General features: G+C 72.5%; 35 protein-coding genes and 1 tRNA gene. 14 read left to right on the top strand and 22 right to left on the bottom strand.

Features of this window, described 5'->3' with window-relative positions:
• Positions 1 to 192: 192 nt before the first annotated feature.
• Together FFT21_RS24360 and FFT21_RS24355 are read right to left on the bottom strand one after the other, a co-directional pair.
• A complete protein-coding gene (locus FFT21_RS24360) occupies positions 193 to 1,344 on the bottom strand; it encodes a VIT1/CCC1 transporter family protein (RefSeq protein ID WP_137816263.1) in 1,152 nt (383 codons plus the stop codon).
• Positions 1,334 to 1,801 carry a Fur family transcriptional regulator gene (locus FFT21_RS24355; protein ID WP_137816262.1) on the bottom strand — a complete coding sequence of 156 codons (468 nt, stop codon included), beginning with the start codon at positions 1,799 to 1,801 and terminating at the stop codon, positions 1,334 to 1,336. Before FFT21_RS24355 ends, FFT21_RS24360 begins: the two co-directional genes overlap by 11 nt.
• Positions 1,802 to 1,953: 152 nt before the next feature.
• Between FFT21_RS24355 and FFT21_RS24350 the strand changes: the two genes are divergently transcribed.
• A complete protein-coding gene (locus tag FFT21_RS24350; RefSeq protein ID WP_137816261.1) occupies positions 1,954 to 2,502 on the top strand; it encodes an NAD(P)-binding domain-containing protein in 549 nt (182 codons plus the stop codon).
• A gap of 56 nt (positions 2,503 to 2,558) precedes the next feature.
• Here FFT21_RS24350 and FFT21_RS24345 read toward each other — a convergent pair whose 3' ends face one another.
• The 4 genes from FFT21_RS24345 to FFT21_RS24330 all read right to left on the bottom strand — a co-directional run bounded on the left by FFT21_RS24345 (position 2,559) and on the right by FFT21_RS24330 (position 7,610).
• On the bottom strand, positions 2,559 to 3,533 hold the full coding sequence (locus FFT21_RS24345) for an LLM class F420-dependent oxidoreductase (protein WP_137816260.1): 975 nt from the start codon (positions 3,531 to 3,533) through the stop codon (positions 2,559 to 2,561).
• 88 nt (positions 3,534 to 3,621) lie between these two features.
• Complete coding sequence (locus tag FFT21_RS24340) at positions 3,622 to 4,437, bottom strand: SAM-dependent methyltransferase (protein WP_192909726.1); 816 nt, start codon at positions 4,435 to 4,437, stop codon at positions 3,622 to 3,624.
• A 119-nt stretch (positions 4,438 to 4,556) separates the two neighbouring features.
• Positions 4,557 to 5,534: a pyridoxal-phosphate dependent enzyme gene (locus FFT21_RS24335; protein ID WP_371856855.1), complete on the bottom strand. Its 978-nt coding sequence runs from the start codon at positions 5,532 to 5,534 to the stop codon at positions 4,557 to 4,559.
• Positions 5,535 to 5,603: 69 nt separating this feature from the next.
• Positions 5,604 to 7,610, bottom strand: a complete 2,007-nt coding sequence (locus FFT21_RS24330; protein ID WP_137816259.1) for a DUF2961 domain-containing protein — start codon at positions 7,608 to 7,610, stop codon at positions 5,604 to 5,606.
• A 178-nt stretch (positions 7,611 to 7,788) separates the two neighbouring features.
• Here FFT21_RS24330 and FFT21_RS24325 point away from each other — a divergent pair, with 178 nt between their 5' ends.
• Positions 7,789 to 8,583 carry a TIGR04222 domain-containing membrane protein gene (locus FFT21_RS24325; protein ID WP_137816258.1) on the top strand — a complete coding sequence of 265 codons (795 nt, stop codon included), beginning with the start codon at positions 7,789 to 7,791 and terminating at the stop codon, positions 8,581 to 8,583.
• Between the two features lie 42 nt (positions 8,584 to 8,625).
• Positions 8,626 to 9,237 (top strand): cadmium resistance transporter, encoded by a 612-nt coding sequence (locus FFT21_RS24320; RefSeq protein WP_137816257.1) that lies wholly within the window; start codon positions 8,626 to 8,628, stop codon positions 9,235 to 9,237.
• A gap of 8 nt (positions 9,238 to 9,245) precedes the next feature.
• On the opposite strand, the gene FFT21_RS24315 is transcribed toward FFT21_RS24320, so the two are convergent.
• Together FFT21_RS24315 and FFT21_RS24310 are read right to left on the bottom strand one after the other, a co-directional pair.
• Positions 9,246 to 10,808 carry a hydantoinase B/oxoprolinase family protein gene (locus FFT21_RS24315; RefSeq protein WP_137816256.1) on the bottom strand — a complete coding sequence of 521 codons (1,563 nt, stop codon included), beginning with the start codon at positions 10,806 to 10,808 and terminating at the stop codon, positions 9,246 to 9,248.
• Positions 10,801 to 12,765, bottom strand: a complete 1,965-nt coding sequence (locus tag FFT21_RS24310) for a hydantoinase/oxoprolinase family protein (protein ID WP_137816255.1) — start codon at positions 12,763 to 12,765, stop codon at positions 10,801 to 10,803. The genes FFT21_RS24315 and FFT21_RS24310 overlap by 8 nt, the downstream gene beginning before the upstream one ends.
• 234 nt (positions 12,766 to 12,999) lie before the next feature.
• On the opposite strand from FFT21_RS24310, the gene FFT21_RS24305 reads away from it, so the two are divergent.
• Positions 13,000 to 13,590, top strand: coding sequence for a hypothetical protein (locus FFT21_RS24305; protein WP_137816254.1), 591 nt, complete (start codon positions 13,000 to 13,002; stop codon positions 13,588 to 13,590).
• 168 nt (positions 13,591 to 13,758) lie between these two features.
• Here the strand turns inward: FFT21_RS24305 and FFT21_RS24300 are convergent, their stop codons facing one another.
• Both FFT21_RS24300 and ptsP read right to left on the bottom strand, forming a co-directional pair.
• Entirely contained in the window at positions 13,759 to 16,110 is a 2,352-nt protein-coding gene (locus FFT21_RS24300; RefSeq protein WP_137816253.1) for an ATP-binding protein, read from the bottom strand.
• Between the two features lie 78 nt (positions 16,111 to 16,188).
• A complete protein-coding gene (gene ptsP, locus FFT21_RS24295; protein WP_137816252.1) occupies positions 16,189 to 17,898 on the bottom strand; it encodes a phosphoenolpyruvate--protein phosphotransferase in 1,710 nt (569 codons plus the stop codon).
• Between the two features lie 104 nt (positions 17,899 to 18,002).
• Here ptsP and FFT21_RS24290 point away from each other — a divergent pair, with 104 nt between their 5' ends.
• From FFT21_RS24290 to FFT21_RS24265, 6 genes are all read left to right on the top strand, one after another.
• Positions 18,003 to 18,764 (top strand): DeoR/GlpR family DNA-binding transcription regulator, encoded by a 762-nt coding sequence (locus tag FFT21_RS24290; RefSeq protein WP_137816251.1) that lies wholly within the window; start codon positions 18,003 to 18,005, stop codon positions 18,762 to 18,764.
• Positions 18,761 to 19,705 (top strand): 1-phosphofructokinase, encoded by a 945-nt coding sequence (pfkB, locus tag FFT21_RS24285; protein WP_137816250.1) that lies wholly within the window; start codon positions 18,761 to 18,763, stop codon positions 19,703 to 19,705. Before FFT21_RS24290 ends, pfkB begins: the two co-directional genes overlap by 4 nt.
• Positions 19,702 to 20,154, top strand: a complete 453-nt coding sequence (locus FFT21_RS24280) for a PTS sugar transporter subunit IIA (protein WP_137816249.1) — start codon at positions 19,702 to 19,704, stop codon at positions 20,152 to 20,154. The genes pfkB and FFT21_RS24280 overlap by 4 nt, the downstream gene beginning before the upstream one ends.
• A gap of 94 nt (positions 20,155 to 20,248) precedes the next feature.
• Positions 20,249 to 21,730, top strand: coding sequence for a PTS fructose transporter subunit IIC (locus FFT21_RS24275; RefSeq protein ID WP_137816248.1), 1,482 nt, complete (start codon positions 20,249 to 20,251; stop codon positions 21,728 to 21,730).
• Between the two features lie 39 nt (positions 21,731 to 21,769).
• Positions 21,770 to 22,075 (top strand): HPr family phosphocarrier protein, encoded by a 306-nt coding sequence (locus FFT21_RS24270; protein ID WP_137816247.1) that lies wholly within the window; start codon positions 21,770 to 21,772, stop codon positions 22,073 to 22,075.
• A 264-nt stretch (positions 22,076 to 22,339) separates the two neighbouring features.
• On the top strand, positions 22,340 to 23,116 hold the full coding sequence (locus FFT21_RS24265; protein WP_264081675.1) for a PaaX family transcriptional regulator: 777 nt from the start codon (positions 22,340 to 22,342) through the stop codon (positions 23,114 to 23,116).
• Between the two features lie 175 nt (positions 23,117 to 23,291).
• On the opposite strand, the gene FFT21_RS24260 is transcribed toward FFT21_RS24265, so the two are convergent.
• Genes FFT21_RS24260 through boxC form a run of 4 tightly spaced genes read right to left on the bottom strand, consistent with a single transcriptional unit; the run spans position 23,292 to position 28,949 of the window.
• Positions 23,292 to 24,149 (bottom strand): amidohydrolase family protein, encoded by an 858-nt coding sequence (locus FFT21_RS24260; protein ID WP_137816245.1) that lies wholly within the window; start codon positions 24,147 to 24,149, stop codon positions 23,292 to 23,294.
• A 27-nt stretch (positions 24,150 to 24,176) separates the two neighbouring features.
• Entirely contained in the window at positions 24,177 to 25,799 is a 1,623-nt protein-coding gene (locus FFT21_RS24255; protein WP_137816244.1) for a benzoate-CoA ligase family protein, read from the bottom strand.
• A 9-nt stretch (positions 25,800 to 25,808) separates the two neighbouring features.
• The gene (gene boxB, locus FFT21_RS24250; RefSeq protein WP_137816243.1) at positions 25,809 to 27,230 is read right to left on the bottom strand and encodes a benzoyl-CoA 2,3-epoxidase subunit BoxB; all 1,422 of its coding nucleotides are present in this window, start codon (positions 27,228 to 27,230) and stop codon (positions 25,809 to 25,811) included.
• Between the two features lie 3 nt (positions 27,231 to 27,233).
• A complete protein-coding gene (boxC, locus tag FFT21_RS24245; protein ID WP_137816242.1) occupies positions 27,234 to 28,949 on the bottom strand; it encodes a 2,3-epoxybenzoyl-CoA dihydrolase in 1,716 nt (571 codons plus the stop codon).
• A 414-nt stretch (positions 28,950 to 29,363) separates the two neighbouring features.
• On the opposite strand from boxC, the gene FFT21_RS24240 reads away from it, so the two are divergent.
• Entirely contained in the window at positions 29,364 to 31,316 is a 1,953-nt protein-coding gene (locus FFT21_RS24240) for a DNA/RNA non-specific endonuclease (RefSeq protein ID WP_137816241.1), read from the top strand.
• A 10-nt stretch (positions 31,317 to 31,326) separates the two neighbouring features.
• Here FFT21_RS24240 and FFT21_RS24235 read toward each other — a convergent pair whose 3' ends face one another.
• On the bottom strand, positions 31,327 to 32,670 hold the full coding sequence (locus FFT21_RS24235) for a M20/M25/M40 family metallo-hydrolase (RefSeq protein ID WP_225978713.1): 1,344 nt from the start codon (positions 32,668 to 32,670) through the stop codon (positions 31,327 to 31,329).
• Between the two features lie 96 nt (positions 32,671 to 32,766).
• Here FFT21_RS24235 and FFT21_RS24230 point away from each other — a divergent pair.
• Positions 32,767 to 32,851, top strand: a tRNA-Leu gene (locus FFT21_RS24230).
• Here the strand turns inward: FFT21_RS24230 and FFT21_RS24225 are convergent.
• From FFT21_RS24225 to FFT21_RS24200, 7 genes are read right to left on the bottom strand one after another with little or no spacing between them, the layout of a single operon-like run.
• A complete protein-coding gene (locus tag FFT21_RS24225; protein WP_137816240.1) occupies positions 32,833 to 34,593 on the bottom strand; it encodes a recombinase family protein in 1,761 nt (586 codons plus the stop codon). The genes FFT21_RS24230 and FFT21_RS24225 overlap by 19 nt on opposite strands.
• Positions 34,583 to 34,747, bottom strand: a complete 165-nt coding sequence (locus tag FFT21_RS28970; protein WP_153816581.1) for a hypothetical protein — start codon at positions 34,745 to 34,747, stop codon at positions 34,583 to 34,585. Before FFT21_RS28970 ends, FFT21_RS24225 begins: the two co-directional genes overlap by 11 nt.
• Positions 34,744 to 36,915, bottom strand: a complete 2,172-nt coding sequence (locus FFT21_RS24220) for an FtsK/SpoIIIE domain-containing protein (protein ID WP_225978714.1) — start codon at positions 36,913 to 36,915, stop codon at positions 34,744 to 34,746. Before FFT21_RS24220 ends, FFT21_RS28970 begins: the two co-directional genes overlap by 4 nt.
• 25 nt (positions 36,916 to 36,940) lie before the next feature.
• Entirely contained in the window at positions 36,941 to 37,663 is a 723-nt protein-coding gene (locus FFT21_RS24215) for a hypothetical protein (RefSeq protein WP_137816239.1), read from the bottom strand.
• On the bottom strand, positions 37,660 to 37,995 hold the full coding sequence (locus tag FFT21_RS24210) for a hypothetical protein (protein ID WP_137816238.1): 336 nt from the start codon (positions 37,993 to 37,995) through the stop codon (positions 37,660 to 37,662). The genes FFT21_RS24215 and FFT21_RS24210 overlap by 4 nt, the downstream gene beginning before the upstream one ends.
• On the bottom strand, positions 37,992 to 38,372 hold the full coding sequence (locus FFT21_RS24205) for a WhiB family transcriptional regulator (protein ID WP_225978712.1): 381 nt from the start codon (positions 38,370 to 38,372) through the stop codon (positions 37,992 to 37,994). The genes FFT21_RS24210 and FFT21_RS24205 overlap by 4 nt, the downstream gene beginning before the upstream one ends.
• Complete coding sequence (locus tag FFT21_RS24200; RefSeq protein ID WP_225978711.1) at positions 38,369 to 38,578, bottom strand: helix-turn-helix domain-containing protein; 210 nt, start codon at positions 38,576 to 38,578, stop codon at positions 38,369 to 38,371. Before FFT21_RS24200 ends, FFT21_RS24205 begins: the two co-directional genes overlap by 4 nt.
• A 181-nt stretch (positions 38,579 to 38,759) precedes the next feature.
• Between FFT21_RS24200 and FFT21_RS24195 the strand changes: the two genes are divergently transcribed.
• Positions 38,760 to 39,143 (top strand): helix-turn-helix domain-containing protein, encoded by a 384-nt coding sequence (locus tag FFT21_RS24195; protein ID WP_137816236.1) that lies wholly within the window; start codon positions 38,760 to 38,762, stop codon positions 39,141 to 39,143.
• 258 nt (positions 39,144 to 39,401) lie between these two features.
• Positions 39,402 to 40,676 (top strand): transcriptional regulator, encoded by a 1,275-nt coding sequence (locus FFT21_RS24190; RefSeq protein ID WP_137816235.1) that lies wholly within the window; start codon positions 39,402 to 39,404, stop codon positions 40,674 to 40,676.
• Positions 40,677 to 40,762 lie beyond the last annotated feature (86 nt).

The raw sequence follows: 40,762 nt of genomic DNA, 5'->3' as shown, positions 1-40,762 counted from the left end.
AACGTCCTGTGGGCCATGCTGCGCGACGGCGCCCTCTACCAGTCCGTTCCCCCTACCGCGGCAGCCTGAGCCACTCACGGTGCCTCATCCCCATGACTTGACAACTTCATTGGGAATCCCCCTCCGCGCTCGACTCGTGCTGGTACGCCGACCGGTTACCCGGACCGCGCCCGACCACGCCGGTCGACCGGGTCACGTGACGCCGGTGCCGATGAGGTGGCCGATGCCGAACACCACGAGCGCCGCTCCCCCGCCGATGAGCAGTTGGCGCACGCCCGAGCGGACCGCGGCCCGGCCGTTGAGCAGGCCGAGCGTGGCGCCGACGGTGAACAGCGCGAGCGCGGCCAGCCCGATCGCCACGACCAGGGCCGTCAGCCCGGAGGCGAACAGGTAGGGCAGCACGACGACAATCGCGCCCAGCGCGAACGCGACCAGGCTGGACACCGCGGCCGACCACGGCGAGCCCAGCTCACCCGGGTCCAGGCCGAGTTCCTCGCGGGCCATGGTGTCCAGCGCGGCGTCCTTGTCCTTCATGATCGTCGTGGCGACCCGCTCGGCCTCCTCCGCGTCCAGACCCTTGGCCCGGTAGATGAGCGCCAGCTCCTCCGCCTCGGCCTCCGGGTCGTCCCGCAGTTCCTCCGCCTCCAGGGCGATCTCCCGCTCGTAGGCCTCCCGCTGGCTGCGCATGGAGATGTACTCGCCGGCGGCCATGGAGAACGCGCCGGCGAGCAGGCCGGCGAGCCCGGCGAACAGCACGGTGGAACTGGCCGCCCCGGACCCGGCGAACCCCATGACCAGCGAGGTGTTGGACACCAGCCCGTCGTTGACGCCGAACACCGCGGCGCGCAGCGCGCCGGAGCGGTCGTTGCGGTGCCAGCGCTCCCGGCGGGCGATGCTTGCCGGGTCCTCGCCGCCGCCCGGGCCCTCCTCGCGCAGCCGGGTCAGCACCCGGGCGTGCGAGCGCTCGTCGACGGCCATGCCCGGTCCCGCGTCCGGGTCGGCGTCGTACATCCCGGCGTCGGCGTGTTCGGCGCGCTCCACCAGGGGAAGCACCGCGTCCACCGAGAACCGGCGGGCCAGCCAGGACAGCGCCCGGGTACGCAGCCCCGGGCGGCGCGGGCTGGGCACGGGTTCGCCGAGCGCGGTCAGCTTCTCTGCCCAGTGCGCGGCGTGCTTGTCCTCCACCGCGGCCAGTTGCTCGAAGATCTCCTTCCGCTCCCCGGTCGCGCCCTCGGCCAGCCCCCGGTAGAGCGCGGCGCTCTGCCGCTCGGACTCCAGCAGGGCACGGAACCGCGCGGCCGCCCTGCGGCGGTCCGGTGTCCGTTCCTTGGGTTCAGCGCTCACCGCGCTCACCTCTCCCTTCCGGTGGGGTCTCGTCGTCTCCGAGACAGTGCCGGCACACGCCACGGAAGATCACCTGGGCCTCCTCGACCCGCCCCACCTCGCCGTCCGGCGTCAGGCAGGGCCGCTCGCCGACCACGCAGGGCACGTCACTGACCGCACCGCACCGCCGGCAGACGAAGTGGTGGTGCCAGGTGTCGGCGACCTCGTACACCACCGCGCCGGGACCGACGTCCGCGCGCAGCACCACCCCGACCTCGGCGAGCACGGCCAGCGAGTTGTACACGCTGGTCCTGGGCAGGCCCACGTTCCGCCTGGCCAGGTGCACGTGCACCTCGTCGGCCGTGTGGTGGCCACCCATCGCGCGCAGCGCCGTCACCACGGCCAGCCGCGGGCGGGTCACCCGCAGCCCGGCCTCGCGCAAGCGCTCCGCGACCTCGGTGTCGGATCTGCCCGCCATCGTCGACCCCCGCGCACGCCGTCGTTGTACTTGGACTATGTCCAAATATAGTTCGCGCCGGCTGCTCCCGCACGGGCGACCCGCCGACGGTGCTGCGTGCCGGGCGCGCGGGGAACATCCTGGGGCGGAGGACCGTCGAGCGGAGGAGTTCCATGAAGATCACGGTGTTGGGACGGGGCAGCGTCGGCGGCGGGCTGACGGCACTGTGGCAACGTGCCGGGCACGAGGTCACCGCCGTGGGCAGCGACGGCGGTGACGCCTCGGACGCGGACGTGGTCGTCGTGGCCGTCCCGTCCAACGCGATCGTCGACGCGCTGGGCAAGGTCAGCGGCGTGCAGGGCAAGCCGACGATCGACGCGACCAACGCCTTCGGCGGCCGTTCCGAAGGGTTCAAGTCGCTGGCGCACCAGATCAAGTCGATCGTGGGCGGCCCGACGGCCAAGGCGTTCAATCTCAACTTCGCCGCGCTCTACGACCAGATCGGGCAGCAGCGGGCGGCGCCGAGCAACCTCTACGCCGCGGACGACGCCGCGCGCGGCGTGACCGAGCAGTTGATCCGCGACGCCGGCTACGAACCGGTGAGCGCGGGCAACCTGGAGGCGGCCCCCCTGCTGGAGAACCACCTGGAGCTGATGTTCTCCATCAGCGAGGCGGGGCTGGGCCCGTTCTTCTACCGGATCGCCGGGCCGGGCGAACTGTAGGCGGCCCGGGCGGCCCCGGGCCCCGCCCGGGCCGCGGTCCGGGCGGGCGTCCGCGGTCAGGCGGATGCCTCGCGCAGCGCCGGCAGCAACTCGTTGCGCGCGAACGGGAGAAAGTCGTCCTGGCGGTCGCCGCCGATCTGCACCAGCGCGATGTCCGTGAAGCCGGCCTTCCAGAACGCCGAGACCGCGGACACGATGCCGTCGACGTCCGGGCCGCACGGGATGTTCTGCGCCACGTCCTCCTGGCGGACGAACTGGGTGGCGCCGGCGAACCCGGCGGGCCCGGGTAGCTCGGAGTTGACCTTCCACCCGCTGGCGGACCAGCGGAACTGGTCGTGCGCCCTGGCCACCGCGGCGTCCCGGTCGGTGTCCCAGCAGATCGGAATCTGGCCGATCTTGCGGGCGTCGTGGTCGCCGGCCACCTGGTCCCACCGGGTGCAGAACGCGGAGTTCGGCTCCACCGCGATCATCGCGTCGGCCACCGGCCCGAACAGCTGGATGGACTGCTCGCCGGACACCGCGGTCGCGACCGGCACCCGCACCTCGGGCAGGTCCCACAGCTTGGCCGAGTCGACCCGGTAGTGGCTGCCCCGGTAGTTGACGTAGCCACCGTCGAAGAGCGCGCCGATGATGCCGATCGCCTCGGAGAGCATCTCGTGCCGGACGTTCACCGGCGGCCAGCCCTGGCCGACCACGTGCTCGTTGAGGTTCTCCCCCGCGCCGAGACCGAGGGTGAAGCGGTTGTTCGACAGCAACTGCACGGTCGCCGCCTTCTGCGCCACCACGGCCGGGTGGTAGCGCATGGTGGGGCAGGTCACATACGTCATCAGCTCGACCCGCTCGGTGGCCTGGGTGACGGCGCCGAGCACGCTCCACGCGTACGGCGCGTGCCCCTGACTGTCCAGCCAGGGGAAGTAGTGGTCGCTCATCACCTCGAAGTCGAAGCCCGCCTGTTCGGCTCCCGCCGCGAACCGCACCAGATCCCGCGGCCCGGCCTGCTCGGTCAGCAATGTGTAGCCGAAACGAACCATGTCCCCAACGTGGCACCGCCGCCGGCCGCTCGCAGGACGAGCACCCGGCCCTCCCGGGCCACCGCGAGTACGTTTCCGGCGGGGCGGGTCACCCGTAGCCGGGCTTGACCCCGACCCCGCCGAAGAAGATGTGGTGCTCGGGATGGGCGACCACGCCCGCCCCGTCCGGCCGCCATTCCGGCACGAACACCGCGCCCGGCTCCACCAGCCGGAACTCGCCGAACAGGCCGCTGATCCACGAGGTGGACCGGGCCACCGCCGGGTTCGCGCTGGTCGAGTACAGCGCCTCCAGCGCGCGCATCTCCTCCGGGCGTGACTCGGCGGTGGCGTGCGAGATGACCAGGTGGCTGCCCGGCGCCAGCGCCGCCCGGTACCGCTCGACCAGCCCGGCCGGGTCGTCGGCGTCCGGCAGGAAATGCAGCACCGCCAGCATCAGCAGGCCGACCGGCTGGTCGAAGTCGATCAGCCGCCTGGTCCTCCGATCGTCGAGAATGGACGCCGGCTCGCGCATGTCGGCCTCGACGATGGTCGCCCGGTCGTTGCCCGCCAGGATGAGTTCGCTGTGCGCGACGGCGACCCGCTCGTTGTCCACGTACACCACCCGGCAGTCTGGGTTCCGCCGCTGGGCCACCTCGTGGACGTTGCCCACGGTGGGAATGCCGGAACCGATGTCGATGAACTGCCGGACGCCGGCGTCGACCATGAACTGGACCGTGCGCCGCAGGAACGAGCGGTTCGCCTGGCAGGCCTTGGCCACCCCGGGAAAGACCTCCTCGGCCCGCCTGGCGAACTGCCGGTCCACCGCGAAGTTGTGGCTGCCACCGAGGAACGCGTCGTACGCCCGAGCCGCGCTCGGTTTGGTCAGGTCGATCCCCTCGGGCACCCAGCTGGACAGTTCGGTCACCGCCGCCCCCGCCGATGTTGTGGAACGAACACCAAGGCGATCATGGAGGCTACGCCCTCGTGCCGCGCCGCGCTGCCGAAATGACCGAACTTCTCCTCCGCCCGCCAGGTCGCCGCGGGTCAGCGGGCGTGCCCGGCAAGCAGTTCGACGAAGCGGGCCAGGCCGACGTTGCCGCCGGAGAACACCAGGCCGACGCGGGGCGGCGGGTCACCGATCCGCCCGGTGAGCAGCGCCGCCAGCGGGGCCGCCCCGCTGGGTTCCACGACCACCTTCAGCCGGTCGAAGGCCCAGGCCATGGCGGAGCGGATCTCGTCGTCGTCGACCAGCACGACCTCGTCTACCAGCCGCCGGTTGACCGCGAAGGTCAGCTCGCCGGGGGTGTCCAGGGCCAGGCCGTCCGCGATGGTCCGGGGCACCGGGATCCGCACCCGCTCGCCCGCCGCGAGCGACCGCCGGTTGTCGTCGCCGTTCACCGGCTCGACGCCGACCATCCGGACACCCGGGTGCAGCGCCTTCGCCACGGTGGCGCAGCCGGCCATCAGCCCGCCGCCGCCCATCGGCACCACCAGCGCATCCAGCGGACCGGTCTGCTCCAGCAACTCCAGCGCCACGGTGCCCTGGCCGGCCATCACGTGCGGGTGGTCGAACGGCGGGATCACGGTCATGCCGCGCTCGGCGGCGATCCGCGCGGCCACCGCGGCGCGGTCCTCGGTGTAGCGGTCATAGCGGACGATCTCCGCGCCGTACCCCTGCGTGGCCGCGACCTTGGTGGGCGGAGCGTCCTCCGGCATCACAATGAGCGCCTTGGTGCCGAGCAGGCTCGCGGCCAGGGCGATCGCCTGCGCGTGGTTGCCGGAGGAGTAGGCGAGCACGCCAGCGGTGCGCCGGCCGGCATCCAGTTGCGCGATCGCGTTGTACGCGCCGCGGAACTTGAACGCTCCGACCCGCTGGAAATTCTCCGCCTTGATGAACACCCGCGCACCGACATGCTGGTCGAGCGTGCCGGAGGTGAGCACCGGGGTGCGGTGCGCGACGCCGTGCAGGCGCTTCGCCGCGGCGCGCACGTCGTCCAGCGTGAGCACGTCCTCGGGGCGCACATCGGGCCTTTCCGGTCGGCGACTACCCGACCGACCCTATCCCCGGGGCCGGGGACGCGAGCATCGTGTTCACCGGCCGGGCAGGCGGTAGCCGAACAGTGTGTACTCCGCCGCGGTCCACGCGGTGTTCGGTGGCGCGCCGGTGGCCACATGGTCGAGCCGGATCGTGATCGACCGCTTGCCGGCCAGCAGCGACGCGGGGAGCGGGAAGTCATCGTCCCGCCAGCACCGGCCGGGGTTCGCGGACCCGCCCGGCGTGTACCAGGTGCCGGCGAACGCGCCGTCGACGGACACGTTCGCGCGCTGGCCCGGCACGCACGAGTTCAGCGTGCGGCGCAGGAAGCCGCCGGTGGCGCCCGGTGGCAGCGCCATGGTGAAGGTGCTGCTGCCGGTGGTTTCGGTCACCGTGCCGGTCACCGGCGCGGCGCGCACCGTGTACTCGTACGCCGAGGTGAGCGGGTAGTCGCGGGAGCCGGGGGCACGGTAGGCGTGCGCGGCCGCGCTGTCCGGCGCCCCGGGCAGCAGGTCGTCCCCGCGGACCGCGGTCGGCGTGGGCGTCCCGTACCAGAGCATGGTGGCGCGGTAGTGCTCGGCGGAGTCGTTCACCGCGCCGTGCTCCCAGTTCACCACGATCCGGTCGGTGAAGGGGATGGCGTCGGCGACTAGGAACCGGTACTCCGCGGCACCGTCCACATCGGACCCGAATGGATTGTTGGTGGCGCTGGGCAGGCCGGCCAGCGGCAGCGAGGTCTGGTGGCCGCCGCGCCAGTAGTCGCCGCCCATGCCCCATTCCTCGGTGCCGGTCACCGCGATCTGCGGGGTGCGGCTGCCGTCGGTGTAGATGTGCGGGTCGCCTTCCAGCGTGCCGCCGACCGCGCCGAAGTTGACGACCGTGCCGACCAGCTTGCCGCTGCCCCGATAGTCCAGGAAGGTCATGTCCTCGCCGGGGGCGGGGTGCGGGATGTCGGTGTAGTTGGCGTGGAACTCGCCGACCCAGTTCGGCGGGTCGGTGAACGGCTCGTAGCGCACCGACCAGGTCACCGGGACCGGGCCGCCGGCGGAGACCAGTTCGATGCGCGCGCCCGAGGTGAAAGGCATCGGCCAGTACAGGCTGAACCGCAGGTCCGTGCCGTCCGGTGTGATCGCCGAGGGCAGCGCCCGGACCAGCGGCCGGTCCGCGGGCTGGTACACCCCGGCGCCGTCGCCGGCCAGGAACTTGACCGGGGCGTCCACGCTCGGCGCCGCCTCGCCGTCCCAGTAGATGCGCAGCCGGGCCGCGCCGAGCGTGGCCGCCGCCCCGGCCGGCGCCCGGAGGCTCAGCGCCCGGATCTGCTGGCGGCCGCCGATCGTGGTGACCGGCGTGGCCACGCCCGCGCCGCCGAGGGTGAGCGTGCCCTCCCGGTGCGGGATCCCGGCCGGTGCCGGGTCACGTCCGGCGGCGGCCAGCAGCGCCGCGACCCGGTCGGTGGCCGCGGTGCTGGCGGTCGGCGGCGGCACATCGATGGCCAGCCTGCGGTAGAGGGCGTAGAAGTTGCCGTTCGCGCCGGAGGAGGTGAACCGCAGGCTCTTCGCGTACGGCAGCGGCGCGGCGAGGATCGTGCTGCCCTGGCTTTCCGCCACGTTCATCGACAGCGGGTACGGGAACCGCGCGGCGATGCCACCGGCCGGCCGAACCTGCCCGAGATCACCGGCGTGGACCACCGTGTCCGGCCCGCCGTCCACGCTCAGGTGCCACGGCCCACCGGTGTCCTCCTGCATGCGCAGGAACGTGACCACCCCGGGACCCACCTGGTCGAACAGCACGCGCTCGCCGTCCGGCAGGGTGCCGAGCACGTTGCCGCCGTCCCGGTTGCTCCCGCCGGGGTCGGCGGTGGAAAACCCGGCCACCCGGTCGCCGATCTCCAAGTACGGCAGCTTGTCGAAGTGCAGGTAGGCGTCCAGACCGAGATAGGGCGGCGGAAGGTCACCGGCCGGCGCCGAGGGCTCGCCGGGCGGGCAGCCGGCGAGAAGCGAGCTGAGCACGGCGAGGGCGACGCCGAGCACCCCGGCGCGGCCGAGCCGGCGGCGACACCACACCGCACGAGTATGCCCGCAACCCGAGCCGGGTCCACCGCACGTGGCGGATCGCCCGCAGCGGCGAACCGACCCTAATTCTTGCCCAGGCCAACGTTAAGTGTCGATCAAGACGTCTTGTTGGGCAGTGACTCAGCGCACACCATGAGCTTCCCACCCGCAGCAACCAAGGGGGGACGCCATGGGACCGTGGAGCTTGGCGGGTATCGAGGTCACCATCGGCTACGTCGTGGCACTGGCGGCCGCCGCGCTGTGGGCGCGGCTGGTGATGCGCCGGCCCGCCCCGCGGCACCGGGACCACTCGGCCGCACCCCTGAGCGTCACCGAACTGGCCTACCTGGCCGACGGGCCCCGGCGGGTGGTGCACGCCGCGGTCACCCGGCTGCTCGGCACGGGCGCACTGCGCATCGACCGGGACGGCACGCTGCGGGCCACCGGCGACGGCGAGCCGGGCACGGCGGGGCAACCCGACCCGGTGGAGGGCGCCGTGCTCGCCGCGGTCGGCGCCGGCGCGCCAATCGGCACGCTGGCCGGACGGGTCGCCGGGGACCCGGCGGTGCGGGCGATCAGCATCCGGCTGGCCGAGCTTGACCTGCTCAGCGCCGCCCAGGCGAGCCGGGCCCGGCAGCGGGTGGCGCTGCTGCCGCTGATCGGGCTGGCCCTGCTCGGCGCACTGCGGTGTGCGCAGCTCGCCTGGACGGGGCAGCCCATGCTGGGCGTCACCGTCCTGCTCGCGCTCACCGGCGCCGTGCTGGCCGCCATCCCCCCGGCCGCGGCCGGGCGCCGCACCGCCCTCGGTGAGGAGGTGCTGCGCCAGGCGCGGCGGCGGTCGGCCGAGCGCGGCACCCCGCACCCGGAGGAGTCGGTGGCGCTGCACGGGCTGCTCGGCCATCCTGACCCGCGGCTGCGGGCACTGCTCTGCGGTGCGCCGGAGCGCGCCGAGGAGACCAGCGGTGCGCACCACCCCGGCCGGTGAGGTCAACGGGCCGACCCGCGCCGCCTCCCGCACCATGGGTTGATGGGCCAGTCGGCCGCCACCGTCACGACGGCGATCGGGGTTTTCGCCAGCACCAACGTGGACCTCTTCGCCCTGCTGGTGGTGCTCTTCCTCGGTGCCCGCAACGGCGGCCCGCGCGGCTGGCAGGTCGTGCTCGGCCAGTACCTGGGTTTCGCCGCGGTGGTGGCGGCGAGCGCGGCGCTGGCCGCGGGTCTCGCGGCGGTGCCCGAGACCTGGATCGGTCTGCTCGGGTTGTTCCCGCTCGGTCTCGGAGTGCGCGGGCTGGTGCGGGCCGCCCGGGGCAGCGATGGCACGCCGGAGGTACGCCGCGGCCGGCTCAGCACGGCGACGGCGGCAGCGCTGTGCATCTCCGTCGGCGGCGACAACCTGTCCGTGTACGTGGTGCTGTTCCGCACGCAGAGCCCGGTTCAGTCGGCGCTTACCGTTGCGGTGTTCCTGGTGCTCCTGGCGGTGTGGTGCACCGCGGCCCGGCTGGTGGCCACGCACAAGTCGGTGCTGGCCGTGCTGACCCGGGTGAGCCCGTGGCTGGTGCCGGCGGCGCTGGTGAGCATCGGCGCGGTGATCCTGGTCCGCACCGGGCTGCTGGTCCGGCTGGCCCGCCTGGCGTTCTGACCGCGCGCTCAGCCGCCCGGCTCGCCCCAGCCCCCGCCGCCTGGCGTCTCGATCCGCACCCGCTCGCCGCGGCGCAGCGACCACGTTCCCTTGCTGGGCAGTTCCTCCTCGGTGCCGTCGGCGCGCACCAGCACGTTGCGGCCCACCGCGCCGGGCCGCCCGCCGCCGAGACCCCACGGGGCGTGCGCGCGCCGCTCGGACTGCACGGTGAGCGTGCAGTCGGCGAGCGCCTCGATCTCCCGCACCAGGCCGTCGCCACCGGGGTGCCGGCCGGCCCCGCCGGAACCCGGCCGCAACTCGTAGCGCCACACCCGGAGCGGGTAGTCCAGCTCGACGGCCTCCGCCGGGGTGTTCTGCGTGTTGGTCATCCCGGTGTGCACACCGGACATGCCGGGGCGGGCGGGCGTGCCACCCTCGCCGCCGCCGAGCGTCTCGTAGTAGCTGAACGGCACTGCCCCGCCGCCGGCGCCGATCAGCAGATTGTTCATGGTGCCCTGGCTGGCCGCCGGTACCCGCTCCGGGATGGCCCGGGCGAACGCGCCGAGCAGCACGTCCACGATCCGCTGGCTGGTCTCCACGTTTCCCGCGGCGGTGGGCGCGGGGAACGTGGCGTGCACGACGCTGCCCTCCGGCGCGCGCACGTGCAGCGCGCGGTAGCAGCCGGCGTTCGGCGGCGCGTCCGGGTCGGTGAGCATGCGGAACACGAACATCGCCGAGGACAGCGTCACCGCGAACACCGCGTTGCAGTTCACCGGCACCTGCGGGTCGGTGCCGGCGAAGTCGACGGTCACCTCGGCGCCGGCCACGGTGACCTCGGCGCGGATGGTCACCCCTTCGCCGATCTCCAGCACGTCCTGGTACGCGTAGCGGCCGTCCGGGATGCCGGTCACCGCGGCGCGTACCCGGCGGTCGGAGTAGTCGCACACCGCGGCCATCACCTCGGGCAGCCGCGCCGCGCCGATCCGGCCGGCCAGCTCCCGCAGCCGGCGGGCGCCGACGTGGTTGGCGGCGAACTGGGCGCGCAGGTCCCCGCGCCGCTCGGCCGGGGTGCGGGAGTTGGCCGCGACGAACCGCACCACGTCCGCGCGCTCGCCGTCGGTGTCGGCGATCAGGATGGGTGGGATGCGCACGCCCTCCATGGCGATGTCGGTGGCGCTGGCCGGCATCGACCCGGGCGCGGCGCCGGCCACGTCGGCGTGGTGCGCCCGGTTGGCCACGTAGCCGAGCAGTCGGCTGTCGTCGCCGCCGACCGCGGCGACGATGGTCAGGTCCGGCAGGTGGGTGCCGCCCATGTATGGGTCGTTGACGCACACCTGGTCGCCGGGGCGCAACTCGCCGTATGCGTCCAGCACGGCGCGGACGCTGGCCGGCATCGCGCCGAGGTGCACCGGGATGTGCTCGGCCTGGGCCACCATCTCCCCGTCCCGGTCGAACACCGCGGCCGAGCAGTCGGCCCGCTCCTTGATGTTCGGCGAGTACGCGGCGCGGCGCAGCGCCACACCCATCTCGTCGGCCACCCCGGCCAGGGCGTGCCGGAACACCTCCAGCTCCACCGCGGACAGTTCAGGCATCGAGACGCACCACCAGGTTCCCGGCGTCGTCCACCACGGCGATCTCGTCGGGGGCGAGCAGCGTGGTGGTATCGGACTGCTCCACCAGGGCCGGCCCGGTGACCGTGTCGCCCGTGTCCAGCCCGGCGCGGGAGACGACCCGTGCCTTAACCGTATCCCCGGCCACGCCGATCTCCCGGGACGCCTCGGGCACGGGTTGGCCCTGGTCCCACGCGCTGGGCGGGGCGGAGAGGATCGGTTCGCCCTGGGCCACCACACGCAGCGTCACCACCCTGACGGGCTCGCCCGCCATGGCGTAGCCGTACGCCTCGCGGTGCGCGCGGTGCAGCAGTTCGGCGATATCCACCCCCGGCTCGACGTCGACCCGCAGCTCGTGGGACTGCCCGGCGTAGCGGACGTCGGCGACCCGGGACAGGGTGATCTCCCCGCCCACGCCCTGCCCGGCCAGTTCCTCGCGGGCCTCGCGTTCCAGATCGGCCCACGCGGCGTCCAGGTCGGCGCCGGCGTCGGCCATCAAAGTGCGGGACGCCTCGTAGCGGGCCGGGGCGAGCAGCAGGCCGAGCGCGCTCAGCACCCCGGGAGCCGGTGGCACCACCACCGCGGCGCAGCCCAGTTCCCGGGCCAGCGCGGTGGCGTGCAGCGGGCCGGCGCCGCCGTAGGCCACCAGCGCCAGCCCGGCCGGGTCGACGCCGCGTTCGGTGCTCACCCGGCGCAACGCGCGGGCCATGGTGGCCCGCACCACGGCGAGCACTCCGTGCGCCCCGCCGGCCGCCTCGGGCAGCCGGTCCAGCGCGCGGGCGGCGGCGTTGACGTCCAGTCGCAATCCCCCGCCGAGTTCCCGCCCGGGCGCGAGATGGCCGAGCAGGCAGTGCGCGTCGGTGACCGTCGGCTCGGTGCCGCCGCGGCCGTAGCAGGCCGGGCCGGGTTCGGCGCCGGCCGAGTGCGGGCCGACCCGCAGCGCTCCGCCGGCGTCCACCCAGACGATTGACCCGCCGCCGGCGCCGACGGTGTGGATGCCCACCGCCGGGGTGCGGAACGGCAGCCCGGCGATCTCCGATGCGGTGGACACCTCCGGTGCGCCGCCGCGGACCAGGCACACGTCGGTGGAGGTGCCGCCCATGTCGAAGGCGATGGCGTCGGCGAACCCGGCGGAGCGGGCCACCGCACCGGCGGCGACCACCCCGGCGGCCGGACCGGACAGCAGCGTGTGCACCGGGGCGGAGGCGGCGAACTCGAGGCCGGCGGTGCCGCCGCTGGAGGTCATCACGGTGATCGTCGGGTCGGGCAGCCGCGCGGACAGGTTGGACAGGTAGCGCCGCATCACCGGTTCCACCGCGGCGTTGAGCACGCAGGTGGACGCCCGTTCGAACTCCCGGAACTCCGGCAGCAGCGCGCTGGCCCGGCTGATCGGCACGCCCAGCCGGGCCAGGGCGTCGGCCAGCCGCCGCTCGTGCTCGTCCCCGGCGTAGCAGAACAGCAGGCTGATCGCGATCGACTCCGGGTCCAGCCGGTCGACCTCGCCCACCACCCGATCGATCTCCTCGCCGGTGAGTTCGACGACCGGCCGCCCATCCGGGCCGGTGCGCTCGGCGACGGTCACCACCCGGTCGTGCGGTACCAGCGGCTCGGGGCGGACCACGGACAGGTCGTACAGCGCGGGCCGGTCCTGCCGGGCGATCTGCAGCACGTCCGCGAAGCCCTCGGTGGTGACCAGTACGGTGCGCGCGATCTTGCGTTCCAGGACCGCGTTGGTGGCCGTGGTGGTGCCGTGCGGCAGCAGCCGCGGCGGCGCGCCCGGCCAGCCCTCCTCGACGCCGTGCGCCACTCCCTCGGCCTGGTCGCCCGGCGTGGTCGGCACCTTCACCGCGCGCGGGCGGTGCCCCTCGGCGTGCACGACCACATCGGTGAACGTGCCGCCGACGTCGACGCCGGCGCAGGCCTGGGACCGCTCGGCCATGTCCGCCTCACCCCTTGCGCGTCGCACCCCGACGGTATCGCCGGTGCCGCCCGCGCGCCGACCGAAGATCCGACCGAAGCGGCCGATGCCGGCCCTGGTCTCGTCGTGTGTCGTGGGACCGAAAAGCACCCCTATCGGCGGTCACACCGTATGTGCGTCGTGACGACGTCGTGACGACGGCGGTGAAAATCTTCGTTTCCGTCCGGGCTGAAAGGCCACGACGAAAGGAAAAGCATGAGCGCGAAGAGCATGGTAAAGCGGATGGGTGTCGCCGTTCTCGCGGCCGCCGCGCTGACCGCGTCGGGCGCGGCCGTCGCCGCCGCCCAGGGATCGCAGCGGCCCGCGGTCCACGTGCCGGTGCACCTTCCCGCCCACCATCCGGCCATCAACGGCACCTTCTACGACCCCGCCACCGGTCAGTACTACGTGTACGACCCGATGAGCGGTCATTACTACCCCTACGTGCCGCACACCGGGCAGCTCCGCCCGACGCACGCCCGGCCGCACCGGCCCGCCACCGGAAGCCAGCAGCAGACCAAGCCGCAGACCAGGCCGCACCGTCCGGTACACGCAAGCTCCGAGGGCACCGTGCCGCACCGGCCCGCGCAGGGGACCTCGGCACAGTCCGCGCCGCAGCGTCCGGCCGCGGTAGCTCCCCAGCACGCCCGTGACCTGCGCCCGCACCACGTGGTGTACCTGCCGCCAGTGGTGAACCCGCTGGACTCGGCGCCGGTGCAGTGGCAGGAGTCCGAGCCGATCGTGTGGCCCCCGGTCGCGCTCGGCCCGTGGACCGTCAGGCCGGGCACCGCCTCCGACGCTGGGTGAGGAACCAACCCGGGATGGGGAACTGAACTCACCCGAAGGCCGCGAGTATTCGAATGCTTGACCGGCCCGGTCGGCAGCCGGGGATTCCGCCTCGGCTGCCGATTTCCGGCCGACCATTCGCCCGATCAGGTCGGCGACGTCACGCGACGTCGCCGATGTTCCGGCGGGTTATTCGTCGGCGGGTTCTTCCGCGGATCGTTTCTCGGCGACCCATGCGGCGATCTGCGCGCGCGAGTTGAACTCCAGCTTCACCAGGATGTGCTCGACGTGCGCCTCGGCGGTCCGGGGCGAGATGACCAGCCGGGACGCGATCTCCCGGTTGCTCAGCCCCTCGGCGACAAGCTCGGCGATCTGCCGTTCCCGCCGGGTCAGCGGCATCCCCTGGTGCCCGGTCGGCGGCGCGGACGGGCGGCTCGGTGCCGCGCCGCCCAACGCGAGATCGATCGCCGCCTCGGCGGGCATGGTGTAGCCCTTCTGGAAGGCGGTGTCGAACCGCTCGTCGCCGAGGTCGGCGCGGGCCATCCGCAGGTGGTCGTTGTGCGGGGCCTCGAAGGTGACGTAACACCCCGGCGAGGCACCGACCTGCCGCCACAGCGCGGCGGCCGCGCCGAACAGGGTGGCCGCCCGCTCCGGGTCGCCGCGCCGCTGCAGCACCCACGCGAGGGTGTCCACGGAGAAGGCGAGGGCGAGCTTGTTGTCCAGTTGCCACTGCAGCCGGATGGCCTCCCGCGCGGCCGGCTCGGCCACGTCGAGCGCGTCGTACAGCACCTCGATATGCGCGATCGCCCACAGTGCGTAGGAGCGCCAGTAGCCCTCACCCAGTTCCTCGGTGGTCGACACGCAGTCCCGCAGCACGTCCAGCGCCCGCTGCCGGTCACCCCGCATGCCCAGCGTGATGCCCAGGCTGAACTGCCCGAACAGCTGGCCCCGGCGGACTCCGGCGGCGTGGAACCGGGGCAGCGCATCGCTGAGCAACTCGACGGCGGTGTCGAGCTGTCCGATGAACAGCGCGCCCATCCCCCACGCGTGCGTGACGTAGGCGGCCTCGGCCGCGTCGCCGACCTGCTCGGCCAGCTCGCCGGCCTGGCCCAGCCGAGTCATGCCCACCTCGACATCCCCCTGAAGGAGCGCGAACCAGCCGCTCAGGCGCATCGCCCCGGCGCGCTCCGGGCTCGGTTCCGGTGCCACCTGCAGCGCGTTGTCCAGCCAGTGCCGCGCCTCGGCGAGTTGGCCGCGGATCGCCCAGTAGTCGTCCAGTTGGGTGGCCATCCGCAACCCGGTGGCCGCCTCCCCGCGCTCGGTGGCGCAGTAGTCGAGGGCGACCCGGAGGTTGGCGTGCTCCCGGCGGAGCCGTTCCACCCAGCGCACCTGGTCGGGGCCGGGCCACTCCGTGTCCCAACGCTGCGTCAGCCGCGCGTACCAGTCCTGGTGCCGGCGCCGTACCGCCTCGCGCTCCCCCGCGGCGGCCAGCCGCTCCTGGCCGTACTCGCGGATGGTCTCCAGCAGCCGGTAGCGCACCGTGCGGTCGGTGTCCTCACGGAGCAGCACCGACTTGTCGACCAGCGCGCCGATCGCCGGCAGTACGTCCTCCGGCGCGAGGTCGTCACCGGAGCAGACGTGCTCGGCGGCGTCCAGGTCGAAGCTGCCGGAGAACACCGAGGACCGCCGCCACACCAGCTGTTCCCGCTCGGTGCACAGGTCGTAGCTCCAGTCGATCAGGGCCTGCAGGGTGCGCTGGCGAGTGGGTGCGGTGCGCATGCCCGCGGTGAGCAACCGGTAGCGGGCGCCGAGTCGTTCCTCGATCTGCTCCAGGGAGAGGGAGAGCAGCCGCCGCGCGGCCAGCTCGATCGCCAGCGGGATGCCGTCCAGGCGGCGGCACAGTCGGCCCAGCACGGCACAGTTGTCCGCGGACACGGTGAAGGCGGGATGCACGGCCACCGCCCGATCCACGAACAGGTCCACCGACTCGTAGTTGCCGAGCGACTCCGGGGTGAGCGGAGCATCCGGGTCGGGCACTGGCAGCGGCGGAACGGTGAGCACGCGCTCGCCGCTCACCTGCAGCGACTGCCGGCTGGTGGCCAGCACCCGAAGCTCGGGGCAGTTGCGGACCAGCGTGTCCACGAACGCCGCGCACGTCTCCACCAGGTGCTCGCAGTTGTCCAGTACGAGCAGCACCCGGCGGCAGTGGAGGTGATCGATGACGGTGTCGGCCGGGGCGCGGGCGGACTGGTCGCGCAGGCCCAGCCGCTCGGCGACGAGGTTGGCCAGCAGCGCCGGGTCGTGCAGTTCAGCCAGCTCGACCAGGCACACCCCGTCCGGGAAGGCACGGCGCAGCCTGGCCGCGACCCGCAGGGCGAGCCGCGTCTTTCCCACGCCGCCGGGTCCGGTCAGGGTGAGCAGGCGACACCCGGTCAATGCCTGCCGGACCTGGTCGATCTCCCGCCGCCGGCCGACGAAACTGGTCGTGTCGGCTGGAAGGCCCGTGACGTGTTGCCGGGCACGCTCGAGTGTGCCGCGCATCACGCGCAAGACTAGCCCATTAGGGCGAATCAGAGTGACCGTTTCGGCCGGTTTTTGCGGCGTCCGATCGGCGGGTGGTCAGCGCCGGGCGGCCGCGCGGGCCTGGTCGGGTGTGCCGGCGGCCAGCGCGGCGCGCGCGAACCGCCGGCACTCCGCGCGGTCCACCTCCGCCAGCGCGGCGCTAACCCCGCCCAGCGCCGTCGCGTTCATGGACAGGCTGGTCACGCCCAGCCCGACCAGCGCCCGGGCGAGCAGTGGGTCCGCGGCCGCCTCGCCGCACACGCCCACCGGGACGCCGCGCGCGGCGCCCGCCTCGGCGACCGCCGCGATCAGCCGCAGCAGCGCCGGCTGCCACGGGTCGTTCAGCCCGGCGACCGCGCCGAGTTGCCGGTCCGCGGCGAACAGGTACTGGGCCAGGTCGTTGGTGCCCAGCGACACGAAGTCCACGGCGTCCATCACCTCCGCGGCGACCAGCGCGACGGCCGGGACCTCGATCATCACCCCGACCCGTGGGATACCGGCGGCCCTGGCCCGCTCGGCGAACCAGACGGCCTCGGCGGCGGTGGCCACCATCGGCGCCATCACCGACACCTCCGCGCCGGTGTCCGAGGCGGCCGCGGCGATGGCGGCGAGCTGGCGGTCCAGCAGCTCGGGCCGGTCGAAGGCGACCCGCAGCCCGCGCACGCCGAGCGCCGGGTTGGGTTCGGCGTCCAGTCCAAGGAACGGCAGCGGCTTGTCCGCGCCGGCGTCCAGCGTGCGCACCACCACCGACCGGCCGCGAAACGGGGCGAGCACCGCGGCGTACGCGGCGCGCTGCTCGGCCACGGTGGGTTCGCGGGTCGCGGCAAGGTAGCAGAACTCGGTGCGGAACAGACCCACGCCCTCGGCGCCGGCGGCGACCGCGGCCTCGGCGTCGGCGGCGCTGCCGACGTTGCCCAGCAGCCGCACGCGGTGGCCGTCCCGCAGGGTGCCCCGCCACGGTGCACGCCCCTTCCCGTCCGCCCGGTGGGCGAGCACCTGGGGCGTGTCCAGCACCCGGACCGTCCCGGTGTCGCCGTCCACCGCCAGGCCGGGCACCGTGTCCCGGTCGAGATCGAGCAGCCCGCGGCAGGCGACCACGGCGGGGATGCCCAGCGCCCTGGCCAGGATCGCGGTGTGGCTGGTGGGACCGCCCTCGGCGGTGACCAGCGCGAGCACCTTGGCCGGGTCCAGGCCGGCGGTGTCCGCGGGGGCCAGGTCGCGGGCGGCTAACACGCTGGGCGTGCGCAGCGCGGGCACGCCCGGTTCGGCCACGCCGAGCAGTTCGGCGACCAGCCGGTCCCGCACGTCGTGCAGGTCGCGGACGCGTTCGGCGAGGTAGCCGCCGGCGGCCTCGAGGGAGGCGGCGAATCCGGCCGCCGCCTCGTGCACCGCGCGCGCCGCTGGCCAGGACCGCGCGGTGACCCAGCGCTCGGCCTGGCCGAGCAGGCTGCGATCCTCGGCCATCGCCGCGGTGGTCTGCAGGATCGCCCTGGCCTCGCCCTCGGCCCGCTCGGCCCGCGCCCGCAGCCGCGCGGCGACCCTGTCGGCGGCGGGGCGGATCCGGGCGGCCTCGGCGGCGGGGTCCTCCGGAGCGGGGCCGGTCGGCGGCTCGCCGAGCGGGTCGGCCACCCACACCACCGGGCCGGACGCACGCCCGGGGCTGACCGGCACCCCGGTGAGCGGGGCCGAACCGGGCCGCACCGGGCGCCCGGTCGCGTTGTCGTCGCTGGTCCCGACGGTGAGGGGAGAGGATTCGCTGCTGGTCATCCCGGACCTCCAAGGCTCGGCACTGCAGTAACCAGGTCTTGACATTAGGGCAACACCGTGCAAACTCAAATAACACCGGGCATCGAATCGGAGGACATCGGGCAATGTACGCCGCGGAACGCCAGCAGTTGCTCGTGCAGCGGGCTCGCCGGGACGGGCGGATCGACGTCTCGGAGATCTCCGCCGAGCTGGACGTGGCGCCGGAGACCATCCGGCGCGACCTGTCCGCCCTGGAACGCCGTGGCCTGGTCCGCCGGGTCTATGGCGGAGCCATCGCGGTGGAACGGCTGGACTTCGAGCCGGGCGTGGCCCAGCGCGACCAGACGCACGCCGCGGAGAAGGACCGCATCGCCCGGGCCGCCCTCGACCTGCTGCCCGACCGCGGCACCGTGCTGCTGGACGCCGGTACCACCACCGGGCGGCTGGCCAGCCTGCTGCCACCGGAACGGGAACTGGTCGTGGTGACCAACTCGCTGCCCGTCGCCACCACCCTGGCCGCCCGGGGCAACATCGAGCTGCACCTGCTCGGCGGGCGGGTCCGGCCGACCACCCTGGCCGCGGTCGAGTCCTGGGCGCTGCAGGTGCTGGACGGGCTCACCGTGGACGTCGCCTTCCTCGGCACCAACGGGTTCTCCGCGGACAAGGGGTGCACCACCCCGGACCCGGCGGAGTCCGCGGTGAAGTCGGCGATGGTGCGGGCCGCCCGCAACCGGGTGCTTCTGGCCGACCACAGCAAGTACGGCAACGACCTGTTCAGCCGGTTCGCCAGGATCGCCGACCTGGACGTGATCGTCACCGACGACGCGCTCAACCCGGCCGCCGTCGAGGAACTGTCCGCGAACGGCACCAGCGTGGTGACCGCATGATCGTCACGGTCACGCCCAACCCGAGCCTGGACCGCACGGCCGTGCTCGACGAGCTGGTGCCCGGCGCCGTGCTGCGCGCCGAGCGGGTGCACGTCGATCCGGGCGGCAAGGGCGTCAACGTGGCCAGGGTGCTCGCCGCGGCCGACCGGCACACCACGGCGTTACTGCCGTGCGGCGGCGTGGCGGGCGGCCAGCTCGCCGAGCTGCTCGCCCCGGAGGGTGTGCCGGTGGTGGTCGTGCCGATCAGCCGGTCCACCCGGAGCAACCTCACCATCGTCGACCGGCACGGGGTGACCACGAAGATCAACGAACCCGGACCGGAGCTGGCGCCCGCCGAGCTGGAGGCCGTCCGGCAGCGGGTCGCCGAGCTGGCCGAGCGTGCCGAGTGGGTGGTCTGCTGCGGCAGTCTGCCGCTGGACGCGCCGGACGACCTGCACGCCCAGTTCGTCGAGGTCGGCCGGAAGGCGGGGGCGCGTGTCGCGGTGGACACCTCGGGCCCGGCGCTGGCCGCCGCCTGCGCCGCCACGCCCGAGCTGGTGAAACCGAACCTCGCCGAGCTGACCGAGCTGGCCGGCCGGCCCCTCCCCCGGCTTGGCGACGTGCTGGCCGCCGCCCGCGAGCTGCGTGACGCGGGCGTCGGCGCGGTGCTGACCAGCCTCGGCCGCGACGGCGCACTGCTGGTCGACCACACCGGCGCCTGGCATGCGATGGGGCCGGAGGTGCCGGTGGCCAGCACGGTCGGTGCGGGAGACGCCGCCCTGGCCGGATTCCTCCTGGCCGGCGCCAGCGGGCCGACCGCCCTGCGCACCGGCGTCGCGTACGGCACCGCCGCGGTCCGCCTACCGGGCAGCCGCATGCCACGCCGGGACGAGGTCGACGTGGCCGCCGTACGCCTGATCGAGCCGAACGAGTCCCTGATCCTCACCGGAGTAGACCCATGAGCGACGACCTGATCACCGTCGACCTGGTCGATCTCGACCTCGCCGCGAGCAACCGGCGGGACGCCGTCCGATCACTCGGCGAGCGGCTGGCCAAGCAGGGCCGGGTCACCGACCTGGAAACCTTCCTCGCCGACGTGGAGGCGCGCGAGCAGCAGATGGCCACCGGCCTGGACGGCGGCATCGGCATCCCGCACTGCCGCTCCGCCGCCGTCACCGCGCCCAGCCTGGCCTTCGGCCGCAGCGCCGAGGGCGTCGACTTCGGCGCGCCGGACGGCCCGGCCCGGCTGATCTTCCTGATCGCCGCGCCCGAGCACGGCGACACCGCGCACATGACCGTGCTCGCCGCGCTGGCTCGCCGGCTGGTCCGCCGGGACTTCACGGACACCCTGCTCACCGCCGACGACCCCGCTGCCGTTGCCCAGTACATCCACGAGGAGGTGGCGTCCTGATGCGCCTGACACGCCGTCGCACCCAGATTGCCCCCTGCGCGCGCCGGGGCCGCCAGGCCGCGCGCGACCGCGCGACAAGGGAGGTGGCCCCGTCATGAAGTTCGTCGCGATCACCGCCTGCCCCACCGGAATCGCGCACACCTACCTGGCGGCCGAGTCGCTCGAGCAGGCCGCCAGGGCCGCCGGTGACGAGATCACCGTGGAGACGCAGGGCTCGGCCGGCTCCACCCCGCTGTCCGCCGAGGACATCGCCGCCGCGGACGCGGTCATCCTGGCCGCCGACGTCGGCGTGCAGGGCAGGGAGCGCTTCGCCGGCAAGGCCGTCGTGGAGGCCACCGTCAAGCAGGCGATCAACGACACCGGCGCGCTGCTGCGGCGGGCGCGGGAGGCCGCCGCGGCGCACGAGCGCACCGGGGCACCGGATCCCACCGCGGCCGGGCCCGACCTGTCCAGCAAGGTCACCCAGGGCGCCGGGTTCGGCACCCAGCTCCGCCAGTGGCTGATGACCGGGGTCAGTTACGTGATCCCGTTCGTCGCGGCCGGTGGCCTGCTCATCGCGCTCAGCTTCGCGCTGGGCGGCTACCAGGTGACCGACGCGCCGAAGGCGACCGAGCACTTCGACCCGGCCAGCCTGATGAGCTGGGCCGCGCTGAGCCTGCAGATCGGCAAGGCCTCGTTCAGCTTCCTGGTCCCGGTGCTGGCCGGGTTCATCGGGTTCGCCATGGCCGACCGGCCGGCCATCGCACCCGGGTTCGTCGGCGGGGCCGCGGCGGTGGCGGTCGGCGCCGGCTTCCTCGGCGGCCTCGTCGCCGGTCTGCTCGCCGGCGCGGTGGTCGCCGCCCTGCGGAAGATCAACGTTCCGCGGGCCGTGGCCGGGATCATGCCCGTGGTGGTGCTGCCACTGCTCGGCTCCGCGGTGGTGGGCGTGCTGATGTTCATCGTGGTCGGGGCTCCGATCGCGGCTGCGACCAACGCCCTGACCGCCTGGCTGGGTGGTCTCAGCGGGGCGAACGCCGCCCTGCTCGGCGCCCTGCTCGGCGCGATGATCGCCTTCGACATGGGCGGCCCGGTGAACAAGGTTGCCTACACCTTCGCCGTCGGCGGGTTGACCACCGGCGCGACCACCTCGCTGGAGATCATGGCCGCGGTGATGGCCGCGGGCATGGTGCCGCCGCTGGCCCTGGCGCTGGCCGCGACCGTGCGCAGGAGTCTGTTCACGCCCGCGGAGCGGGAGAACGCCCGGGCCGCGTGGCTGCTTGGCGCGTCGTTCATCACCGAGGGCGCGATCCCGTTCGCCGCGGGCGACCCGCTGCGGGTCATCCCGTCCATCATGTTCGGCTCGGCGGTCACCGGCGCCCTGTCGGTGCTCGCCGGCGCCACGCTGCGCGCCCCGCACGGGGGAGTGTTCGTGTTGCCGCTGACCGGCCACCCGCTGCCCTACCTGATCGTCATCGTGGTCGGCACGGTGGTCACCGCCGGTGTCGTGTTGCTGGCCAAGCAGATCGGGCAGGGCAGCCGGCAGCGCGCCGCCGCCCCCGACGCCGCGACCGAGGCCGTACCCGCCACCACCCGCTGACCCGCCGCCGCGCCGGCGGCCACCGAGAGGAGCCGTGACATGTACCGACGCCGCGTCGTCGTCGCCAGCACGGTGGGCCTGCACGCCCGGCCCGCCGGCCTGATCGCCAAGGCGGCCGCCGAGCAGCCGGCGACCGTGCGCATCGCCAGGGTCGTCGACGGCCGGGCCGGTGACGAGGTCGACGCGTCCAGCGTGCTGGGGCTGATGACGCTCGGCGCGCGGCACGGGGACGAGGTGGAGTTGTCCGCGGCGGGCGCCGGCGCCGAGCCGTCGGTGGACGCGCTGGCCGTGCTGGTCGGCACCGACCTGGACGCGGAGCAGCCCGCCCGGGCCGCCGGCCACTGAGGCAACCGACCGGATGCGGCGGGGGCGCGTCGGCCACCCCCGCCGCATCCGGTCGGGCCGGGCACGGGCAACGCGATACAGTTTTGTATCGGCGTTGCATCATTGTGAGGACAGTTGGTCATGGGAGCGCCTCGGGAAGCCGGACGGCAGGCCGGGTCCGCCGAGCACGGCGGACGCGCGGCCAGGGAGCCGGCCACCGAGCGGCCACGGCCGGTGATCAACCGCCGCCGCGAGGTCGGCGGTGGCAGCGCCCGCTCGCTGCTGATGACCATCCTCGGCGAGTTCGTCCTGCCCCGCGGCGAACCGGTGTGGACGGCCACCCTGGTCAACGCGCTCGCCCTGTTCGGCGTGGAGGAGAAGTCGGCGCGGCAGGCGGTCGCACGGACCTCCGCCGAGGGCTGGCTCGCCGCGGAGCGGCTCGGCCGGCGGGTGCGCTGGCACCTCACCCCACCCGCGCGCCGGCTGCTGGTCGAGGGTGCCGAGCGGATCTACGGGTTCGGCAGCGGGAACCGGGACTGGGACGGCCGGTGGCTAGTGGTGCTGGTGTCCGTGCCGGAGACCATGCGCGACCTGCGGCACCGGCTGCGTACCCGGCTGAGCTGGGCCGGATTCGGCTCCCCCGCGCCGGGGGTGTGGATCGCGCCGCGGGCCGACGCGGAGGCCGACGCCAAGCTGGTGCTGGACGAGCTGTCCCTGTCCGAGTCGGCCATGTCGTTCGTAGCCAGCTACGGCGCGCTCGGCCGGGAGCAGGACATGGTGGCCGCCGCGTGGCACCTGGACGACGTGGCGCGGCGCTACGACGAGTTCATCGAGGAGTTCGGCCGGCTGCGCCCGCGCACCCCGGACGACGTGCTGCGCGCGCAGACCCGGCTGGTGCACGAGTGGCGCCGGTTCCCATTCCTCGACCCGCAACTGCCCGCCGAACTGCTGCCCGCCCGGTGGAGCGGGACCAAGGCGACGGCGCTGTTCAACGACCGGCACGTGCGCTGGCGGGACGGCGCGCGGCGCCGGTGGGACGAGCTGGCCGAGGCCGCCGGCTGACCGCCTTCCGGCCCGGCGGTCAGTGCCTGTTGCTGAACGCGCGCCGCGATCGTGTCGCCGGGCTCGCAGTGACCGGGCACACCCCTGCTTGTCCTGGTGGCTCGCCCGCCCCCACGATCGCAGGGGCTTCGCCCCGGCGCGTTCCCCGAAGTCAGTCCAGTTCCGGAACAGGCTGTCAGATGTCCAGGCCGGGGAAGACCTTCGCCGCGTTGCCGGACAGAACCCCGCGCAGCACATCCGGTGGCAGGCCGATGCCGGCCAGCGCGGCGGCGTTGCGACCCGGCCCCGGCACACCGGGCCAGTCCGTGCCGAAGATCCACCTGGTGGCGAGCCGGGTCAGGTCGAACCGGGCGTAGTACTCGGGCAGCTTCTTCGGTGGCAGCCCGGCGAGGTCCAGCCACACGTTCGGCTTGGCCAGCGCGAGGAACGCCGCCACGTCGTACCACCAGCCGCGTCCCCCGTGCGCGAAGACGAAGTCGACCTGCGGGAAGTCCTCGACGACGGGCACCCACAGCTCCGGGTTGCCGAACGCGGACCGGGCCCCGGGGAAGCTGGACGTGCCGGAGTGCAGGATCACCGGGACGCCCCGCTCCGCGCACACCTGGTACGCCGGGTACAGCTCGCGGTCGTCCGGCCGGAACCCGGCGTGTACCGGGTGCAGCTTCAACGCCACCGCGCCGAGGTCGAGCTGCCGCTCCACCTCGGCGGCCAGCGGGTGGTGCAGGTGCGGGTTGACGTTGGCCACCAACCGGAACCGGGTCGGGTTGTGCTCGACGATCGGCAGGTTGTCCTCGATGGGCTGGATGCCGGTCGCCCGCGGGCTGTACTCGCAGAACAGCAGCGCCCGGTCCACGCCCTCGGCGGCCAGCAGCGCGTCCAGCCGCTCCGGGACGGGGTCACCGTCGGCGTCGTAGGCGGAGCGCCAGTCGTGCGGGCCGGAGAACTGCTGCGCCCACTCATACCAGGCCGGTTTGACGGTGGCGAGCCGGGGCGCGTGCACATGCGCGTCAACGAGCGCCTCTCCGTCGAGCATCGGACCCTTCCTCGTCGCCTGGTTGCTTCATAATCCGCTGCCGGCAGCGGTGTCCAGCGGAGCAGGTGTGAGGTCGGCCGCCTCATCGGTCCGGGTACGGAGGGTGTCCCGCACCAGTTCGCGCAGCACGTTCCTGCGGACCTTGCCGGTCGCGGTCTTCGGCAGCTCGGCCACGGTCACCACGGCGCGCGGGCGTTTGAACGCCGCCAGCCCGGTGCGGCACCAGGCGACCAACTCGTCGGCGTCCACCCCGCTCCCCTCGGCGGGCACCACGCAGGCGACCGGCTTGTCCAGGCCGTCGTCGTCCGGGGCGGCCACCACGGCGACCTCGGCGACCGCCGGGTGCTCCAGCAGCCGGTGCTCCACCTCACCGGGGGACACCCAGATCCCGCCGGCCTTGAGCATGTCGTTGCTGCGGCCCAGGCAGCGGTAGCTGCCGTCACCGGTCCGCACGTAGGTGTCGCCGGTGCGCAGCCACTCGCCGAGGAACACCCGGCGGGTGGTGTCGGTGCGGCACCAGTAGCCGGTGGCGATGGACGGCCCGCGCAGGTAGAGGTCCCCCGGCCGGTCGGCCTCGGCGATGACCGCACCGTGCTCGTCGCGCAGTTCGACGTCGTAGCCGGGCACCGGGATGCCGGAGGAGCCGGGGTGGACCCGGCCGGGCCGGTTGGACAGGAAGATGTGCAGCGCCTCGGTGGAGCCGAGACCGTCGAGGATCTCCACCCCGAACCGGCGCAGGAACCGTTCGAACAGCACCTCGGGCAGCGCCTCGCCGGCGGAGACGCCCTGCCGGACGGAGGCGAACGTGTCGTCCGGGATGTCGCTGGCCAGCAGCGCGGCGTAGAAGGTGGGCACGCCGAAGAACAGCGTCGGCCGCTGCGCCCGGACCCGCTCGGCGATCAGTGCCGGGGTCGGCCGCTCCGGCTCGAGCACCGCGGTGGCGCCGGCGGCCAGCGGGAAGAACGCCGAGTTACCGATGCCGTAGGCGAAGAACAGCTTGGCCACCGACAGGCAGCGGTCGCCGGGCGCGACGCCGAGGACGCCGTGGCCGTAGCACTCGGCGACGCTGCGGATGCTGGCGTGCCGGTGCATCGCCGCCTTCGGCAGCCCTGTGGTGCCCGACGTGTACAGCCACAGCGCCGGGGAGTCCTCCCAGGTGTCGTACGGCTTGGCCGCGGGCTGCGCCGCACGCAGGTCGGCCCAGGAGTGCACGGCGATCCCCGGCCGGCCCAGCACGTCGGCCGCGCCGTCCAGCACCACGTCGGTGACCTCGGGTGCGGCACCCACCGCCGCCCGCGCGGCCGCGGCGAACCGCGCCGACACGCACAGCACCCGGGCGCGCGAGTCGGCCAGCACGCCAGCCAGTTCGGCGCCGGTGAACATGGTGGACACCGGCACCGGCACCGCACCGGCGTGCATCGCGCCGAGGATGCCGGCGAGCAGTTCCACGCCGTCGGCCATGCAGAACATGACCCGCTCCTCGGGCCGGACGCCGAGGGCGCGCAGGCCGGCGGCCACCCGGTGCACCTCGTCGGCGAGGTCGGCGTAGCTGAGGGTGCGCTCGCCGCACGTGACGGCGGGGCGAGCGCCCTCGCCGTCCCGCACGTGCCGGTCGATCAGGTAGTCCGCCGCGTTGAATGAGGTTGGCATGGCGTCACCTCAGGCAAGGTGGACGTATTGGTAGTCGAACGGCTTGCCGTTGATGCCGTTCCGCGGCGGCGCGACCCAGCTGGCGATCTTGCCGCGCTCGTAGACGGGGTGCATCAGCGACCGCACGAAGGTGAGGTCCTCGCTGGTGGGCAGCCAGTGGGACCGGCCGGCCTCCCAGGTCCGCTCGTCCACGATCGTGCCGTCCGGGGTGACGTGGAACCCGGCGCCGACCCCGACCCTGCGGTTGAAACCGGGGTGCGGCAGAGCGAACCGGAAATCGATGCCGTGCTCGGCGAGAATCTTGTTCCACCGCTTGACGCCGCTGGCGCAGTCGGCGATGTACTCCTGCCGCAGGTCGAGGTTGAGCGCCAGCAACGCGGGCAGCTCCTCCTGCTGCCAGGTGCCTTCGGCGGTCGGCTTGTCGAGCAGGACGCTGTCCTCGGTGAGCCGGTGGTCGTCCTTGCGCCGGGTCTCCTGCCAGCGGCCCTTCAACCCGGCGGTGTAGTAGTTCGCCGCGTTGGTGGAGGTCTCGCTGCCGAACAGGTCGAGGGAGACGCTGTAGTGGAAGTTCAGGTACTTCTGGATGATCTCCAGCGGAATACCGCCGTGCGGGCCGATGTCCAGCGTGTCGTGCTCCCGGATCAGCTCGGCGGAGCGCCGCACCACCCGGTCGACACCGGTGGTGCCGACGAACATGTGGTGCGCCTCCTCCTTGAGCATGAACTCGCAGGTGCGCGACAGCGGGTCGAACGCCGACTCCTTGAGCGTGCCCAGCTGGTACTTGCCGTCCCGGTCGGTGAAGTAGGTGAACATGTAGAACGCCAACCAGTCGGCGGTCTCCTCGTTGAACGCGCCGAGGATGCGCGGCGAGTCCGGGCTGCCGGAGTTGCGGTGCAGTAACGCCTCGGCCTCCTCGCGGCCCTCCCGGCCGAAGTAGGCGTGCAGCAGGTACACCATCGCCCACAGATGCCGGCCCTCCTCCACGTTGACCTGGAAGAGGTTGCGCAGGTCGTACAGGGACGGCGCGGTCAGCCCGAGCAGCCGCTGCTGCTCCACCGACGCCGGCTCGGTGTCGCCCTGCACCACGATCAGCCGCTGCAGGTCGGCCCGGTACTCGCCGGGCACCTGCTGCCACACCGGCTCACCCTGGTGCTCGCCGAAGGCGATGCGCCGATCCGGGTCCCGTTCGGCCAGGAAGATCCCCCACCGGTACTCCTCGGGCGCCACGTGTCCGAAGTGCGCCCAGCCGTCCCGGCCGACGGACACCGCGGTGCGCAGGTAGACGTCCTGGGTCTGCAGCGCCGGCCCCATCTCGGCCCACCAGTTCATGAACCGCGGCTGCCAGCCCTCCAGGGCGCGCTGCAGCCGGCGGTCCCCGGACAGGTCGACGTTGTTCGGGATCTTGTCCTGGTAGTTGATCGCGGTCGGCATCACTCACACCCGCTTCCGGTCGAACACGGCCTTCTGCCCGGTGCCGTAGCGGCGCAGCGCACCGTCCGGCCCGGCGGCGTTGGGCCGGTTGAAGATCCAGTTCTGCCACGCCGACAACCGTCCGAAGATCTTGGTCTCCATCGTTTCCGGCCCGACGAACCGAAGGTTGGCCTCCATCCCGGACAGCGCGTCCGGCGACAGCGCGGCCCGCCCCTCGACGACCAGGCGGATCTCGTCCTCCCAGTCGATGTCGTCCGGCGCGTCGGTGACCAAGCCCAGCTCGTTGGCCTCCGCCGGGGTCAGCGTCCGGCCCACCTCGCCGCGCAGCCAGGCCAGGTGCTCGTCCTCGCCGGAGAACCGGCAGGCCAGCCGGGACAGCCCGTTACCCATCGGGAAGGCGCCGAAGTTGGCCTCGGACAGGGTGATCGACGCGCGCTCGTCGCTGTCCTCGTCGTCGATCGGTGGACCGTCCAGGATGTACTGCCGGTCGCAGGCCAGCGCCAGTTCGAAAAGCATGCCCGCCGCGGCGGAGCCCGGTTCGATCAGCGCGACGAGGCTGCGGCTGGTCACGTCCAGCCGCTTCAGCGTGCGCTTGTAGTAGTGCAGGATCTCGCTCGCCAGCCAGTCCGTGCCGGCGCGGTCGGTGAGCAGCTTCTCGTAGCCGAGCGCGGTGTCCGGGTCGCCAACCGTGCGGATCACCCAGGTGCCCAGCGCCGGCTCGTTGGTGCGCAGCCGCAGGATCAGGTCGTCCAGCTCCCGGGTCATCGCCAGCGGCCAGAACGCCGCGCCACGGGCGTGCATGGCGTCGGGGCCGCTCGGTGCCGGCTCGTCGGGCACCCGCACGGTGATGGTCACCAGGCCGCGGGCCCGGTCGAACTCCGCGGCCACGTGGTCGTAGCTGATGGCGTGCTCGGTGACCGCGCGGCGCAACGGCGTCAGCTCGATCCCGGTGGCCCCGGCCGGCCGTGAGGAGTTCGCCGCGGCCTCGACCGCCCGCTGCCGCACCACCTCGTGGAACCGGCGCGGCGGCACCAGCTCGTCCACCAGCCGCCACTGCACGGCGGTGCGCCCGCGGATGCCGTCCGGGCGGGTGGCGAACACGTCGGCGCGGTCCCGGCGCACCCGGCGCTTGTCCACCACCCTGGTCAGCCCGCCGGTGCCCGGCAGCACGCCCAGTAACGGCACCTCCGGCAGCGCCACCGCCGAGGAGTTGTCGTCCACCAGCAGGATCCGCTCGCAGGCCAGCGCCAGCTCGTAGCCGCCGCCGGCACAGGAGCCGTTCACCGCGGCCAGGTAGGTCTGCCCGGAGTGCGCGGTGGCGTCCTCGATGGCGTTGCGGGTCTCGTTGGTGAACTTGCAGAAGTTCACCTTCCACTCGTGCGGCGAGCCGGCCAGCATCCGGATGTTCGCCCCCGCGCAGAACACCCGGTCCTTGCCAGAGGTCACCACCACGGCGCACACCTCAGGGTGTTCGAACCGCAGCCGCTGGGTGGCGTCGTAGAGCTCGATGTCCACGCCCAGGTCGTAGGAGTTCAGCTTCAGCTCGTACCCGGGGACCAGGCCGGCGGCCTCGTCCACGTCGAGCACCAGCCAGGCGATCTCGCCGTCGAGCCGCAGCCTCCAGTGCCGGTAGCCGTCCGGGTGCGCGTCGAACGACACCTGCGCGGCACCGCCCGGCCTGACCTCGGGCGCCGTCTCTCGGTCGGTGGCGACTGCCATGGTCGTCCTCCACCTCGTCGTGGCTGACCGGATCGACGCTCATCGTCGACATACTTCCATGGTCACGTCAAGGTTTTGTAGAAGATCGGCCGCGCCGGCACGCGGGCGACGGCCCGCACCGGCGCCCGCGGTGCCGGACCGAGCACCAACTACGGAACGAGTCATCCAAGCGAAAGAAATGCGTTTCCGACCAAAACCGGAAATCGGGAAATGCCCGGTGCCCGTGTTAGGCTGCGTTTGTCGGCTCCCCCAAGAACGGGAAAGACGGTTCTCCGCGGTGGCGTCCGGCACGCCTCCTCCGCGCCCGGGACACGACAAACCGACGCCGGACCGTCCCCTTCGGACACCCGGTTGGCGCGGAGACCGCCCGACCGGTGAATCGATCCGTGGACGAGACAGAGGGGAAGCAAAACCATGAATTCGGCCACGGTGCTGCCGCCCACCCAACGCAACGCCGTCGCCGCGCGGGTGGCCGACCGGAGCGACCAGCGCCTCCGGAGAATCGGCATGCTGCGCGAGCCGGGCGGGCTCGCCCAGGCGGACGACCCGCACCGGGTGGCGACCCGAATCGACCGGCTGAGCCGGCACCGACCGGACGTGCAACCGATCAACCCGAGGGCGATCGTCTCCGGGGACACCGCCGCGGTGGCGGCGGCCGGCGCCGTGCTGGAGCGCATCATCCAGACCAGCGACCTGCTCGGCGTGGGCTACCTGGAGGGTGGCGCGACGGCCGCGCAGGCGGTGGGCCGGGTGAACATCGGCGACGTGCACGGCCGGCTGGTCGGCTACGGAACCGGCTCCCTCGTCTCGCCGGAACTGCTGCTCACCAACCACCACGTGCTGCCCGACGCCGGGACCGCCGAGTCGAGCAGCATCGAGTTCGACTACCAGGACGGCGTGGACGGCCGTCCGCGGCCGACGGTGAGCTTCGCGCTGGATCCCGCGCGGTTCTTCGTCGCCGACGAGACGCTGGACGTCGCGCTGGTCGCGGTCAAGGCAGACCCGGACGACCTGGCCCGGTTCGGGTTCAACCGGCTGACGGAGTCCGAGGGCAAGGTGATCGTCGGCGACTTCGTCACCATCGTGCAGCATCCGAGGGGCGAGAAGAAGCAGGTCGCGCTGCGGGAGAACCGCATCGTGGACGTGCTCGACCTGTTCCTGCACTACGAGACGGACACCGAGCCGGGGTCATCCGGCTCCCCGGTGTTCAACGACCAGTGGGAAATCGTCGCGCTGCACCATGCCGGTGTCCCGGCGCCCGCGCACGGCGAGATGGGCGGCATTGTCAACGAGGGCGTACGGGTCAGCCAGCTGCTGGGCTTCCTGCGCCGCCAGCAGTTCCCGCCGGAGCAGCAGGCGCTGGTGGACCGGGTGTTCGCCGGGCACGCCGCCGTGCCGGCACCTCGCCCGGCACCCGGTGCGCCCCACCAGGCGGTCGCGCAGGCCATGCCGGTCGGTGCCGAGCCGGTCGACACCGTGGGGCCGCCAGCCGTCGGGGAGGCCATCCAGATCGACCCCGACTATGCCAACCGGGAGGGCTACGACCCGAACTTCCTCGCCGGTCCGGAACCGGTGCCGATGCCCAACCTGCCACCGCGGCTGGTGCCGCTGGCCGCGGTCAACCGGGTGGCCACCGGCGCTCCCCGCCACGTGCTGCCGTACCACCACTTCAGCGTGGTGCTGAACAAGCAGCGGCGGCTCGCCTTCTGCACCGCGGTCAACATCGACGGCAACACCAGCGTGCGGCTGCGCCGCGAGCCGGACCGCTGGTCGCTGGACCCGAGGGTGCCGGCCGACGAGCAGGCGGGCGAGGAGGTCTACCGGGACAACCCGCTCGACCGTGGCCACCTGGTGCGCCGCCTCGACCCGGCATGGGGTACGCGCACGATCGCCAAGGGCGCCAACGACGACACCTTCCACTTCACCAACTGCACGCCGCAGCACAAGGACTTCAACCAGAACCGGACCACCTGGGCGGGGCTGGAGGACTACGTCCTGGAGAACGCGGACAACCGCGACCTCAAGGTCAGCGTCTTCACCGGCCCGGTCCTCGCCCCGGACGACCACCCCTACCGCGGTGTGCAGCTCCCCCGCCAGTTCTGGAAGGTCGTGGTCATGGTGACGCGGGCCGGCATGCTGTCCGCCACCGGCTACCTGCTCAGCCAGGAGGACCTCATCCGTGGGCTGGAACTGCGGCCCGAGGAGTTCGACTACGGCGCCTACCGCACCTATCAGGTGCCGGTGCGGCGGATCGAGAATCTCACCCAGCTGTCGTTCGGCACGCTCACCGAGGCCGACCCGCTGAACCGGCTCGAGGCCGCGACCACCGCCATGGAGATCACCCGCCCCGAGCAGCTCACGCTGTGACCAGCTGGCGTCAGCAGGAACGCAGGAAGCGGTCCAGCACCCGAACGCCGAACCGCAACGCATCAACCGGCACCCGCTCGTCCACCCCGTGGAACAGCGCCGAGAAGTCGAGATCAGGGGGCAGCCGCAGCGGCGCGAAACCGAAGCAGCGGATGCCCAACCGGCTGAACGCCTTGGCGTCCGTGCCGCCGGAGAGCGTGTAGGGCAGGGTGCGCGCCTCCGGGTCCTCCGCGCGGATCGACTCCGCCATGGCGTCGACCAGGGCGCCGTCGAAGGTGGTCTCCACCGGCGGCAGGTTCGCGATCCACTCCCGCTCCACGTCCGGGCCGATCAGCTCGTCCACCTCGCGCAGGAACGCCTCCTGCCGACCAGGCAGGACCCGGCAGTCCACCACGGCCTCGGCCGTCGAGGGAATCACGTTCGCCTTGTAGCCGGCGTCGAGCATGGTCGGGTTGGCGGTGTCCCGGAGCGTGGCACCGACGATCCGGGCGATGCCGCCCAGCTTCGCCACCGCGCCGTCCAGGTCGTCCTCGGGGAACTCCAGGCCGGTGAGCTCCGTCACACCCGCCAGGAACTCGCGGACCGAGTCGGTGGGCACCAGCGGAAAGCGGTGCCGGCCCAGCCGGGCCACCGCCTCGGCCAGCTTGGTGACCGCATTGTCCTCGTGGATCATGGACCCGTGCCCGGCGCGGGCCCGGACCCGCAGCCGCATCCAGGCGATGCCCTTCTCCGCGGTCTCCACCAGGTACGCGCGCACGTCGTCACGCAGAGTTATGGAGAACCCGCCAACCTCGCCGATCGCCTCGGTGCAGCCCTCGAAAAGCTCAGGCCGGTGGTCAACCAGCCACTGGGCGCCCTGCAGACCGCCGGCCTCCTCGTCGGCCAGGAACGCGAACACCAGGTCGCGCGGCGGCGTGATGCCGTCCCGTCGCAACCGCCGGGCCACCGCGATCGTCATGGCCAGCATGTCCTTCATGTCCACCGCGCCGCGGCCCCAGACGTAGCCGTCCCGCACCGCCCCGGAGAACGGGTGCACCGACCACTCCGTCGCGTCGGCCGGGACCACGTCCAGGTGTCCGTGCACCAGCAGCGCTCCCCGGCTCGGGTCGGCGCCGGGCAGCCGGGCGACAAGATTGCCTCGGCCCGGCGCACCAGACTCGACGTAGGTGGTCTCGTAGCCGACCTCGGCCAGCCTCTCCGCCACGTACTCGGCGGCCGCCCGCTCCCCCTTCAGCGTCGCCGGGTCACCGGTGTTGGTGGTGTCGATCCGGATGAGGTCACTGGCAAGGCCGACCACCTCGTCCTCGGCCAGCCGCAGCCCCACGGCTTGCTCTTCCCTACGATCGTTCGTCACCCGGCCTTCCTACCACCGTGAACGTGACGGGAGACCCCCAGTTTGGGTTGCCGGGAGTGGATCAGCTACTCTGTTGCTCATCGCGGGAAACCGCAGGTCCGAGTGGCGGAACGGCAGACGCGCTAGCTTGAGGTGCTAGTCCCCGTATAAGGGGGTGGGGGTTCAAGTCCCCCCTCGGACACGCTCGCTAACCACACGTGGCGCGGCCGTCGCCAGGACGGCCCGCTCGTGGTGCTCGTACCGCAGTTCAAGCCGCAGTTTCGCGTAGAGACGGCTCAGGCTCTCCGGTCGACCATCGGCCAACGTCGCGCCGACGTCGCCGAGGTAGTCCACCAGCGCGTACACCTCGCCATCGGTGAGCACGTCCGGTGCCGGTGTTCTCTCCAGCTCGGCTCGCGCGGTGGCCCGCTCCGCCTGCGCGTCGTTGATCGCCTCCACCATTGCCGCCGGGTCGACACCGGAGGCGATCGCATCGTGGAACCGGCGTAGCCGCGCTTCCGCGTCGGCAAGCCGCCGCTTCGCCACCTCGTACGCGGTCCGGCCGTCGATCGCCTCCGTCTGCGAGGCGACCATCGCCGCCACCGTGCCATCGACGTTCTCCGGAGCGAACAGACCATCGAGCCACCGGTTCAGCGGCTCCAGCACCTGATCCTCCCGCAGGTTCACCGTCTTCGGGTGATCGGCCAGCGCCATCGAGCCGGGCGCCAGGGTCCGGGCCACGCAGCGGTAGTAGACATCCCGCTTGCGGATCACCGCGCCCTGCATTTTGCGCAGGCAGATCCCGCAGCGGATCAGTCCCCGGAGTACGTATGGCCGGGTTCCGGTGGTCCGGGTGCGCTCCAGCTTGGCCAGCCCGCGCATCCCGCCCCCGGCGCGGGACCGGCGAAGCAACTGAGCTTGCGTGAAGTCCTCCACCGACACGATCGCCGGGTGGGCCGGCCGCCGGGACCGCACGACCCGGTCAGGAGTCGACCGCCGGAACCGCGTCACGTGCCCGGCCGCCACGTCATCCGGGTCGAGCAGCGTTTCCTGCTTCGACCACCGGCCGAAGAACGCATAGCCCGTGTAGCGGGGATTCTCCAGAATCGCCCGGACCGTGCTCCCCTGCCAACCGTCCGCCAGCCGGTGCCGATTCTGATCCGGCCGACGCGCCGACGGGCACGGAATCCCATCCCGGTTCAGCCCGTACGCGATCGCCCGATCACCGTTGCCGTCCAGGTACTCGGCGAAGATCCGCCGCACCACTGCCGCCGATGGTTCATCGATCGCCAGCACGCGCAGCCGGTAGCCCTCGGCCGCCTTGCGGGGGTTCGGGTGCGGCCCGCCGTCCACCGCCACGTAGCCGTACGGCGCCCGGCCGCCCTGGTGCCGTCCCTCGTTGACCACCTGGGCATCCATGGCCGCGCGGACCCGCGCCTGCACGTGCTGGCGTTCGGACTCGCTCATCCCACCGAGCACGCTCATCAGCATCTTGTGGGACGGGTTGCGGGCGTCGAACTTCCCGCCGAGTTCGGGCACCCACAGATCCACACCATAGGCGGCGAACCGGGGCGCGATCAGGGAGAACTGGTTGCCGAACCAGCACCGCGTCCCCTCCCCCACCACAACCGCATCCCACCCTCGGTTGGGGTTCTTCAGCGCATCCAATAGCCGCCTCGCATGCGTCCGCCGCTCCCAGGGCACCGAGCGGGACTGCCCCACGTCGAAGAACTCCGCCACCACCGTGCCGCCGATCGGTTCCACGAACTTGCTCGCGTTGCCCAACTGCCAGGCATGCGACGTCTCCGGGTCCTGGTTGTCCTCGGTCGAGCACCGGCCGTAGAAGGCCACCGGTCCAATGCCGTCCTCGCCGGTGTCGGCGACCTCCACCCCCAGTAGATCGTCCAGCGTCGCCCACGGGTCTTTGCTGATTTCAGCAGTCACGCCGCTCCCCTTCGCCGCTCGGTCGACGGCCCTTGCTCTCGGCCAGCTCGACCAGTATGGCAAGCAGTATGCGCGCAACATCCGGCGTCAGTACAGGTAGTTGATCCGGCAGGTGGACCGTGATGTCCTCTCCTTCCTGGCGGTAGGTGCTCATGGTCGATCACCGCGCGCGTCATCGCTTGAGCTGATTTCATCAGCCGCAACGCGCTCAATCGCTGCCCGGATCTCCGCGGTGAGGTAGCCGCGCACGCGGCGTGTCTCGCCGTCCTCGGTCGGGATGCGGTACCGGGTCGGCTGGCAGCCCAACTCGCTCATCTGCTGAGCGAGCGTCGTCGCCTCCAGGTCCAGCGCTTCGGTCAGCTCGGCCGTGGGCACGAATTCCCGACCGTCCGGCTCCAGGTCGGCGCCGAGGTAGTCCACAACAGACGCCAGTGGTTCCGGCAGCTCGTGCACCCGCCAGTCTGCCCGGCTCGACGCGTTGCCGGCACCGATGGCCTTCGCGGCAGCGGCATGGTCCGGCACTGGCGTCGTGTCCTGGCCGGCGGCGTGGCCGGTCAACGTGCCTTCCGCCTCCCGCAGTGCCCGACCGCGCTGGCAGATGGTCTGCCAGTCCTCATTGGGCATGTAGTACGTCCGCACCATCACCGCGAGCACGTCCGCGCCGGCTTCCGAGTCGCCGTCCGGCCGCAGGATGCCCACGCCCTTGTGTGAGGCGAGCAGCCGACTGCTGTCGTATCCGCGCGTGTTCATCTGCTCGCCGAGGATGATGTTGCTGTCCCGCCAGTCCATCACCCGCAGCGCGAACCGCGACCCGAGCACCGCCCGCAGACCGGACGGGATGGTCTTCGAGTCCGGCCGCTGCGTGGCGAGCACCAGCACGATCCCGGCGGCCGGCCCCTTCTTCGCCAGCCAGGTCAGCAGCTCGCCGACGTACTCGCCAGCGGTGAGCTTCTTGCCCTCGACCGTGACCGGCGAACGGTCCTCCAGCGGCACCTGAACCTCATCGATGAAGATCGCCGTAATTGGCATGTTCAGCGACGGGTCGCGCGACATCGCCGGCGTGACCTTCGACTCCGGGCAGATCGAGTCGTCCAGCGCGCGCATGCGCCGGTACCGGTCCTGTACCTCGCTGATCAGCTCGACCAGCCAGCCGATCAGCATCCGCGCGTGTTCGGACTCGTCGCCGGACATGAACCGGTGCGCCACGGCGGCGGCCGCGTCCCAGTCCTTGCCGGCCTTGAAGTCGGCCACGTACAGCCGGGTGTGCGGGTCCAGAATCAGCCCCGCAGCGGCCAGCCGTGCGGCGAATGTCTTGCCCTGCCGAGGAATCGCGCCGACGAGCAGTGAGGTCCACACCAGCGGCAGGTCCACCCGCCGGTTTCGCGCGTCCCGGCCGAAGGGCACCGGCCGCCATGCGTCCCACCGTTCCATCGGCAGCAGCGGCGTCCGGACCGGCGGCGAGGCGTACGGGTCCTGATCGGCGACCCACATCGCCACCCGGCCGGCGTGCCCGCCGTTGCCCCGGACCCGCTCGACGATGAGCTGAACCTCATCAACCGCGAGCGCCGACGCCAGTGCGTCCCGGTTCTTGATCACGTCTGCGGCCTTGCGGGTGGCCGGCAGGTCGACCGTGATCGCCCACCCGTCGCCGACCCGGGCGGCGCGCTCGACCAGGCGGAGCGTTTCATCCTTGCCGATCAGCTTCGCGTCCCGGAACGCGTCCACCAGGATCTGCGGGTCCATGGTCCACGTCAGCGTGCGCGGACCGGCGAGCACAGCCTTTCGGCCGGGGCTGCCTTCCCGGCGCCGGCCGAGGATGGCCAGCGCGACCGACACGCCTCCCCCAGCGATCCACAGCGCACGCGGGCCGTGCACCAGATCTGCGACGAGCAGCGCCGCCGCTACCGCGACGGCAACGGCGCCGGTGACCTTCCACCGGAACAGCGTCAGCGCCCGGATCTCGGCGAACTTGTCGGCCAGCTTCTCGGCCTGCTCGGCGGCTTCGCGGTAGTCGCGCACGGTGACCCATTGCCGCCACCACCGGGCGGCCGCCACGATGCCGCGGACCACCGCGCCCATGTAGCGCAGCGGTGACCGCAGGATCGCCGCGAGCAGGTCCTTACCGGCCTGCGCGGCCTGCCGCCGATCCTTGAGGTACCTCGGAACGCGCGGGGACCGCAGCCACCGGGAGACGAGCCGATTAATCTTCGGCCGTTCGTAGACCGGCCCCGGCGGCTCGGCGACCAGCTCGCCGTCCAGCACGGCCGGCTCCACCTCGCGGGACTGCGCGTGAACGGGCAGGGTGGCGTCCTTGGTGTTCACAGAGTCCGGCGTGTTCCCGGTCGGTTCATGAACGCTCACGGCCGACCTCCCCAGCCTGCACCTCGGCGGCGAGCGCCTTCGCCAGCCGGGACGACATGCCGCGCGAGCACCCGGTGACCTCCCGCACCCAGGCAGGCGTCACGGTCACATCCGGCGTGTACGCGGCCAGCGCACGCGCCCGGTAGTCCGCAAAGGACGTCCGCCGCGCCGGGCCGACCGGCTGATCTTCGGCCGGCGTCTCCGGTGCTTCGCCGTTGGCGTCCGGCGCGTTCACGAACGCTGCCGCGATGGCCGCGCCGAGCTTGTCGCGCAGATCGGTCACCGCCTCCGCCGCGACGAACACGGCCAGCGGCGGCACCGAGTGGAGCACGACCAGCGCGGGCGACCTGGCCACGAACGCTGACCAGGTGTTCATCACGTACGTGGCCGCGAGCGTGAACCACTTCGCGCCGCGTGCCCAGCCGCCGGTCCGCACGCCGTAGCGCGCGGTGACCTGCTCGGCGCGCAGGACGGCCAGCAGCACCAGCGACACCATTGGGTCGAGCAGCCACGCGGCCAGCCAGGGCAGCGACCACGGCCGCGACCCGGCCGCCGCGAACTGCTGGACATTGGTCATCGTGAACGCCAGCCCGAGCAGGATGCCGGTCCAGCACAGGCGGTCCACCTGGACGGCGACGCGTTCGATCGGTTCGGCCCCGGCGGGCCGGGCGGGCGGCCGCAGCCGCCCGCCCGTGTCCGGTCGTGTCATCGCCGACCACCACCCCGGCGCCGGGGCATGTCGTACGTGCTGACCGTCAGCGCCCGGGTCACCGCGTAGGAGGCGAACAGCGCCGGTAGGCCGAGCACGGCCAGCAACAACCAGCCGTTGCCGCCGCGAGCGATCACGACCCACTGCACGGCGACGATCAGGCCGGCGTTGAACAGCACCCGGCCGGCCAGGGACACCGCACGGGCACCGGTCCGCGCCGCGTCGGCCGCCACTCGCGCCCGGCGAGCACCGGCCCGCCAGACCCACAGCAGCGTCACGAGCACGCCCAGCCCGGCCATGATCTCGGTGGGGGTGAGGTTGATGGTCGTCATGCCCACGGCCCTCCCTCCGAGTCGCTGGCGTCCGGGTCCTCGGCGCGCTCGCCGCGCTGGAGCCAGTGCGGGTAGAGCGCGCGGCGGTCGTCGTCCGACAGGGCGCCCCACACGCCGGTCGTCTGCTCGCCGGCCGTGCGTAGTTCCAGTTCCAGGCACTCGTCCTGCACCGAGCAGCCAGCGCACAGCAACGCCGCCAACTCGCGGTCCGTCAGAGGTTCGTCCTGCCACGGCGGCTCGTCGCCGTAGGCGCGGACCCACATGCACATGCCGTCCCGCCGGACGATCTCGGCGAGCACGGCGCGCGGCACCCAACGCAGGCGGTCCAGCCGCCAGGCGATGCCGATCAGCCACAGGTCGTATCGGGAGGTCATCATGGCCGACTCCCGGACTTGCGGCCGTCGTCCGTGGGACGACCGAGCAGGCGCACAAGCGCGTTCGCCGGGATGACGAGCCGGCCGCGCCGCCGCACGGCGCGCATCGTCCCGACGCGGACGGCGCGGGAAATCGTGTCGGTGTTGACGTTGAGAACGGTGGCGGCCTCTCGAACGGTGAAGTAGTTCGACCGGCCGCCGTTGGGCATGGCGTTACGCATTGGGAAGTCCCTTGATCGAAGCAGAGCCTGATGATTTCAGTACTTATTTGCTGATTTCAGCGCAGAAGGGCACACGTCTGGTCGGCCGCGCGCCGAAGAAGCGCCCGGTGGCACGTGGAATGGCAAGGAACCGCTAACCTCGGCGCGGAGGCGGAGCGCGGAGGAAAAGGTGTCGGAGGACTGGGCGGCAGTCGCCAAGGCCATCAACGAGCGCGTGAGCGAACTCGGGTGGCGTCAACGCGAACTTGCGGACCGTTCGCATGTCTCGCAGGCGATCGTCCGGGAAATTCAGCACCACACGGTGGAGCGCCGCCGCAGCCCGCGGACCCTGGAGTCCCTGTCCGTGGCGCTTGGTTGGCACCCCGAGCACCTGGCGGCCGTCCTGCAAGGTCGCAAGCCGCCTGAGCCGGACGAGCCTGTCACCGCTGGCAGGGACACACTCTGGTCCCGGCTGGACGCGCTTGAGCAGCGCATGACCGAAATCACCGAACGTCTGGACGACCTGAAATCCGACCTCGCAACGGTGATCGAGCATGTCCGCGCGAATCGCTAGGGCCCGGTGGTTTCGCTTGCTGGATTGGGTGTCTTGCATGGCTTCAATTTCACTGCCAATCCAGCGGGAAACTGATGCATCATCGATGCAGGTCGAGTGCATGAGCAGTGCAGATGCAGTGCATAATGCGATGATGGGAGCCGCGAGGCGATGGATTTAGCGACCGGTTGGACAGGCCGCGCCGCGTGCGCGCTCCAGGCTGCCCTGCGGATGAGTAACGAATCTTTCGCGGCACACCTCGGGATTGCCGTCCGGACGGTGGCCGACTGGCATAAGAAGCCGGAACTACGGCAGAAGTCCGAAATGCAGCAGCTTCTGGACACCGCACTTGAGCAGGCGTCGCCGGCCGTCAAGACGCGGTTCGCCACGCTCGTCGGCGAGAGCGCCGAGCAGCCGCAGCCCGACGCCGAGCGGGACGAGGCGGCAGCCGACGCGGAACGCCGGCTCATCACCGATCCGAACATCGGTGCAGCGCTCGACTGGCTCGACCAACATGCCGGCTGGCCTCCTGGCACTGCTCGCCGTGAGGTCGCGTCGCGCCTGGTTCGCCTGGACGTGCGGGGCCTCCGAGACCGAGCCAACCGCCGGGCAAGCGTGGACCAGCGCCGCATCGCTCACGCACTCGGCGAGTACTACGGCGCCCGGAGCGGGGATCACGGCCGCTACCGCGCCCGGTATGGCAGCGGCGCCGAGGTGATGACCAGCCTTCTCACCTGCGCCGACTGGCTCGACCTGGGCTGCCCACTGGTACCCGCGCATGACCGGCTCACGCCCGTCAGCGCCACAGACGACGGAAGCGCCGCTTTGGACGTGGAAACCGCCGGCCGCGCCGCCCAGCGGCTGGCCGAAACGCTCGCGTTGGGCACTCGGCTCGTGGACATGCCGCTGTATCGGCTCGCCGACATCGACGTCAGCAAAGGCGCAATCGGAGGTTCGCTCGGCTTGGCGCGCTTCGCTGGCTACGCCGTGACGATGGACCTGCTCGAAGGCGAGCTTGTCGACGCGGTTTCGGCCGGCCTGTCCCCTCGGCCGGGCGCCCTGCCGCTGCGTGATCGGTATCTGCCCGACCTGGCGTCGGTCCTCGGCGTCGCGGATCGGCTCTGCGCTGGCGGCCCACTCGCCCTCTGCGCGATCGCTCGCCCGGCCAGTCCCCTTCGCGGCGGTGCGGACTACCTGCTCCTAGTGCAGGAGCGGTCCGGGCATGTCGTCAACGCCGCGCGGCGCCTGGCGGTCATCCCGAAGGGCTTCCACCAGCCGCTGGCCGACCTCAGCGCCGACGCACGGCTCGGGGTGACGCTGCTGCGGGAGATGGAAGAGGAACTGTTCGGCCGCGACGACATCGATAACACGGTGGCCGATCAGCGCCGGGCAGACCCGATGCACCCAAGTCGCCTGTCTCAGCCGATGCGCTGGCTACTGGACGGCCCGGACCGCATGAGGATCGAATGCACCGGGTTCGGGCTGAATCTCGTCAGCGGCAACTACGAGTTTGCCAGGGCGGTGTCAAGTAGTGGGTGCACCACCAGCTTCTAGCAGCAGTTTGTTGAGGACTTCGGTGGGTTTGAGCCAGCCGAGAGTCTGCCGGGGCCGGTCGTTGAGTTCGTCGGCGACGGCGTCCA

The sequence above is a fragment of the Gandjariella thermophila genome, from assembly GCF_005405885.1.
Lineage (GTDB): Bacteria > Actinomycetota > Actinomycetes > Mycobacteriales > Pseudonocardiaceae > Gandjariella > Gandjariella thermophila.
This window is presented reverse-complemented; position numbering and strand designations above follow the sequence as displayed.

Coding starts and splice junctions, on each gene's coding strand:
- FFT21_RS24355 (WP_137816262.1), bottom strand. CDS start 1,801: ATGGCGGGCAGATCCGACACCGAGGTCGCGGAGCGCTTGCGCGAGGCC.
- FFT21_RS24350 (WP_137816261.1), top strand. CDS start 1,954: ATGAAGATCACGGTGTTGGGACGGGGCAGCGTCGGCGGCGGGCTGACG.
- FFT21_RS24345 (WP_137816260.1), bottom strand. CDS start 3,533: ATGGTTCGTTTCGGCTACACATTGCTGACCGAGCAGGCCGGGCCGCGG.
- FFT21_RS24325 (WP_137816258.1), top strand. CDS start 7,789: ATGGGACCGTGGAGCTTGGCGGGTATCGAGGTCACCATCGGCTACGTC.
- FFT21_RS24320 (WP_137816257.1), top strand. CDS start 8,626: ATGGGCCAGTCGGCCGCCACCGTCACGACGGCGATCGGGGTTTTCGCC.
- FFT21_RS24315 (WP_137816256.1), bottom strand. CDS start 10,808: ATGCCTGAACTGTCCGCGGTGGAGCTGGAGGTGTTCCGGCACGCCCTG.
- FFT21_RS24310 (WP_137816255.1), bottom strand. CDS start 12,765: ATGGCCGAGCGGTCCCAGGCCTGCGCCGGCGTCGACGTCGGCGGCACG.
- FFT21_RS24305 (WP_137816254.1), top strand. CDS start 13,000: ATGAGCGCGAAGAGCATGGTAAAGCGGATGGGTGTCGCCGTTCTCGCG.
- FFT21_RS24300 (WP_137816253.1), bottom strand. CDS start 16,110: ATGCGCGGCACACTCGAGCGTGCCCGGCAACACGTCACGGGCCTTCCA.
- ptsP (WP_137816252.1), bottom strand. CDS start 17,898: ATGACCAGCAGCGAATCCTCTCCCCTCACCGTCGGGACCAGCGACGAC.
- FFT21_RS24290 (WP_137816251.1), top strand. CDS start 18,003: ATGTACGCCGCGGAACGCCAGCAGTTGCTCGTGCAGCGGGCTCGCCGG.
- pfkB (WP_137816250.1), top strand. CDS start 18,761: ATGATCGTCACGGTCACGCCCAACCCGAGCCTGGACCGCACGGCCGTG.
- FFT21_RS24280 (WP_137816249.1), top strand. CDS start 19,702: ATGAGCGACGACCTGATCACCGTCGACCTGGTCGATCTCGACCTCGCC.
- FFT21_RS24275 (WP_137816248.1), top strand. CDS start 20,249: ATGAAGTTCGTCGCGATCACCGCCTGCCCCACCGGAATCGCGCACACC.
- FFT21_RS24270 (WP_137816247.1), top strand. CDS start 21,770: ATGTACCGACGCCGCGTCGTCGTCGCCAGCACGGTGGGCCTGCACGCC.
- FFT21_RS24265 (WP_264081675.1), top strand. CDS start 22,340: ATGACCATCCTCGGCGAGTTCGTCCTGCCCCGCGGCGAACCGGTGTGG.
- FFT21_RS24260 (WP_137816245.1), bottom strand. CDS start 24,149: ATGCTCGACGGAGAGGCGCTCGTTGACGCGCATGTGCACGCGCCCCGG.
- FFT21_RS24255 (WP_137816244.1), bottom strand. CDS start 25,799: ATGCCAACCTCATTCAACGCGGCGGACTACCTGATCGACCGGCACGTG.
- boxB (WP_137816243.1), bottom strand. CDS start 27,230: ATGCCGACCGCGATCAACTACCAGGACAAGATCCCGAACAACGTCGAC.
- boxC (WP_137816242.1), bottom strand. CDS start 28,949: ATGGCAGTCGCCACCGACCGAGAGACGGCGCCCGAGGTCAGGCCGGGC.
- FFT21_RS24240 (WP_137816241.1), top strand. CDS start 29,364: ATGAATTCGGCCACGGTGCTGCCGCCCACCCAACGCAACGCCGTCGCC.
- FFT21_RS28970 (WP_153816581.1), bottom strand. CDS start 34,747: ATGAGCACCTACCGCCAGGAAGGAGAGGACATCACGGTCCACCTGCCG.
- FFT21_RS24215 (WP_137816239.1), bottom strand. CDS start 37,663: ATGACACGACCGGACACGGGCGGGCGGCTGCGGCCGCCCGCCCGGCCC.
- FFT21_RS24210 (WP_137816238.1), bottom strand. CDS start 37,995: ATGACGACCATCAACCTCACCCCCACCGAGATCATGGCCGGGCTGGGC.
- FFT21_RS24205 (WP_225978712.1), bottom strand. CDS start 38,372: ATGATGACCTCCCGATACGACCTGTGGCTGATCGGCATCGCCTGGCGG.
- FFT21_RS24200 (WP_225978711.1), bottom strand. CDS start 38,578: ATGCCCAACGGCGGCCGGTCGAACTACTTCACCGTTCGAGAGGCCGCC.